This is a genomic window from Rhodococcus sp. NPDC003348 (genome assembly GCF_053589375.1).
Genome location: NZ_JBSFRT010000005.1, coordinates 1 through 55,277, shown reverse-complemented (window position 1 = coordinate 55,277; position 55,277 = coordinate 1). Strand labels below are relative to the sequence as shown.

Annotated in this window: 61 protein-coding genes (1 of these 61 running past the window's edge); 31 read left to right on the top strand and 30 right to left on the bottom strand. The window is 68.9% G+C overall.

The window, feature by feature from the left end; genetic code table 11:
* Positions 1–1,268, bottom strand: partial view of an aa3-type cytochrome oxidase subunit I gene (ctaD, locus tag ACWDU4_RS04785; protein ID WP_450112708.1) — the 5' portion only. Its footprint begins 463 nt before the window's first position; only the first 1,268 of its 1,731 coding nucleotides appear in the window; its start codon is at positions 1,266–1,268; its stop codon lies beyond the left edge, outside the window.
* A 353-nt stretch (positions 1,269–1,621) separates the two neighbouring features.
* Between ctaD and ACWDU4_RS04780 the strand changes: the two genes are divergently transcribed.
* Genes ACWDU4_RS04780 through ACWDU4_RS04765 form a run of 4 tightly spaced genes read left to right on the top strand, consistent with a single transcriptional unit; the run spans position 1,622 to position 4,417 of the window.
* Positions 1,622–1,753 (top strand): hypothetical protein, encoded by a 132-nt coding sequence (locus ACWDU4_RS04780; protein WP_450112707.1) that lies wholly within the window; start codon positions 1,622–1,624, stop codon positions 1,751–1,753.
* Positions 1,754–1,790: 37 nt separating this feature from the next.
* Positions 1,791–2,867: an ABC transporter substrate-binding protein gene (locus ACWDU4_RS04775; protein WP_450112706.1), complete on the top strand. Its 1,077-nt coding sequence runs from the start codon at positions 1,791–1,793 to the stop codon at positions 2,865–2,867.
* Positions 2,851–3,942 (top strand): HtaA domain-containing protein, encoded by a 1,092-nt coding sequence (locus ACWDU4_RS04770; RefSeq protein ID WP_450112705.1) that lies wholly within the window; start codon positions 2,851–2,853, stop codon positions 3,940–3,942. The genes ACWDU4_RS04775 and ACWDU4_RS04770 overlap by 17 nt, the downstream gene beginning before the upstream one ends.
* A 1-nt stretch (position 3,943) precedes the next feature.
* Entirely contained in the window at positions 3,944–4,417 is a 474-nt protein-coding gene (locus tag ACWDU4_RS04765; RefSeq protein ID WP_450112704.1) for an NUDIX hydrolase, read from the top strand.
* A gap of 3 nt (positions 4,418–4,420) precedes the next feature.
* Here the strand turns inward: ACWDU4_RS04765 and ACWDU4_RS04760 are convergent, their stop codons facing one another.
* The 5 genes from ACWDU4_RS04760 to ACWDU4_RS04740 all read right to left on the bottom strand — a co-directional run bounded on the left by ACWDU4_RS04760 (position 4,421) and on the right by ACWDU4_RS04740 (position 8,851).
* The gene (locus ACWDU4_RS04760; protein WP_450112703.1) at positions 4,421–4,807 is read right to left on the bottom strand and encodes a VOC family protein; all 387 of its coding nucleotides are present in this window, start codon (positions 4,805–4,807) and stop codon (positions 4,421–4,423) included.
* Positions 4,808–4,978: 171 nt separating this feature from the next.
* Positions 4,979–5,941 (bottom strand): class 1b ribonucleoside-diphosphate reductase subunit beta, encoded by a 963-nt coding sequence (gene nrdF, locus ACWDU4_RS04755; protein WP_450112857.1) that lies wholly within the window; start codon positions 5,939–5,941, stop codon positions 4,979–4,981.
* 49 nt (positions 5,942–5,990) lie between these two features.
* Positions 5,991–8,177 carry a class 1b ribonucleoside-diphosphate reductase subunit alpha gene (nrdE, locus tag ACWDU4_RS04750; protein WP_450112702.1) on the bottom strand — a complete coding sequence of 729 codons (2,187 nt, stop codon included), beginning with the start codon at positions 8,175–8,177 and terminating at the stop codon, positions 5,991–5,993.
* Positions 8,135–8,593 (bottom strand): class Ib ribonucleoside-diphosphate reductase assembly flavoprotein NrdI, encoded by a 459-nt coding sequence (gene nrdI / locus ACWDU4_RS04745; protein WP_450112701.1) that lies wholly within the window; start codon positions 8,591–8,593, stop codon positions 8,135–8,137. Before nrdI ends, nrdE begins: the two co-directional genes overlap by 43 nt.
* 24 nt (positions 8,594–8,617) lie before the next feature.
* Positions 8,618–8,851, bottom strand: coding sequence for a redoxin NrdH (locus tag ACWDU4_RS04740; RefSeq protein ID WP_450112700.1), 234 nt, complete (start codon positions 8,849–8,851; stop codon positions 8,618–8,620).
* 33 nt (positions 8,852–8,884) lie between these two features.
* Between ACWDU4_RS04740 and ACWDU4_RS04735 the strand changes: the two genes are divergently transcribed.
* Together ACWDU4_RS04735 and ACWDU4_RS04730 are read left to right on the top strand one after the other, a co-directional pair.
* Positions 8,885–9,085: a hypothetical protein gene (locus ACWDU4_RS04735; RefSeq protein WP_450112699.1), complete on the top strand. Its 201-nt coding sequence runs from the start codon at positions 8,885–8,887 to the stop codon at positions 9,083–9,085.
* 138 nt (positions 9,086–9,223) lie between these two features.
* A complete protein-coding gene (locus ACWDU4_RS04730) occupies positions 9,224–10,060 on the top strand; it encodes a siderophore-interacting protein (RefSeq protein ID WP_450112698.1) in 837 nt (278 codons plus the stop codon).
* A gap of 27 nt (positions 10,061–10,087) precedes the next feature.
* On the opposite strand, the gene ACWDU4_RS04725 is transcribed toward ACWDU4_RS04730, so the two are convergent.
* The 5 genes from ACWDU4_RS04725 to ACWDU4_RS04705 form a co-directional block, all read right to left on the bottom strand.
* Positions 10,088–10,900 carry a DUF1206 domain-containing protein gene (locus ACWDU4_RS04725; protein WP_450112697.1) on the bottom strand — a complete coding sequence of 271 codons (813 nt, stop codon included), beginning with the start codon at positions 10,898–10,900 and terminating at the stop codon, positions 10,088–10,090.
* 98 nt (positions 10,901–10,998) lie between these two features.
* A complete protein-coding gene (locus ACWDU4_RS04720) occupies positions 10,999–11,595 on the bottom strand; it encodes a CHAP domain-containing protein (RefSeq protein ID WP_450112696.1) in 597 nt (198 codons plus the stop codon).
* An 85-nt stretch (positions 11,596–11,680) separates the two neighbouring features.
* Positions 11,681–13,324 (bottom strand): DHA2 family efflux MFS transporter permease subunit, encoded by a 1,644-nt coding sequence (locus ACWDU4_RS04715; RefSeq protein ID WP_450112856.1) that lies wholly within the window; start codon positions 13,322–13,324, stop codon positions 11,681–11,683.
* A gap of 154 nt (positions 13,325–13,478) precedes the next feature.
* A complete protein-coding gene (locus ACWDU4_RS04710; RefSeq protein WP_450112695.1) occupies positions 13,479–13,937 on the bottom strand; it encodes a MarR family winged helix-turn-helix transcriptional regulator in 459 nt (152 codons plus the stop codon).
* 75 nt (positions 13,938–14,012) lie between these two features.
* Positions 14,013–14,447: a MarR family winged helix-turn-helix transcriptional regulator gene (locus ACWDU4_RS04705; RefSeq protein ID WP_450112694.1), complete on the bottom strand. Its 435-nt coding sequence runs from the start codon at positions 14,445–14,447 to the stop codon at positions 14,013–14,015.
* A gap of 163 nt (positions 14,448–14,610) precedes the next feature.
* Here ACWDU4_RS04705 and ACWDU4_RS04700 point away from each other — a divergent pair, with 163 nt between their 5' ends.
* From ACWDU4_RS04700 to ACWDU4_RS04675, 6 genes are all read left to right on the top strand, one after another.
* Complete coding sequence (locus ACWDU4_RS04700; RefSeq protein WP_450112693.1) at positions 14,611–16,092, top strand: carboxylesterase/lipase family protein; 1,482 nt, start codon at positions 14,611–14,613, stop codon at positions 16,090–16,092.
* 164 nt (positions 16,093–16,256) lie between these two features.
* Positions 16,257–17,840 (top strand): bifunctional 3-(3-hydroxy-phenyl)propionate/3-hydroxycinnamic acid hydroxylase, encoded by a 1,584-nt coding sequence (locus tag ACWDU4_RS04695; protein ID WP_450112692.1) that lies wholly within the window; start codon positions 16,257–16,259, stop codon positions 17,838–17,840.
* Positions 17,837–18,703 (top strand): alpha/beta fold hydrolase, encoded by an 867-nt coding sequence (locus tag ACWDU4_RS04690; protein WP_450112691.1) that lies wholly within the window; start codon positions 17,837–17,839, stop codon positions 18,701–18,703. Before ACWDU4_RS04695 ends, ACWDU4_RS04690 begins: the two co-directional genes overlap by 4 nt.
* Complete coding sequence (locus tag ACWDU4_RS04685) at positions 18,700–19,710, top strand: VOC family protein (RefSeq protein ID WP_450112690.1); 1,011 nt, start codon at positions 18,700–18,702, stop codon at positions 19,708–19,710. The genes ACWDU4_RS04690 and ACWDU4_RS04685 overlap by 4 nt, the downstream gene beginning before the upstream one ends.
* A gap of 63 nt (positions 19,711–19,773) precedes the next feature.
* A complete protein-coding gene (locus ACWDU4_RS04680; protein ID WP_450112689.1) occupies positions 19,774–21,408 on the top strand; it encodes an FAD-dependent monooxygenase in 1,635 nt (544 codons plus the stop codon).
* Positions 21,409–21,441: 33 nt separating this feature from the next.
* On the top strand, positions 21,442–22,077 hold the full coding sequence (locus ACWDU4_RS04675; protein WP_450112688.1) for a TetR/AcrR family transcriptional regulator: 636 nt from the start codon (positions 21,442–21,444) through the stop codon (positions 22,075–22,077).
* 54 nt (positions 22,078–22,131) lie between these two features.
* Here the strand turns inward: ACWDU4_RS04675 and ACWDU4_RS04670 are convergent, their stop codons facing one another.
* The 7 genes from ACWDU4_RS04670 to ACWDU4_RS04640 form a co-directional block, all read right to left on the bottom strand.
* Positions 22,132–22,908 (bottom strand): SDR family oxidoreductase, encoded by a 777-nt coding sequence (locus ACWDU4_RS04670; RefSeq protein WP_450112687.1) that lies wholly within the window; start codon positions 22,906–22,908, stop codon positions 22,132–22,134.
* Between the two features lie 53 nt (positions 22,909–22,961).
* Entirely contained in the window at positions 22,962–23,945 is a 984-nt protein-coding gene (locus tag ACWDU4_RS04665) for an NADPH:quinone oxidoreductase family protein (RefSeq protein WP_450112686.1), read from the bottom strand.
* A 73-nt stretch (positions 23,946–24,018) separates the two neighbouring features.
* Entirely contained in the window at positions 24,019–24,774 is a 756-nt protein-coding gene (fabG, locus tag ACWDU4_RS04660; RefSeq protein ID WP_450112685.1) for a 3-oxoacyl-ACP reductase FabG, read from the bottom strand.
* Positions 24,775–24,784: 10 nt separating this feature from the next.
* Positions 24,785–24,958 carry a hypothetical protein gene (locus ACWDU4_RS04655; protein ID WP_450112684.1) on the bottom strand — a complete coding sequence of 58 codons (174 nt, stop codon included), beginning with the start codon at positions 24,956–24,958 and terminating at the stop codon, positions 24,785–24,787.
* Positions 24,951–25,733, bottom strand: a complete 783-nt coding sequence (locus ACWDU4_RS04650) for an SDR family oxidoreductase (RefSeq protein ID WP_450112683.1) — start codon at positions 25,731–25,733, stop codon at positions 24,951–24,953. Before ACWDU4_RS04650 ends, ACWDU4_RS04655 begins: the two co-directional genes overlap by 8 nt.
* 3 nt (positions 25,734–25,736) lie before the next feature.
* A complete protein-coding gene (locus tag ACWDU4_RS04645) occupies positions 25,737–26,963 on the bottom strand; it encodes an acyl-CoA dehydrogenase family protein (protein ID WP_450112682.1) in 1,227 nt (408 codons plus the stop codon).
* A 72-nt stretch (positions 26,964–27,035) separates the two neighbouring features.
* Entirely contained in the window at positions 27,036–27,854 is an 819-nt protein-coding gene (locus ACWDU4_RS04640; RefSeq protein WP_450112681.1) for an SDR family oxidoreductase, read from the bottom strand.
* A gap of 172 nt (positions 27,855–28,026) precedes the next feature.
* Between ACWDU4_RS04640 and ACWDU4_RS04635 the strand changes: the two genes are divergently transcribed.
* On the top strand, positions 28,027–28,503 hold the full coding sequence (locus ACWDU4_RS04635) for a MaoC family dehydratase (protein ID WP_450112680.1): 477 nt from the start codon (positions 28,027–28,029) through the stop codon (positions 28,501–28,503).
* Positions 28,504–28,536: 33 nt separating this feature from the next.
* Here the strand turns inward: ACWDU4_RS04635 and ACWDU4_RS04630 are convergent, their stop codons facing one another.
* Positions 28,537–29,217 (bottom strand): TetR/AcrR family transcriptional regulator, encoded by a 681-nt coding sequence (locus ACWDU4_RS04630; protein WP_450112679.1) that lies wholly within the window; start codon positions 29,215–29,217, stop codon positions 28,537–28,539.
* Positions 29,218–29,540: 323 nt separating this feature from the next.
* Here ACWDU4_RS04630 and ACWDU4_RS04625 point away from each other — a divergent pair, with 323 nt between their 5' ends.
* Positions 29,541–29,825, top strand: a complete 285-nt coding sequence (locus ACWDU4_RS04625) for a hypothetical protein (protein ID WP_450112678.1) — start codon at positions 29,541–29,543, stop codon at positions 29,823–29,825.
* Between the two features lie 124 nt (positions 29,826–29,949).
* On the opposite strand, the gene ACWDU4_RS04620 is transcribed toward ACWDU4_RS04625, so the two are convergent.
* On the bottom strand, positions 29,950–30,651 hold the full coding sequence (locus ACWDU4_RS04620; protein WP_450112677.1) for a TetR/AcrR family transcriptional regulator: 702 nt from the start codon (positions 30,649–30,651) through the stop codon (positions 29,950–29,952).
* A 292-nt stretch (positions 30,652–30,943) separates the two neighbouring features.
* Here ACWDU4_RS04620 and ACWDU4_RS04615 point away from each other — a divergent pair, with 292 nt between their 5' ends.
* The 4 genes from ACWDU4_RS04615 to ACWDU4_RS04600 all read left to right on the top strand — a co-directional run bounded on the left by ACWDU4_RS04615 (position 30,944) and on the right by ACWDU4_RS04600 (position 33,455).
* Positions 30,944–31,705 carry a putative protein N(5)-glutamine methyltransferase gene (locus tag ACWDU4_RS04615; RefSeq protein ID WP_450112855.1) on the top strand — a complete coding sequence of 254 codons (762 nt, stop codon included), beginning with the start codon at positions 30,944–30,946 and terminating at the stop codon, positions 31,703–31,705.
* Positions 31,706–31,786: 81 nt separating this feature from the next.
* Positions 31,787–32,251: a GNAT family N-acetyltransferase gene (locus tag ACWDU4_RS04610; protein WP_450112676.1), complete on the top strand. Its 465-nt coding sequence runs from the start codon at positions 31,787–31,789 to the stop codon at positions 32,249–32,251.
* 408 nt (positions 32,252–32,659) lie between these two features.
* Positions 32,660–32,941 carry a hypothetical protein gene (locus ACWDU4_RS04605; RefSeq protein WP_450112675.1) on the top strand — a complete coding sequence of 94 codons (282 nt, stop codon included), beginning with the start codon at positions 32,660–32,662 and terminating at the stop codon, positions 32,939–32,941.
* A complete protein-coding gene (locus ACWDU4_RS04600) occupies positions 32,922–33,455 on the top strand; it encodes a hypothetical protein (protein ID WP_450112674.1) in 534 nt (177 codons plus the stop codon). The genes ACWDU4_RS04605 and ACWDU4_RS04600 overlap by 20 nt, the downstream gene beginning before the upstream one ends.
* A 32-nt stretch (positions 33,456–33,487) precedes the next feature.
* On the opposite strand, the gene ACWDU4_RS04595 is transcribed toward ACWDU4_RS04600, so the two are convergent.
* Complete coding sequence (locus ACWDU4_RS04595; protein WP_450112673.1) at positions 33,488–34,483, bottom strand: DUF389 domain-containing protein; 996 nt, start codon at positions 34,481–34,483, stop codon at positions 33,488–33,490.
* A gap of 269 nt (positions 34,484–34,752) precedes the next feature.
* Here ACWDU4_RS04595 and ACWDU4_RS04590 point away from each other — a divergent pair, with 269 nt between their 5' ends.
* From ACWDU4_RS04590 to ACWDU4_RS04580, 3 genes are all read left to right on the top strand, one after another.
* The gene (locus ACWDU4_RS04590) at positions 34,753–35,040 is read left to right on the top strand and encodes a hypothetical protein (protein ID WP_450112672.1); all 288 of its coding nucleotides are present in this window, start codon (positions 34,753–34,755) and stop codon (positions 35,038–35,040) included.
* A gap of 114 nt (positions 35,041–35,154) precedes the next feature.
* Positions 35,155–35,463, top strand: a complete 309-nt coding sequence (locus ACWDU4_RS04585) for a three-helix bundle dimerization domain-containing protein (protein WP_450112671.1) — start codon at positions 35,155–35,157, stop codon at positions 35,461–35,463.
* Between the two features lie 137 nt (positions 35,464–35,600).
* Positions 35,601–36,947: an APC family permease gene (locus tag ACWDU4_RS04580; RefSeq protein ID WP_450112670.1), complete on the top strand. Its 1,347-nt coding sequence runs from the start codon at positions 35,601–35,603 to the stop codon at positions 36,945–36,947.
* A gap of 40 nt (positions 36,948–36,987) precedes the next feature.
* On the opposite strand, the gene ACWDU4_RS04575 is transcribed toward ACWDU4_RS04580, so the two are convergent.
* Together ACWDU4_RS04575 and ACWDU4_RS04570 are read right to left on the bottom strand one after the other, a co-directional pair.
* Complete coding sequence (locus ACWDU4_RS04575; RefSeq protein ID WP_450112669.1) at positions 36,988–37,434, bottom strand: hypothetical protein; 447 nt, start codon at positions 37,432–37,434, stop codon at positions 36,988–36,990.
* Positions 37,431–38,894: an APC family permease gene (locus ACWDU4_RS04570; protein WP_450112668.1), complete on the bottom strand. Its 1,464-nt coding sequence runs from the start codon at positions 38,892–38,894 to the stop codon at positions 37,431–37,433. Before ACWDU4_RS04570 ends, ACWDU4_RS04575 begins: the two co-directional genes overlap by 4 nt.
* 435 nt (positions 38,895–39,329) lie before the next feature.
* Between ACWDU4_RS04570 and ACWDU4_RS04565 the strand changes: the two genes are divergently transcribed.
* Complete coding sequence (locus tag ACWDU4_RS04565; protein WP_450112667.1) at positions 39,330–39,818, top strand: FBP domain-containing protein; 489 nt, start codon at positions 39,330–39,332, stop codon at positions 39,816–39,818.
* Between the two features lie 66 nt (positions 39,819–39,884).
* Here ACWDU4_RS04565 and ACWDU4_RS04560 read toward each other — a convergent pair whose 3' ends face one another.
* The gene (locus ACWDU4_RS04560) at positions 39,885–40,448 is read right to left on the bottom strand and encodes an NAD(P)H-dependent oxidoreductase (RefSeq protein ID WP_450112666.1); all 564 of its coding nucleotides are present in this window, start codon (positions 40,446–40,448) and stop codon (positions 39,885–39,887) included.
* A 138-nt stretch (positions 40,449–40,586) separates the two neighbouring features.
* Here ACWDU4_RS04560 and ACWDU4_RS04555 point away from each other — a divergent pair, with 138 nt between their 5' ends.
* Both ACWDU4_RS04555 and ACWDU4_RS04550 read left to right on the top strand, forming a co-directional pair.
* Positions 40,587–41,165 carry a TetR/AcrR family transcriptional regulator gene (locus tag ACWDU4_RS04555; RefSeq protein WP_450112854.1) on the top strand — a complete coding sequence of 193 codons (579 nt, stop codon included), beginning with the start codon at positions 40,587–40,589 and terminating at the stop codon, positions 41,163–41,165.
* Positions 41,166–41,201: 36 nt separating this feature from the next.
* A complete protein-coding gene (locus tag ACWDU4_RS04550) occupies positions 41,202–41,987 on the top strand; it encodes an META domain-containing protein (protein WP_450112665.1) in 786 nt (261 codons plus the stop codon).
* 18 nt (positions 41,988–42,005) lie between these two features.
* Here ACWDU4_RS04550 and ACWDU4_RS04545 read toward each other — a convergent pair whose 3' ends face one another.
* Positions 42,006–42,560, bottom strand: coding sequence for a nucleosidase (locus ACWDU4_RS04545; protein WP_450112664.1), 555 nt, complete (start codon positions 42,558–42,560; stop codon positions 42,006–42,008).
* 100 nt (positions 42,561–42,660) lie between these two features.
* Here ACWDU4_RS04545 and nadE point away from each other — a divergent pair, with 100 nt between their 5' ends.
* Both nadE and ACWDU4_RS04535 read left to right on the top strand, forming a co-directional pair.
* Positions 42,661–43,500, top strand: coding sequence for an ammonia-dependent NAD(+) synthetase (nadE, locus tag ACWDU4_RS04540; RefSeq protein WP_450112663.1), 840 nt, complete (start codon positions 42,661–42,663; stop codon positions 43,498–43,500).
* A 4-nt stretch (positions 43,501–43,504) separates the two neighbouring features.
* On the top strand, positions 43,505–44,272 hold the full coding sequence (locus ACWDU4_RS04535) for an SDR family oxidoreductase (RefSeq protein WP_450112662.1): 768 nt from the start codon (positions 43,505–43,507) through the stop codon (positions 44,270–44,272).
* On the opposite strand, the gene ACWDU4_RS04530 is transcribed toward ACWDU4_RS04535, so the two are convergent.
* Positions 44,269–44,508, bottom strand: coding sequence for a MoaD/ThiS family protein (locus ACWDU4_RS04530; RefSeq protein WP_450112661.1), 240 nt, complete (start codon positions 44,506–44,508; stop codon positions 44,269–44,271). The two genes, ACWDU4_RS04535 and ACWDU4_RS04530, sit on opposite strands and share 4 nt — an antisense overlap.
* Before the next feature lie 31 nt (positions 44,509–44,539).
* Complete coding sequence (gene moaA, locus ACWDU4_RS04525; RefSeq protein WP_450112660.1) at positions 44,540–45,607, bottom strand: GTP 3',8-cyclase MoaA; 1,068 nt, start codon at positions 45,605–45,607, stop codon at positions 44,540–44,542.
* Positions 45,608–45,708: 101 nt separating this feature from the next.
* Here moaA and ACWDU4_RS04520 point away from each other — a divergent pair, with 101 nt between their 5' ends.
* The 4 genes from ACWDU4_RS04520 to ACWDU4_RS04505 all read left to right on the top strand — a co-directional run bounded on the left by ACWDU4_RS04520 (position 45,709) and on the right by ACWDU4_RS04505 (position 50,154).
* On the top strand, positions 45,709–46,893 hold the full coding sequence (locus tag ACWDU4_RS04520; RefSeq protein WP_450112659.1) for a molybdopterin molybdotransferase MoeA: 1,185 nt from the start codon (positions 45,709–45,711) through the stop codon (positions 46,891–46,893).
* Between the two features lie 41 nt (positions 46,894–46,934).
* Positions 46,935–47,879, top strand: a complete 945-nt coding sequence (moaCB, locus tag ACWDU4_RS04515) for a bifunctional molybdenum cofactor biosynthesis protein MoaC/MoaB (protein WP_450112853.1) — start codon at positions 46,935–46,937, stop codon at positions 47,877–47,879.
* Entirely contained in the window at positions 47,872–48,285 is a 414-nt protein-coding gene (locus ACWDU4_RS04510; protein WP_450112852.1) for a molybdenum cofactor biosynthesis protein MoaE, read from the top strand. The genes moaCB and ACWDU4_RS04510 overlap by 8 nt, the downstream gene beginning before the upstream one ends.
* A gap of 324 nt (positions 48,286–48,609) precedes the next feature.
* A complete protein-coding gene (locus ACWDU4_RS04505) occupies positions 48,610–50,154 on the top strand; it encodes a DEAD/DEAH box helicase (protein ID WP_450112658.1) in 1,545 nt (514 codons plus the stop codon).
* Positions 50,155–50,197: 43 nt separating this feature from the next.
* Here ACWDU4_RS04505 and ACWDU4_RS04500 read toward each other — a convergent pair whose 3' ends face one another.
* The 3 genes from ACWDU4_RS04500 to ACWDU4_RS04490 form a co-directional block, all read right to left on the bottom strand.
* Positions 50,198–52,840, bottom strand: coding sequence for a LuxR C-terminal-related transcriptional regulator (locus tag ACWDU4_RS04500; protein WP_450112657.1), 2,643 nt, complete (start codon positions 52,838–52,840; stop codon positions 50,198–50,200).
* Between the two features lie 25 nt (positions 52,841–52,865).
* Complete coding sequence (locus ACWDU4_RS04495; RefSeq protein WP_450112656.1) at positions 52,866–53,075, bottom strand: hypothetical protein; 210 nt, start codon at positions 53,073–53,075, stop codon at positions 52,866–52,868.
* Positions 53,076–53,293: 218 nt separating this feature from the next.
* Positions 53,294–54,316: a CobW family GTP-binding protein gene (locus ACWDU4_RS04490; RefSeq protein ID WP_450112851.1), complete on the bottom strand. Its 1,023-nt coding sequence runs from the start codon at positions 54,314–54,316 to the stop codon at positions 53,294–53,296.
* Between the two features lie 228 nt (positions 54,317–54,544).
* On the opposite strand from ACWDU4_RS04490, the gene ACWDU4_RS04485 reads away from it, so the two are divergent.
* Complete coding sequence (locus ACWDU4_RS04485; RefSeq protein WP_450112655.1) at positions 54,545–55,225, top strand: hypothetical protein; 681 nt, start codon at positions 54,545–54,547, stop codon at positions 55,223–55,225.
* Positions 55,226–55,277 lie beyond the last annotated feature (52 nt).

Here is a 55,277-nt window from a genome sequence, read left to right as displayed (position 1 = left end):
GTCATCTTCGGGAACCAGAAGTAGATGCCGGCGTAGGTGGCGAACACGATGGTGCCGAAGAGCACGTAGTGGAAGTGCGCGATGACGAAGTACGTGTCACTGACGTGGAAGTCGATCGGCGGGCTGGCGAGCAGGACGCCCGAGAGTCCACCGAAGAGGAACGTGACGATGAAGCCGACGGAGAACAGCATCGGCGATTCGAATGTCAGCTGCCCCTTCCACATTGTGCCGATCCAGTTGAAGAACTTCACGCCGGTCGGGACCGCGATCAGGAACGTCATGAACGAGAAGAACGGCAGCAGGATGGCGCCGGTGGCGTACATGTGGTGCGCCCACACCGCGATGGACAGGGCCGCGATGCCGAGGGTGGCGTACACCAGGCCGCTGTAACCGAAGATCGGCTTGCGCGAGAAGACCGGGAAGATCTCCGAGACGATGCCGAAGAACGGCAGCGCGATGATGTACACCTCGGGGTGGCCGAAGAACCAGAACAGGTGCTGCCACAGAATGACGCCACCGTTGGCGGGGTCGAAGAGGTGAGCGCCGAACTGGCGATCGACGAACACGCCGAGCAGCGCCGCGGTCAGCAGCGGGAAGGCGAGCAGGATCAGGACGCTGGTCACCAGGATGTTCCAGGTGAAGATCGGCATCCGGAACATGGTCATGCCGGGGGCGCGCAGGCACACCACCGTGGTGATCATGTTCACGCCACCGAGGATGGTGCCGAGGCCACTGACGCCAAGGCCCAGAATCCACAGGTCGGCGCCGACGCCGGGCGAGTGCACCGCGTCGGTCAGCGGCGCGTATGCGGTCCAGCCGAAGTCGGCGGCACCACCCGGGGTGATGAAGCCTGCGGTCGCGACGGTGGAGCCGAACAGGTACAGCCAGTAGCTGAAGGCGTTCAGACGCGGGAACGCGACGTCGGGGGCGCCGATCTGCAGCGGCAGGATGTAGTTGGCGAAACCGAAGACGATCGGCGTCGCGTACATCAGCAGCATGAGCGTGCCGTGCATGGTGAACAGCTGGTTGAACTGCTCGTTCGACAGGAACTGCAGACCCGGGACCGCGAGCTCCGAACGCATCAGCAGGGCCATCAGACCGCCGATGAGGAAGAACGCGAACGACGTCACCATGTACATGATCCCGAGCACCTTGGGATCCGTAGTGGTGATCATCTTGTAGATGTACGAGCCCTTGGGTCCCAGTCTCGCCGGGAACGGCCGTTTGGCCGTTAGCTCTGGGACTGGCTGGGGCGCTACGGCAGTCACTGATCCTCCTGAATGTGCCCTTGGTCGCTCCGCAGGCTCGCTCAGGACGTCCATCTCGGGCTGCGAGACGAACATCCTCATGGCTTGCGCTCTGAGGAATCGTAGACCGTCGCCCCGCGATCCGCGGAGCCGGTCCTACCCACTGTCGTACTTCGTGTCAGTTCCCGCCATCTGTTCTCCTCTGACCAGGGACGACGGCGGCGGCCCCGCGACGCGCCGGGGACCCACACTCCCGGCCGGGACCGCGCCGGACGCACCGCGGACGGTCGGCGCACCGACCTCACGACACAGGGACAACCCGATCGATCGTTAAGGTTTCCCTTGCCTAACCCGACATCCTCGCAACCGATCGAATGGGATATGTCACACACCGGGCCGACGGGCTGCCCGACCGTCCCGGTGACACCCGCACCGAGTACGCCGGCGATGCGGTCACCGTCGGCGACCTCGCCGAGGCCTTCGGGGTCGACCCGCAGCGCGGATAGTCTCGTCGTGCCCCACCCCGAGAGGACAGAAGTTCACATGCGCAAGCCCACCCTCGCCCGCCGCACCGCCCCTGTCGCCCTGCTGGCGGCGACCGCCCTGGTCCTGACCGCGTGCGGCGGCTCCGACACCGACGACGCCGCGAGCACCATCGTGCGCAGCACCACCAACGTCGCAGGCGCCGGCGTGCTCGGCAACGACCGCGACACCGAGAACGTGTGCGGTCCGACCGCCCCCGTCGACCCGGCGGGTGTCACCGGCACGGTGCGCAAGGTCACGCACGCGGCCGGCGAGACCGAGGTCCCGGCCGACCCCAAGCGGATCGTGGTCCTCGACACCGACAAGCTCGACTCCGTGTGCGCACTCGGCCTGCAGGACCGGCTCGTCGGCGCGGCCGCCGCCGACGCCATCGGATCGCAGCCGAAGTACCTCGGCCCCACCATCGCGGGCGTCGAACTGGTGGGCACCCTGCAGGAACCGAACTTCGAGAAGATCGCGGCGCTGCAGCCGGACCTGATTCTCGGCACCAAGTTCCGGGCCCCCGAGGCGTACGAGCGCCTGGCCGCGATCGCCCCGACGGTCTACACCGAGAAGGTCGGCATCACCTGGAAGGACAACTTCCTCCTGGACGGCACCGCCCTCGGCCGCGGCGCCGACGCCCACCGGCTCCTCGACGAGTACCAGACCGCGGCGGTCGAGACGGGCAAGTCGCTCAGCGCCTCGGAGACCCAGGCGTCGATCGTCCGGTTCCGGCCCGGATCGATCCGGGTGTACGGCCCGGAGAGCTTCTCCGGTCAGGTTCTCGCCGACGCGGGCGTGCAGCGTCCCCCGTTCCAGCGCCTCGAGGGCGCCAAGGACCGTCGCTTCGCGGAGATCAGCGAAGAGGAACTGACGAAGGCCGAGGGTGACGTCATCTATGTCAGCTTCTTCGGCGACGAGGCCCAGACCCAGGGCGTCGAGGTGATGAACGGCGGACTGTGGCAGGGCCTCGGCGCCGTGAAGGACGGGCGCGTGTTCAAGGTCGACGACGAGATCTGGATGACGGGCATCGGCGTGGTGGCCGCCCGCGGCATCCTCGACGATCTGGAAGCATCACTCAATGGCTACGTCAACTAGGTCCCGGCTGCTGGTCGCCGCGCTCGGCGGGGCACTGATCGGGTCGGCGCCGACCGCGCCCGCGGTGTCCGCCACCCCCGCCCCGGCGGCGAGTGCGCACATCGAGCTCCTCGGCGCCGACGGCATCACCCCACTCGGGAACACCGCCGTCCACGAGGGAGACCGGATCGTGGTGCGCGGCACCGGATTCGACCCGCAGGCGAACACCAGCGGATTGCCGGTCCCGGTGCCGCCGGGCGTGCCGCACGGCACGTTCGTCGCGTTCGGCGCCTTCGCCCCGCACTGGCGACCGTCGGAGGGCGCACCCGCCGAGTCCCGGGTCGGGCAGCAGCGCTCGGCCACCGCGTGGGTGATGTCCGAGGACGCCCTGAACCGGGTCCCCGACGCCCCGTTCGACTTCCGGCGCACCATCCGCCAGCAGTGGGTGCCGCTCGCCGACGACGGCTCGTTCACCGCCACGCTCACCGTGAAGAAGCCCGCGACCACCACGCCCGACGCGGTGTACGGGGTGTACACGTATGCCGCGGCCGACGCCGTCAACGCCGCCGAGGAACTGTCCGTCCCGGTCACCTTCGATCCGTCGCCCGGAGCGAACGCCCCGGTGGCACCCGCCCAGGACCTGCTGTGGGGAATCGCGCCCGGATACACGGACCTGATCAAGACCACCACCCAGGGCTCGGTCGTCGGCAGCGACGGCGCCTCGGTCCGAGGCGACGGCCGGTTCGGGTTCGAACTCGAGGGTGCCGACGTCGATCCGGCGACCGGTCTCGGCACCGTCCGGTACCGCGGCACCGTGGTCTCGTTCACCCGGTTCCACCTGGCGGAGATCGCGCTGACGGACCCGTGGATCGAGTTCACCGACCACGGCACCTTCCTGTCCGCCGAGACCTCCGACGGCAACATGGTCGGCACCGACGCGATGACCCGAATCCGGTTCGCCCAGTTGGATCTTCCGGCCCGCCCGGGTGGCACCGGGTTCACCGACGTGCCGGCCCGATTCGCGGTGCCACTGGCGCCGTCCATCCTGCTGCCCTACTCCGGTCAGCAGGCCGCACCCGTCACATTCCGGTACTGACATGCCCGTCCCCGAGTTCATCACCGAACTGCGCGCTCACATCGGACACGCCCCGCTGTGGCTGTCCGGCGTGAGCGCGGTGGTCCTCGACGAGGGCGGGCGAATCCTGTTGGCCCGCAGGTCCGACAACGGCCGCTGGGCGATCGTGTCCGGGATCCTCGAACCGGGTGAGCAACCGGCCACGGCGATCGTCCGGGAAATTCGCGAGGAGACCGGCGTCGAGGTCGAACTGGTCCGGCTGTCCAGCGTGGACGTCACGCCGCCGTTGACGCACGCCAACGGCGACCGGGCCCAGTACCTGGACCTGTGCTTCGTGGCCCGGTACACCGGCGGCAGGCCGCATCCCGCCGACGAGGAGAACCTCGAGGTCGGCTGGTTCTCCCCCGATGCGCTGCCCTCGCCGTTGAACGACAGTTCGATGGGCCGGATCGAGAAGGCCCTGCGCGGGGATCGGGAGACCTGGTTCAGCCGCTGACGGTCACGGGGACTTCGTCTCCCACAGTCCCATCACGTTGCCCTCGGGGTCCTTGAAGTAGGCGGCGAAGCCCATCTCCCCGACCACCGTCTTCTCCCCCACCGGCTCCCCGCCGAGTGTGGTGATCTTCGCGAGCGCGTCGTCGATGCTCTCCACGTGGATGGTGATCACCGGACCCTGCGGGAACGACGGCTCCCGCTCGAACATGCCGCCGCCGATGTAGCCCGGCTCGGCAGGCATGCCGGTCTCCGCGACCGGCCCCGTCGCGACGCCGGTGTAGTTGAGCTCCGGCATCTCGGTGAGCGTCCAGCCGAACGCTTCCCGATAGAACGCCCGTGCCCGGTTCCCGTCACTGAACGGGACCTCGAAGTGCACCACTCGACCGCTCATCGCCGCCTCCTAGCGATAGGTGAGAATTCGCCAGGTTCGACGCTAGACCGGTTCTGGTCGCGTTTGAAGTGCACCTACCGCCAACGACCGAATGTGGAATTCGGTCAGTTGAACTGAACGAATCCCACATTCGGTCGGTCGGGATGGAGAGAGCGGCGCGAGGCCCGGGACCTAGAAGTCCCAGTCTTCGTCCTCGGTGTTGACTGCCTTGCCGATGACGTAGCTGGAGCCGGACCCGGAGAAGAAGTCGTGGTTCTCGTCCGCGTTCGGGGAGAGTGCCGACAGGATCGCCGGGTTGACGTCGGTCTCGTCCTTGGGGAACAGCCCCTCGTAGCCGAGGTTCATCAGCGCCTTGTTGGCGTTGTAGCGCAGGAACTTCTTGACGTCCTCGGTGAGACCGACCTCGTCGTAGAGGTCCTGCGTGTACTCGACCTCGTTGTCGTACAGCTCGAACAGCAGCTCGAACGTGTAGTTCTTGAGGTCGTCGCGCTCCTCCTGCGTGAGCTGCTCGAGCCCGCGCTGGTACTTGTAGCCGATGTAGTAGCCGTGCACCGCCTCGTCGCGGATGATCAGCCGGATCAGGTCCGCGGTGTTGGTGAGCTTGGCCCGCGAGGACCAGTACATCGGCAGGTAGAAGCCGGAGTAGAACAGGAAGGACTCGAGCAGCGTCGAGGCGACCTTCCGCTTGAGCGGGTTGTCGCCGTTGTAGTACTCGAGGACGATCTCGGCCTTGCGCTGCAGGTTCGGGTTCTCCTCCGACCAGCGGAACGCGTCGTCGATCTCACGGGTCGAGCAGAGCGTCGAGAAGATGCTCGAGTACGACTTGGCGTGCACCGACTCCATGAACGCGATGTTGGTGTACACCGCCTCCTCGTGCGGGGTCAGCGCGTCCGGGATGAGGCTGACGGCGCCGACGGTGCCCTGAATGGTGTCGAGCAGCGTCAGGCCGGTGAACACCCGCATGGTGAGCTGCTTCTCGCCTGCGGTGAGGGTGTTCCAGGACGGGATGTCGTTGGACACCGGGACCTTCTCCGGCAGCCAGAAGTTGCCGGTGAGGCGATCCCACACCTCGGCGTCCTTCTCGTCGGGGACGCGGTTCCAGTTGATCGCCGAGACGCGGTCGATCAGCTTGATCTTCTGGCTCACGATGTCCTCACTCCGTTCGAAATATCGTTAGCGGGCCTCACAGCATGCACGAGACGCAACCCTCCACCTCGGTGCCCTCGAGGGCCATCTGCCGCAGGCGGATGTAGTACAGGGTCTTGATGCCCTTGCGCCACGCGTAGATCTGCGCCCGGTTGACGTCGCGGGTGGTGACCGTGTCCTTGAAGAACAGCGTCAGCGACAGGCCCTGGTCCACGTGCTGGGTGGCCGCGGCGTAGGTGTCGATGATCTTCTCGTACCCGATCTCGTACGCGTCCTGGTAGTACTCCAGGTTGTCGTTGGTCAGGTAGGGCGCCGGGTAGTAGACGCGGCCGATCTTGCCTTCCTTGCGGATCTCGATCTTCGACGCCACCGGGTGGATGGAGCTGGTGGAGTGGTTGATGTACGAGATCGACCCGGTCGGCGGGACGGCCTGCAGATTCTGGTTGTAGATGCCGTGCTTCTGCACCGACGCCTTGAGCTCACGCCAGTCGTCCTGGGTCGGGATGTGCACGTCCGCATCGGCGAACAGTGCACGCACCCGATCGGTGGCCGGCTCCCACACCTGATCGGTGTACTTGTCGAAGTACTCGCCCGATGCGTACTTCGAGTCCGGGAAGCCCGCGAAGTACGTGCCGCGCTCCTTCGCGATCTCGTTCGAGGCGCGGATCGCGTGGTACACCACGGTGTAGAAGTAGATGTTCGTGAAGTCGATGCCCTCCTCGGATCCGTAGTGGATCCGCTCGCGGGCGAGGTAGCCGTGCAGGTTCATCTGCCCGAGACCGATCGCGTGGCCCTCGTCGTTGGCCTTCTTGATCGACGGCACCGAGTCGATGGAGGTCTGATCGGCGACCGCGGTCAACGCCCGGATGGAGACCTCGATGGTCTTCGCGAAGTCCGGCGAGTCCATCGCCTTCGCGATGTTCAGCGACCCGAGGTTGCAGGAGATGTCCTTGCCGATGTTGCTGTAGGACAGGTCGTCGTTGAACTCCGACGGCGTCGAGACCTGCAGGATCTCCGAGCACAGGTTCGAGTGGGTGATCTTGCCCTTGATGGGGTTGGCCCGGTTCACGGTGTCCTCGTACATGATGTACGGGTAACCGGACTCGAACTGCAGCTCGGCGACGGTCTGGAAGAACTCGCGCGCCTTGATCTTCGACTTACGAATCCGCTTGTCGTCGACCATCTCGTAGTACTTCTCGGTGACGTTGATGTCCGCGAACGGCACCCCGTAGATGCGCTCGACGTCGTACGGCGAGAAGAGGTACATGTCCTCGTTCTTCTTCGCCAGCTCGAACGTGATGTCCGGGATGACCACGCCGAGGGACAGCGTCTTGATGCGGATCTTCTCGTCCGCGTTCTCCCGCTTGGTGTCGAGGAAGCGGTAGATGTCCGGGTGGTGCGCGTGCAGGTACACCGCACCGGCACCCTGCCGGGCACCGAGCTGGTTGGCGTACGAGAACGAGTCCTCGAGCAGCTTCATGATCGGGATGACACCGGAGGACTGGTTCTCGATCTTCTTGATCGGGGCACCGTGCTCGCGAACGTTGCTGAGCAGCAACGCAACTCCGCCGCCGCGCTTGGACAGCTGCAGCGCCGAGTTGATGGAGCGGCCGATGGACTCCATGTTGTCCTCGATGCGCAGCAGGAAGCAGGAGACGGGCTCGCCGCGCTGCTTCTTGCCGGAGTTGAGGAAGGTCGGGGTGGCCGGCTGGAAGCGGCCGGAGATGATCTCGTCGACCAGCTGCGTCGCGAGCTTCTCGTCACCGGCGGCGAGGGTGAGCGCGACCATGCAGACCCGGTCCTCGAACCGCTCCAGGTAACGCTTGCCGTCGAACGTCTTGAGCGTGTACGAGGTGTAGTACTTGAACGCGCCGAGGAACGTCGGGAACCGGAACTTCTGCGCGTAGGCGTGGTCGATCAGTTCCTTGACGAAGTTGCGGGTGTACTGGTCGAGAACCTCACGCTCGTAGTAGTTCTCCTTGATCAGGTAGTCCAGCTTCTCGTCCTGATTGTGGAAGAAGACCGTGTTCTGATTGACGTGCTGGAGGAAGTACTGGTTCGCCGCCTCACGGTCCTTGTCGAACTGGATCTCGCCGTTCGGGCCGTACAGGTTGAGCATCGCGTTCAACGCGTGGTAGTCGAGCTCCCCCGCGGACGCATCGGGTCGTGCCGTAGCGCGTTCTACACTCCCAGCCGGGGCTGCGTCGGTGATTGTCGGTGCCACTGTTCACTCTCCATGAATTGTCCGAGGCCGTCCCGGACGGCCAATACGTCTTCGGCGCTGCCCATGAGTTCGAATCGGTACAGGTACGGAACCCGACACTTCTGCGAAATCACGTTCCCGGCATAGCAATACGACTCGCCGAAGTTCGTATTGCCCGCAGCGATGACGCCGCGGATCAGCGAGCGGTTGTGTTCGTTGTTGAGGAACCGAATGACCTGCTTGGGCACGTAACTCGTGTCCCGGCCGGTCACCGTCGTGCCTCCCCCGTAGGTGGGGAGGATCAGGACGTACGGTTCATCGACCTCGAACGCGCCGTCGCGGTCGTGGAGCGGAATTCTGGTGGCCGGGATCCCCAGCTTCGACACGAAGCGGTGGGTGTTCTCCGACGCACTGGAGAAGTAGACCAGCGAGGTCACGGCCGATCATCTCCGTCGATCTGTTCAGGCGGCACTCGTCGCCAGGGTCTTGATCCGGTCGGGACGGAAGCCGGACCAGTGGTCGTCGCCGGCAACCACGACGGGCGCCTGCAGGTAGCCCAGCGCCATCACGTAGTCACGCGCCTCGGCGTTCTCGGTGATGTCGATGATCGAGTACTCGATACCGGCCTTGTCGAGCGCCCGGTAGGTCGCATTGCACTGAACGCATGCCGGCTTGGTGTAGACGGTGATGCTCATAAGTCCTCTTCCCCTTGGCTTACGAATCGATCAGTGAACGGTGTTTACTCGGCACTTCTGAACGCGGTCGGCACGACCGTCAACAGCCGGATCGTGTCGACGTCGGTGACGCCGATCTCCCCTACTGAAGCAGCCCCGCGGCCCGCAATTCTCGACCGTTCCGGCACTGCCCTCTCGGTGGATAAGACACTACACCTTGTGGCCGACATTCCCGCAACACGCGAGATGTTGTGAACGACAATCGTGAAATTCCCAGGTCGTAAGCCTTTGCGCAGGTCACCGGCGCGTCGCCCACGGCGTGTTCCACGTCACTCGATCCGGATTCCACCACGGTGTTCGCTGCGATGTGCCTGGTCGTCCTAGGGTGAGCCCGTGACGACCCGCGACGACCCCCGGCACCCGGCCACCGTCGCCGACGTGACGCCCCTCTCACCCAACCTGCGGCGGATCCGGTTCACCGTCGACGCAGCGACCGGATTCACCACCGGCGGGGAGCCCGACGAGCGGGTCCTGATCGCCTTCGGAGCCGGAGCCGCGGGCGACGACCACCGCCGGAGTTACTCCGTGCGCGGGTGGGATCCGGTCCGACACCTCCTCGACGTCGATTTCGCGGTCCACGCGGGAGGCGCCGCCGCCGAATGGGCCCGGTCCGCCGCGCCCGGCGACCCGGTGCACCTGTCGTCAGCGAAGGGGTGGTGGCGTCCACCGCCCGGCGCCCGGCACCTGCTCCTGCTCGCCGACCTGACCGCGCTGCCCGCCGCGGGCCGAATCGTCGAATCGCTCCCTGCCGGCGTCACTGCCCGTGTCGTCGCCGAGATCCCCGACGACGGGGACCGGCAGGAATGGCACACGGAGGCCGACGTCACGGTGACCTGGCTGACGAGCACCGACGACGGCCGCTCCCCCGGCGTCCTCCTCGACGCGCTCATCGGTCTCGACGGGCTCGACTCGGTGGCGTACCTGTGGTCGTGCGGCGAAACGACCACGTCCCGACGGATCCGCGCCCACCTGCGCCGGACGCTCGGGTGGGCGCCGGACCGCTACCACGTGATGGGCTACTGGCAGGCGGACAAAGAGCGATGGCTCGCCCGGTACGCCCGCGTGCAGCCTCGGATCGAGGAGCTCGCCGCCCGCGGACTCGCGTCCGGGAAGACCACCGACGAGGTCCGCGACGCGATCGACGACGCGCTGGCGGAAGCGGACCTGTAGGGGGACCGTCGGCGCGACACCACCGCGTCACATGCGGGCGTAGCGGGCCATGACGAAGCTGTACAGCCCGTACGACGCGATCCCGACTCCCGCCGCCACCAGCAGGAACTGCCCGAACGGAGCCTCACCCAAGGTCTTCACCGCGCCGTCGATGCCGGTGGCCCTGGACGGGTCCGACCGCAGCGTCGCGACGATCACCAGGATCCCGGCGCCGACGATGACGAGCCCCTTGGCGACGTAGCCGACGACCCCGAGCAGTTCGACGGCCGCCCCACCCGACGTCCTCAGGTCGTCGAGAAAGTTCTTCGACGCCCCCTTGTACACGTGATAGCCCCCGATCGCGATCGCGATCAGCCCCACCACGACCAGCACCGCCTTTCCCCCATCCGACTCCATGAGGCGGGCACTCAGGCCCGCGTTCTGTTCCCCGCTGGATTTGCCGCTTCCCCGCGCGAACCGGAATGCGGAGTACGCGAACGCGAAGTAGACGACTGCCAGTCCGAATGCCTTGGCCCGGTCGAGGAGCGACGCACCCTCCCGCGGCGTGGTCTCGGTCGCGTGCGGTCCGATCACGGTTTCCGCGAGACGCCACAGTCCCATCGCGACGAAGACGACAACACCGATCCAGAGCACGATCGCGCCGCCCGTGGTCGAGGCCAGCGTGCCCAGTGCCCCCGACTGGTCGGCGGTGCCGCCGCCACCGAACGCCAGCCGGACGACGACGTACCCGATCAGTAGGTGCACGAACCCGCTCATCACGTGCCCGCCACGCGCCGCCCGTTCGAAGGCGGTGCTGTCGGTGGCCCTGTCGACCGCGCGATTGACGGCATTCTCGGTCATGATCCGCCCCTGGGTTGTCGGGATCCGACGCCGCCGTCCGGCAGCGCGAACTCTGACGTGATTACCCCCGGCGCGGACCGATCATGCCTGGCTCGGGCTCACGCCAGGCGCCCGAATCCCACCACCGCGGAGTCCTCCGCCCAGTCGATCGTGTGGACGCGGATCTTGCCGAACTCGTTTCCGCCGACGGTGGTCGCGGTGTCCCCGTCGACGGCGACGACGACATTGGTGTGCTGGCCCACCCAACTGGAGTTGTCGTAGAGCACGACGTCACCGACGACGGGACGGTAGCCGCCGCCAACCGGCTCGAACCGGTCCTCCGACTGGTAGTACTCCTGCAGCGTGTACACGCCGGGGATGCGCCAGTGCCCGGAGTTCGGGTTCGACAGCGGCTGCCCCGCCTCCCGCATGATCCAGCTGACGAAGTCCGCGCACCACGGCTCCTTCACACCCTCGGAGTAGAACGTCCCCGGCCGCTGGGCGTCGTGTTCGGCCTCGAGCAGGTCCACGACCGCGACCTGCTGCGCGGACAGCGCGCCGCGGTCCACGTCGGGGAAGCCGGTGGTGTCCCACGGCAGGTAGCGGCTGGGCACCGCCCACAGCACGCCCACGACGAGCACTGCGAGGAGCGAGACGGCAGCGGCGGTCCACACGAGCGCGCGGCGGCGGGTGCGGGTCGGGGTGGGCGTCGTCATGGCACCCAACATAGCCAGACAGACGAGTGTGGGACCCCTCCCGACATCCGGGAGGGGTCCCACACTTCGTCACGTGAGAAGTCGGTCAGCTCTTGGCGTGCCGTCCGGCTCGGCTCTCGTAGTCGGCCCGGTCCTCGAGCTCGTCGATCTCGGAGATCAGCTCGGCGTCGGCACCGCCGACGGACAGGACGTCGGCCGCACCCTGCGCGGCCCGCTCGGCCTCGAGCTGCTCGATGCCGCTGTGGGTCTTGAGCGCGACCTCCTTGAGGAACGCGATCGCGACGAGGCTGAGCAGAGCGAGGATGCCGGAGATCAGGAACACCCGGGCGGTCGCGTCACCGTAGGCGCCACGCACGATCGCGGAGATCGGTGCGGGCAGCTCCTTCAGGTTCGACAGCCCGGCCCCGGAGCCGCCGGCCTGGCTCATGTCGACACCGGCCGCGACGAGACCCTTGGCGATCAGGTCCGACACGTGCGTGGACAGGACCGCGCCGAGCACCGAGACGCCGGCCGCACCGCCGAGCGAACGGAAGAACGCCACGGTGGCGGTGGCCGAACCGAGGTCCGTCGGCGCGACGTTGTTCTGCACCGGCAGAACCAGGTTCTGCATGGTCATGCCCATGCCGGCGCCGAGAATGAACAGGTAAACCCCGATCAGGACCATGTTGGTCTCGTGGTCGGTGGTCGACAGCAGCAGGAAGCCGGCGGCCATGCCGATCGCACCGACGATCAGGAAGCGCTTCCACTTGCCGAACTTGGTGATCAGCGAGCCGGAGATCGTCGCCGAGAGCATCGACCCGATCACCATCGGCAGGGTCAGCAGACCGGCCGCGGTCGGCGAGTAACCACGCGCGATCTGGAAGTACTGGCCGAGGAACACGGCGCCACCGAACATCGCGACACCGACGGCGATGCTGGCGAGGGTGGCCAGCGTCATGGTGCGGTCCCGGAACAGGCGCAGCGGGACGACCGGATCCTTGGCCTTGGTCTCGGCGAAGATCGCCAGGCCGAGCAGCACGACGCCGGCGGCGACGAGCTCGTAGGAGGTGGCCGAGGCCCAGGCGAAGTTCTTGCCGGCCAGGGTGACCCAGATGAGCAGCACGCTCACGCCCGCGGCGATCAGGGTGGCGCCGACGTAGTCGATCTTCACCTCCCGCTTGACGACGGGCAGGTTCAGCGTGCGGCCGATGACGACGAGCGCGATCACGGCGAGGGGTGCACCGACGAAGAAGCACCAGCGCCAGCCGAGCCAGCTGGTGTCGACGATCACGCCGCCGATCAGCGGTCCGGCGACGGTCGCGACGGCCATCACCGCGGCCATCGGTCCCTGGTAGCGGCCGCGCTCACGCGGGCTGAACATCGCGGCGATGATGATCATGCCGAGCGCCTGCAGGCCACCGAGGCCCAGGCCCTGGATGACGCGGAAGCCGATCAGCATCGGCACGCTCGACGACAGGCCGGCGAGGACCGAGCCGAGGGTGAACAGCAGCAGCGACAGCTGGATCAGCAGCTTCTTGCTGACGAGGTCGGCGAACTTGCCCCAGATCGGGGTGGTCGCGGTCGAGGCCAGCAGCGTCGCGGTGACGACCCAGGTGTACTGGTCCTGGGTACCGTGCAACTCGGTGATGATCGTGGGCAGCGCGTTCGACACGATCGTCGACGACAGGAACGCGACGAACATACCCAGCAGCAGGCCGACGAGGGCCTCCATCTTCTGCTTGTGCGTCATCCCGCCCACCGACTCGTCGCCGAGAGCTGGTGGACTGTCCGGAGACGTCGACGAACTCATGTTCACTCCTTTTGAGAAATAGGTCCGCGCGGTACGCGCGGAAAACAAGTGCGGCCGACGTCGGGCGCCGGCCGGGGAAGACGATGCGCGCGGATCAGTGCGCGCCGGTCACCGGGCTCGGAACGGAGCCGACCGCGCCGCGAAGCCGATCCAGGCGAGCGGTGAGGTCGTCGACCTCCTCGTCGGTCCAGTCGGCCATCGCCGACCGGGCCCACTCGAGCATGACCTCTCGGTGCACCTGCAGGGCGTTGGCTCCCTCCTCCGACAGCGTCAGCAGGGAGGCCCTGCCGTCGAGCGGATCGGGGGTGCGCACCACGTATCCCAGCGACTCGGCGTGCGCGATCTGCCTACTGAGCGCGGACTGCGTCACCCGCAGATCCTCCGCCAGCATGCTCGGACGGTTGCCCTCCGCGCAGGCGATGTGCGCCAGCAGAGCCCCCAGCGGCGGCGGCAGCATTCCACGATGCGAACCCCGTGCCGCGACGGTGCGGGCTTGCCGGACCAGACCACGCATCGACTCGATCAGATTCGACGCGGACTCCGGACTGACCATCTCACCCTCCATTAGTTGATGGTTGCAACCATAAACCCAGTTGATTGCATCCAGCAACTATCTGGGGTGTGACCCTCACCCCACCTCGTTGCCGAGCCTGCGCAGCAGGGCCGACAGCGTCCGCAGGTCGGCGGGATCCCACTGGCCCAGCGTCCGCCGCCACTGCGAGACCCGCTCGTCCCGCTGGGCAACGAGCCGCGTCCGGCCGTCGGCGGTCAACTCGACCAGCTTCGCGCGCGCGTCGGACGGGTCCGGGATCCGGCGCACCAGGCTCAACCGGGTCAGCGCGTCGATCTGCCGGCTGAGCGTGGACTTCTCCAGGCCGAGCGTGGCGATCAACGTCGCCATCGGCACAGCGTCGTCGTTCCGGGTCAGCAGCATCAGCAGGGGGTAGCAGGCCGGATCGAGCTTCGGGTCGATCTCGTGCGCCCGCTCCCTGGAGCTGACGCTGCCACGGCGCCACATGTCCACCAGCTCGACCTCGAGCTCCGCGATCGGATCCGGTCCCACGTTGCCAGCACTCCTTCACTCACCCGACGCCCGACGAGCCCGACGCCGCACCCGCGACCATCCAACCAGGCGCGACCGGGGCGCGCCGAACCCTTCACCTGCGACCTCCACCGATGGAAGATGGTCCACAACCCCATGTTTTGCGGAACACCGGGAGGCAGCCGTGGATCCACTGGTCGCGATCGCCCAGGGCACCGTGCTGGGCACCTCACAGGGCGGCGTCGTTTCGTTCAAGGGCATGCCGTACGCCGCCCCGCCAGTCGGCGAGCACCGGTTCGCCGCACCCTCTCCCCCACCCCACTGGGACGGGGTTCGCCGGGCGACCGAGTTCGGGCCGACCGCACCCAAACCCCCCTACCCCAGCCCGCTCGATCGACTGCTCCCCGAGCCGGACCACCCCGGCGACGACTTCCTGAACCTGAATGTGTGGACCCCGAGCCTCGAGGGCCGGGCCCCGGTCCTCGTCTGGATCCACGGCGGCGCCTTCGTCAACGGCTCCGGCTCCGTCCCCGCCTACGACGGCAGCGCGTTCGCCCGCGACGGAATTGTCTGCGTCACAATTAATTACCGTCTCGGAGCCGAGGGGTTTCTGCTGATCGACGGGGCCCCGGCGAACCGCGGACTGCTCGACCAGATCGCGGCGCTGCGATGGGTCCGGGACAACATCGGTTGTTTCGGCGGCGACCCGGACCGGGTGACGATCGCCGGTGAGTCCGCGGGCGGGATGAGCGTGGTCACGCTGCTGTCGGCGCCGGCCGCGGCCGGGTTGTTCACCCGAGCGATTGCCCAGAGCGGCGCAGGCCACCACGTGATGGCCGCCGAGACCGCGAAGAAGGTGACGGCGGCGGTCGCGGACCTGCTCGCGGTGCCACCCACCCTGGCGGGCCTCTCGACGGTGGCTCCGACAGACCTGGTCGACGCGCAGGCGACGGTGTCGGCGCGGATCGCCCGCGAACCCAACCCCGCGGTGTGGGACGAGATCGCCACCGACTCGATGGCGTTCGAGCCATGCCTGGACGGCGAGGTGCTCACCACCCGGCCGATCGACGCCCTCGCCGCGGGCGCCGGAACCGATGTGGACGTGCTCGTCGGCAGCAACGCCGACGAGCACACGCTCTTCCTGATGCCCAGTGGCGTCGCCGACTTCCTGCACGAGGACGTGCTCGCCCTCGCCGCGACCGGACTGGGCCTCGATCCGGATGCCGCGGTGGCGCTCTACCGGCAGGACCGCCACGGGGCGACCCCGGGCGAGGTGCTGGCCGCGGTGCTGCGCGACCGCACGTTCTGGATCCCCGCGATTCGCGTGGCCGAGGCCCGTTCCGCCCATGCCGCGGACACCTTCGTTTACGAATTCACTTGGCGGACTCCACAGCTGGACGGCCGACTGGGCTCCACCCACGCGCTCGAGATCGGTTTCGTGTTCGACACCCTGCACGGACCAGACCTCGAGCCGCTGACCGGGCCGCACCCGCCGCAGGATCTCGCCGACGAGATGCACCGCGCCTGGGTGGACTTCGTGCGCACCGGCGACCCGGGATGGCCCGCGTACGGCGCCGATCGCACCGTGCGCGTCTTCGGCGGCGACGCCGAGCACGTGAAGGACCCCCGCCCCGAGCTGCGCGCGCTCTGGCACGGGATTCGCTGAGCCTCCACGACCACCGGCACGGACCCGCACCGCACTCGGCGGCGCGGTCCGGCGGTCGTGTCCACCCACCCGACCGGGGCCGGCCGACTCCTTGACGTTACCCAGGCCACAACTTATTGTAGCGATCACTCCAAATGTGTGGACTACGAAATGAGAGCCTCGACGTGAGCGAGCACCCCGTCTACGACGTCGCCATCGTGGGATACGGCCCCACCGGTGTCACCGCAGCCAACCTCCTCGGACAAGCTGGACTGAATGTGCTTGTCGTCGAACGAGATCCGGACATCTACGCGAGAGCACGCGCGATCTCCACCGACGAGGAGGTGCTGCGCATCTGGCAGCAGGTCGGGCTCGCCGACCGCCTCGACGCGGACATGCTCGAAGGCGGCACGGTTGCGTTCGTCGACGCCGCTGGGCGGCCGTTCTCCGAGGTCCAGGCCGTTTCCCATGGCTGCGGCCATGCCCCGCAGCAGTTCATCTACCAGCCCGCGATGGAGCAGGTTCTCCGGGACGGCGTGGACCGATTCCCCAACGTCGAGGTCAGATCGGGCCACGAGTGTCTGCGCCTGATCCAGAACCCGGATGACGTGACCCTGATGCTGGCGGACCTCGAGACCGATTCCTTCGTGCGTGAACGTGCCCGCTACGTGATCGCCGCGGACGGCGGGTCGAGCCCCACCCGCGGCCAGCTCGGCATCGGCTACGAGGGCAGGACATTCGGCGAACGCTGGGTGGTGATCGACACGGAGGTCCTCCAGGAGTGGCCGGGACACGACCGACTCCGGTTCCACTGCAACCCGGCCCGCCCCACTGTCGACTGCCCCACCCCGCTCGGCCATCACCGCTGGGAATTCCCGGTCCGCGACGGCGAGGACGAAAAGGAACTGTCCACGGACGCGGCGATCTGGCGGATCCTGCGCGGCCAGGGCATCACCGAGCGGAACGTGAAGATCCTGCGCGCGGTCGTCTACAGCCACCACGTGCGTTTCGCCGACCGGTGGCGCGTCGGCCGGATCTTCCTCGCCGGCGACTCCGCGCACGCCATGCCGCCGTGGATCGGCCAGGGCATGTCGGCGGGTGTCCGTGACGCGGCGAACCTGTGCTGGAAACTCGAGGCAGTGCTGCGCGGCTCGCTCCCCGAGTCCGTGCTCGACACCTACCAGACCGAGCGGATGCCGCACGTCCGGGAGGTCACCCGCCGGGCGGTGAACACCGGCCGGCTGATCGTCGAGCGCCGCCCGTGGGTGGCCACGATGAGAAACCACACGATGCGTGCACTGTCGAAGATCCCCGGGTTCACCGACTTCGCGATCGAGCACCTGTGGATCCCGGAGGCGCACTACCCGAAGGGATTCCGATCCGGAGGCAAGGGCGCCGCGCTCGGGCGGCAGATTCCGCAGCCGTGGGTCACGGCGGCGGGGCAGGACCGACCGCAACGCCTCGACGACATCCTCGGGCAGCAGTGGACGATCCTGCATCTGGGTCCGCGGCGACCGCAACCGTCCTGGGACGCGGGCGGTGTCCGCTCCCTCGAGATCCGTCCACCGGGCTCGGCCTCGGGCGGCGGACTGGTCGACGCGGCGGGCACCCTCACCACCTGGATGCACGATCACGACGCCGACGTCCTCGCGGTTCGGCCCGACGGATTCGTCTATGCCGCAGGCTCTTCCGGACACCTGCCCGCGCCCCCTCCGGGCTTGCGCGTCCACCCGCACACCACGAACCACATGATCGGAGAAGACGCATGACCGCTGCAAAGCTGACCGAGCGGACCGTCACCACGGCCGACGGTAAGGAGATCTTCTACGCCGAGACCGGCGCGGGACCGACCGTGCTGCTGCTGCACGGCGGCGGACCGGGGGCGTCCGGGGTGTCCAACTACTCGCGGAACATCGCCGCTCTCGCGGCCGATTTCCGGGTGATCGTGCCGGACCTGCCCGGCTACGGCCGCTCGTACAAGGGCATCGACAAGGGCGATCCGTTCCGGGCGCTGGCGGACGGCATCCGCGGACTCATGGACGTCCTCGGCGTCGAGCAGGCCGACCTCGTCGGCAACTCCTACGGCGGCGCGTGCGCGCTGCGCCTCGCGCTGGACACCCCGGAGCGGGTGCGCCGCATGGTGCTGATGGGGCCCGGCGGAATCGGTACCACGCGTGGGGTTCCGACGGCGGGACTGCAGTGCCTGCTCGGGTACTACGGCGGTGACGGCCCGTCTCGGGAGAAGCTCGAGCGGTTCATCCGCGACTACCTCGTGTACGACGATCATCTTCTTCCCGACGAGGTGATCGACGAGCGCTACGCCGCGAGCATCGATCCCGAGGTCGTCGCGAACCCGCCGCTGCGCCGGCCGTCCGGTCCGACCGCTCTGCGGACCATGGTGCGCATGGACTTCACGCGCGACAAGCGACTGCGCTCGCTGGCGACGCCGACGCTCGTGGTCTGGGGTGCGGAGGACAAGGTCAACAAGCCGAGCGGCGGCACGACCCTCGCGAAGACGATGCCGAACTGCGATCTGCTCTCGGTGGCGAACACCGGGCACTGGGTGCAGTGGGAACGCTCCGGCCTGTTCAACGCCGTCACCCGCGCCTTCCTCACCGAGGAGCGTCCGTGACCGCCTCCGTCTTCGGCAACGTCCACCTCGGTTACGTCGCGATCGAGACCGCGAAGTTCTCGGACTGGCGGCGATTCGGCGCGGACGCGATCGGGATGCACGTCGACAGCCTCGACGCGCGCACGATGCGTTTTCGCATGGACGACCACGAGTGCCGGTTCCTGCTGCGCCGCGGCCCCGGGGAGGACGTGACCGCGTTCGGCTGGCAGGTCGACGACCACGAGTCCTTCGACCGCATCGTGGCCCGCGTGGCGGCGGCCGGCGTGCCGATCCGCGAGTGCAACGCGGAGGACTGCGCGCTGCGCGGTGTCGAGCGTCTGCTCCGCTTCCCGGGGCCGAAAGGCATTGCGCAGGAGATCTTCACCACTGCCCGACTGAGCGCAGCCCCGCTGCGCGCCACGTCGAGTTTCGTCACCGGCGAGGCGGGCCTGGGTCATGTCGCGATCACGTCGACGAGGCCGACGCAGATGCGCGCCTATTTCACCGCGGTCTTCGACGCCCGGTTGTCGGACTACATCGACGAGCGGATGAGCGGTGTGCGGCTGAAGGCCAGGTTCCTGCGGGTCAACGAACGCCACCACTCGGTCGCGATCGCGTCGGTGCGCGGCGTGTCGATGGACCCGGTCCGGACCAGTATCCAGCACGTCAACGTGCAGGTCACAACCCTCGACGAGATGGTCGCCGCGTACCAGCGGGTGACGGAGCTGGGCTTCCCGATGATGTGGGAAATCGGCCAGCACACAAACGACCGGGAGTTGTCGTTCTACGCGGGTACGCCGTCGGGTTTCGAGTGGGAGGTGGGCTGGAACCCGATCGTCGTCGACGAGTCGACGTGGGAACCGACGACTCATCAGGGGTTCAGCATCTGGGGCCACAAGCGTGAGGGCGAGACCATCGCGTACAAGCTCGCACAGTTCCGCCGGGGGCTGGCGTCGCTGACCGAGCGCGAGAAGTGGGTGCCCGCCCTGTCCGGCAACGGAATTGCGGATTACGGGCCGCAGGGCTGAACGAAAACCAGGGCTGAAGAACCAGAGCTACCGAGAACCGGAACGGACAACAGGGGTTTGACCATGGAGAAGTCCATCATCGTCGCAGGCGCCGGCCCCGTCGGCACCTGCCTCGCCATCGATGCCGCGATGCGCGGCGTCGACGTCGTCGTTCTCGAATCCCGCGGGGCGGACGCTCCGCCGGACGCGAAATGCAACACCATTGCCGCGCGCACCATGGAGACGTTCCGCCGTTTCGGGATCGCGGATCAGGTGCGGGCGGCCGGCCTGCCCGACGACTATCCGACCGACACCGTCTACACCACCAGCTTCGCCGGCCCCGAACTGACTCGGATCGTCATGCCGTCCCGCGCCGAGCGCACCCTCCCCGGATTCCACGACAGCGACTGGCCGACACCGGAGTCCATGGTGCGCGAGAGCCAGCTCTGGCTCGAGCCGATCCTGCGCGGCAAGTTGACCTCGCTCCCCAATGTGCGCTTCCTGCCGCGCACCGAACTCGTCGGCTACCGCCAGGACGACGACGGCGTGACCGTTCACTGCCGCGCCCTCGAGGAGGACCGCACCTTCGACCTTCGGGCCGCCTATCTCGCCGGTTGTGACGGCGGGTCGAGCCGGGTCCGTAAGGAGATGGGGGTGAAACTCGCCGGCGACGCCGAAATCGCTCGCACACGCACGAGTCTGGTGCGTTCGAAGGAGATCAAGGGACTGCTCGGCGACCGCCGCCCGGCGTGGATGAGCTGGGTGGTAAACGACAGGGTCCGCGGCAATGTCGTCGCGATCGACGGCGAGGAACTCTGGCTGGTCCATCGCGCACTGCCCGCCGGCGAGGAGGATTTCGGCGCGCTCGACTCCGACCGGTCGATCCGCGAGGTGCTGGGCGTGGGACCCGATTTCCCCTTCGAGGTTGTCCGTCACGAGGATTGGATTGGCCGCCGGCTCGTCGCCGAACGATTCCGCGATCGCCGTGTCTTCATCGCCGGTGATGCCGCACACCTCTGGGTGCCCTTCGCGGGCTACGGCATGAATGCGGGTATCGCCGACGCGATGAACCTCTCCTGGCTGCTGTGCGCGGTCGTCAAGGGATGGGCCGACCCCGCCATCATCGATGCCTACGAGGCCGAACGCCTTCCGATCACCGACCAGGTCTCGCGTTTCGCCATGTCCAAGCTCGAGGAGAACGCCGCCGCGATGTCGGAGCGGTCGGCACCGAAGATCCTGAGCGCACCGAATCTCGTCGGGCGCCTGTTGCGCAGGCGCCTCGGCCGGAAACTGTTCGCAATCAACCTCGCGCAGATGTCGCCCGAGGGCCTCAACTTCGGCTACTACTACGACAGTTCGCCCATCATCGTCGGCGACGGCGAGCCCGCTCCGGTGTACGACATGGGTAAGCATGTCGCCTCGACCGTTCCGGGCTGCCGACTGCCGCACTTCCGGATCGGCACCGAGAGCATCCTCGATCTCCTCGGACCGGACTACACACTCATCCGCTTCGATCGCACCGTCGATGTCTCCGCGATCGAGGACGGCAGGCTGCCCGTGAAGGTCGTCGATGCCGAGCCGCTTCCGCATCCGGCCTTCCGGCACAAGCTGCTGATCGTCCGCGCCGACAGCCATGTCGCGTGGCGTGCGGATTCGCTTCCCCAGGACCTCGATCCGCTGGTGAACCGCCTACGGGGAAAGGTGGTCGCACACCCATAATCAGCCCACGACCAGCCCCGATACTCTTGTCCCATGAGCGAGCAGCGATCCGTCAAGCCGAACAAGCGCGGGGCGCGCTCGCGGGAACTCGTGCTCGACACCGCCGAGCGGCTGATGGCCGAGCACGGCTACGAGGCCGTGTCGGTCTCGCAGCTCGTCAGCGAGGCCTCGATCCCCCTCAGTTCGATCTACCACTACTTCGGGTCGAAGGACGGGGTGCTGCTCGGGGTGATGGAACGCGGCGCGCGACGGTTCTTCGCCGCCATGCCCGATGTTGCCGCCATGCGCGCAGATCCGGGACTACCCGAGGATCCCGAGGCAAGACTTCGGGTCATGCTCGGCGCGCTGACCACGGAACTCGATCGCCAGCCCGACTTCCTGCGCCTGGTGACGGTGATGACGATGCAGCCGCCGACCGGCGAGGCCGAGCGGGCGCTCGAGGTGGTGCGCCGGGTGCGGGCGACCGCGATCGAACTGCTGTGCCGTGTCGGCTCCGTGGCGTTCGGGCTCGACGCCGACGATCCCGTAGCACTGACACTCTCGCGCTTCGCGCTGAGCACGATCGACGGCACCATCCTCGCCCAGCGGGCGGAGGGCATCGCGGCCGAGGAGATCCTGGCGCACCTCCCGACCGCGATCGTCGCCCTGCACGCGACGCTCACCGCCTGACGGGGACGAACCACCGGAACCGCCCGGGCGGCGACGCGGTCCGATCCGTAGTGGTCAGCGGGTACCGCTGAGCCCTCCGTCCACCGGGATCACCGTCCCGGTGAGGTAGGCACCGGCCCGCGACGACAGGAAGATCGCGGTGCCCGCGATGTCCTCCGGGGTGCCGATACGCCCCAGCGGGACGCTGCCCTCCACTGCCGACTTCAACTCGGGATCGTCGAGGAGGAAGGCAGTCATCTTCGACGGGAACGGTCCCGGCGCAACGGCGTTGACGGTGATGTGCTCGGCGGCCAGCGTCTGCGCGAGCTTGCGGGTGAGCATGTGCACCGCGGCCTTGGACGCCCCGTACGAGAAGTTCTCCGTGCCCGAGACCACCAGCCCGTCGATCGACCCGACGTTGATCACCCGTGCCGGGTCGTCCGCGCTCGCCGCGACCCGCAACTGGGGCAGCAACGCCTGCGTCAACGCGAACACCGACGTGACGTTGAGTCCGAGGATCTTGTCGAACCCGGAGGCGGGGAATTCGTCGACCGGCGCTCCCCAGGTGGCGCCCGCGTTGTTGACCAGCACGTCCACCCGGTCGAAGGTCCGCGCCACGAACGCGGCGAGGTCCGCCACGCCCTCCGCGGTACTCAGGTCCGCGGGATGGGCGACCACGTCGCCGGCCGCGGACAGCTCGCCGGCCGCCGACTCGCACGCGTCCGCCTTCCGGGACGAGATGATCACCCGTGCACCGGCTTCGGCGAAGCCCTTCGCGATCATCAGGCCGATGCCGCGGGTGCCACCGGTGACGACGACGGTCTTGCCGACGACATCGAACAGACCGGTCATGATGCGACCGCTTCGGGCATGAGGACTCCGTTTCGTGTGGTGTGGTGACGTGATCAGGGCTGGAAGACCAGGCGACCGACGGTGCTTCCGTCGCCGAGCCGCGCGACGCCGTCGGCGACGTCGGTGAGGGCCAGACGCTCGCCGATCAGCGGCTTGAGCAGGCCCTCGTCGGCGAGCCGGGTCAGCTCGGTGTGGCAGTCGTCGATGATCGCCGGGTTCTTCGCCTGGTACAGGCCCCAGTGCAGGCCGACGATCGAGTAGTTCTTGATCAGCGCGTGGTTCAGTGCCGGTTGCGGGATGGTGCCGCCGGCGAACCCGATGACCACGATGCGGCCCTCGAAGGCGATGCACTTGGTCGAACCGGCGTAGGCGTCGCCGCCGACCGGGTCGAAGACGATGTCGGCGCCGTGGCCGCCGGTGAACTCCTTGACCGCCCCCACGAAGTCCTCGGAGCGCCGGTCGACAACCAGGTCCGCGCCGAGTTCCTTGGCATACCGGGCCTTCTCGGGCCCACCGACCACGCCGATCACCTTTGCACCTGCGGCCTTGCCGAGCTGCACGGCGGCGCTGCCCACGCCACCGGCGGCGGCGTGCACGAGCAGGTGGTCGCCCTCCACGATCCGGGTGCGGCGGTGCAGCGCGAACCACGCCGTCTGGTAACCGATGGTCAGGGCCGCGGCCTCGGCATCGTCGAGGGCCTGCGGCGCCGGGAACACGCAGGCCTGGTCCATCACCGCGTACTCGGCGAACGCGCCGCCCGGCAACGTCGCCGTACCGACCACGCGGTCACCGACCGCGGCACGCGTGACGCCGGCGCCGACGGCCACGACCTCGCCGCACAACTCGACACCCGGTGTGAACGGCAGCGGCGGCTTGACCTGGTACTCGCCGCGGCACAGCAGCACGTCCGGGAAGTTCGCCGGAGCGGCGAGCACCCTCACCAGTACCCGGCCGTCACCGGCGGTCGGTTCGGCGACGTCCTCGAGCTTCAGGACGTCGCGTGGCTCGCCGAGTTCGTTGACGCGCCATGCCTTCATGATGTTTCTCCTGACGGGTGTGGGGGGGTGGATCGAACCTACTCGGCGGAAGGCCGGATCGGCGCGGTCCGGGTCAGTCCCTCGGTCCGCCGGCGACGTAGATGACCTGACCGGACACGAATCCGGCGCCATCGCCGGCGAGGAAGGCGGCGGTGTTGGCGATGTCCTCCGGCTGGCCGACGCGGCCGACCGGGATCTCCGCGGCGGCGGCCCTCTTCATGTCCTCGAAGTCGACTCCCACCCGCGCGGCGGTGGCGGCGGTCATCTCGGTCTCGATGAAACCGGGAGCGATCGCGTTGGCGGTGACACCGTAACGGCCCAGCTCGATCGCGAGGGTCTTGGTGAAGCCCTGCACACCGGCCTTCGCGGCCGAGTAGTTGGCCTGGCCCCGGTTGCCGAGCGCCGAGACGCTGGACAGGTTGACGATGCGGCCGAACTTGGCCTCCACCATGTACTTCTGGGTGGCACGGGTCATCAGGAACGCGCCGCGCAGGTGCACGTTCATCACCGAGTCCCAGTCCTCGACCGTCATCTTGAACAGCATGTTGTCCCGCGTGATGCCGGCGTTGTTGACCAGCACGGTCGGTGCCCCGAGTTCGGCGGCGACCCGCTCGACGGCGGCCTCGACCGACGCCTCGTCGGCAACGTTCGCGCCGACGGCCAGCGCCGTACCGCCCGCGGCCTCGATGGCGTCGACGGTGCCGACGCATGCGGACTCGTCGAGGTCGACCACCGCCACGGCAAAGCCGTCGGCAGCGAGCTTCTTGGCGACGGCGGCGCCGATACCCCGCGCGCCACCGGTGACGATCGCGGTCCTACGTTCACTCATGTCGTGTCTCCTACGTGAAAATTGAGTGGGTGGATCTCGAAATGCTCTGGATGCCTGCCGCGTCAGCGATCTCGCGGGCCTTGTGCACGAGCGCGTCGATCCGCGCCGCCGTCCCGACGTCACCGAACCAGCGGGTCACAGCCGCCGGGTCGATCCCGACGACGTCCCGAACAGGCTCAGACACCGTGCGACGCTCCGCTCCGGTACATCGCGGCGTTGCCGAGGCGCTGGCCGCCGTCGATCACCATGGTCTCCCCCGTGATCCACGACGCCGCGTCGGAGGCGAGGAATGCGATCGCCGAGGCGATGTCGTCCGGCTCACCGATGCGGGCGAGCGCGGTCGACGACGCGACCAGCTCCTCGTGTTCCTTCCACAACGCCTCGGCCAGCTTCGTGCGCACCACCCCGGGCGCGACCGCGTTGACCCGAATCCTCGGGGACAGCTCCAGCGCCAGCTGCTTGGTCAGGTAGATCAGCGCGGCCTTCGACACGTTGTACAGGCCGATGTTCGCCTCGTGCCCGAGCCCGCCGATGGACGCCGTGTTGATCACCGATCCCCCGTGCTCGCCCATCCACGCCTCGACGGCGAGGCCGGTCCACAGCAACGGCGCCCAGAGGTTGACGTCCATGGTCTTCGCGAACCGGCCGTGATCCTGCGCGATCATCGGGCCGAACGCCGGATTGGTGCCCGCGTTGTTGACGAGAATGTCGACGCTGCCGAATCTTTCGAGGGTCACCTCGATGCAGCGCCGCGCCTGGTCCTCCTCCACCGCGTGCGCGCCGACACCGATCGCATTGCCGACGATCGAGGCCGCGGCCTCGTCGGCCGCCTCCTGCTTCCGTGAGGTCAGTACGACGTTGGCACCGGCCGAGGCGAGGGCCTGCGCGGCCGCCAGGCCGATGCCGCGGGAGGCGCCGGTGACGATCGCCGTCTTGCCGCTCAGGTCCTGGTTCGTCATGGATCAGAAGCCTTCCGGGCGCAGGTCGCGGTACCGACGCAGTTCGCGGCGGGCGATGGCGCGCTTGTGCACCTCGTCCGGCCCGTCCGCCAGGCGCAGGGTGCGCAGGTGCGCGTACGCCATGGCGAGCGGGAAGTCGTCGGTGACGCCGCCGCCGCCGTGCACCTGGATGGCGCGGTCGACGATCTTCAGCGCGATGTTCGGGGCGGCCACCTTGATCGCGGCGATCTCGGTCTGTGCCTCCTTGTTGCCGACGGTGTCCATCAGGTGGGCAGCCTTGAGGGTGAGCAGCCGGATCATCTCGATGTCGATGCGCGCCTCGGCGATCCAGTCCTGGATGTTGGCGTTGTCGGCGACCGGCTTCCCGAAGGTGACCCGGGACTGCGCGCGCTTGCACATCAGTTCCAGCGCACGTTCGGCCATGCCGATGGCGCGCATGCAGTGGTGGATGCGGCCCGGGCCGAGGCGGGCCTGGCTGATCGCGAAGCCCTCACCCTCGCCCTTGAGCACGTCCTTGGCCGGTACCCGGACGTCGGTGAAGTCGATCTCGGCGTGCCCCTCGCGGTCCTGGTAGCCGAAGACGGGCAGGCCACGCATCACGGTGACGCCGGGGGCGTCGATCGGCACGACCATCATCGACTGCTGCCGGTGCGGCGCCGCGGCGGGATCGGTCTTGCCCATCACGATCATGACCTTGCAGTTCTGGTGCAGGGCGTTGGACGCGAACCACTTCCGGCCGTTGAGGACGTACTCCTCGCCGTCCTTGACCATCGACAGCTCGACGTTGGTCGCGTCGGAGCTGGCGACGGCCGGCTCGGTCATCGCGAACGCGGACGCCATGGTGCCGTCCAGGAGCGGCTTCAGGTACTTCTCCCTGTGCTCCTCGGTGCCGAAGAGTTCGAGCACCTCCATGTTGCCGGTGTCGGGGGCGTTGCAGTTGCAGGCCTCGGACGCGAGATGGCTGCGGCCCATGATCTCGGCAAGCGGCGCGTACTCGAGGTTGGTCAGTCCGGCGCCGGTGCCGGGGTGCGGGTGGAAGAGGTTCCACAGTCCCCGCTGCTTCGCCTCTGCTTTGAGTTCCTCCAGGATCGGCGGCTGGAAGTGCGGGTTGCCGGAGGCACGCATCTGCTCCTCGTACACGGCTTCGGCCGGGTAGACGTGCGTCTCCATGAATTCCAGCAGGTCCTTCTGCAGCTGCTGGGCGCGTTCCGAGATGTCGAACATGGACATGAGAACTCCTGAGGGGTGGGGCGGGAGGATTCGGGGTTCGGGGCTCGCGGCCCTCCGTGAACCCCGATGTGGTCATCCCTGGTTCTGGAGGGAGGCCTGGTAGCGGCGCATGCCGCGCAGCCAGCGGTCGTAGTCGGCGCCCTTGTGCCGGTACATGTCCAGCACCTGCGGGTGCGGCAGGATCAGGAAGCGCTCCTCATCGATGGCGGCGAGGGTGTCGGCGGCCACCTGGGCGGGCTCGAGCACCTCGCCCGCGGAGGTGACGGCCTTCGCGGCGGTCGCGGCGAGGCCGTCCGCGGCGTCCTCGTCGGGGAACAGGAGCTTGGTGTTGACGCCCTGCGGGCACAGGCAGCTGACCTTCACGCCTTGATCTCCGTAGGTGACGCTGAGCCATTCGGCGAAGCCGATGGCGGCATGCTTGGTGACCGCGTAGGCGGCCGCACCGATCTGGGTCAGCAGGCCCGCCGCGGAGGCGGTACTGACGAAGTAGCCCTCGCCGCGCTCGACCCAGCCCGGCACCAGCTGCTGGGCGGCACGGATGTGGGCACGCAGGTTGATGTCGAGCGCCAGGTCCCAGGCGGCCTCGTCCGCGTCGAGCCCGGGCGCGCCGGTGATACCCGCGTTCGCGAAGTACAGGTCGACCGGACCGAACTCCTTCTCCGCCAACGCGATCAGTCCGCGGATGGCCTCGGCGTCCGCGACATCGACTCCCGCCGCGACCGCGGCACCCGAATGGTGGGCGTTGATCCCGTCCGCGACCCGATCCGCGGCGACACCGTCGAGGTCCGCAACGACGACGCGCGCCCCCGAGCTGGCGAGCGCCTGCGCGATCGCGCCACCGATCCCCCCGCCGCCACCGGTGACGACGGCAACCCTGCCTGCAACCTTCACTGACGTGCCCCGCTTTCGTTTCGCTGATGAGGACGCGACCGACCGATGGACGTGATCCAGGTCTCCCCCTCTGTATAATTGAATCCGGCGTCAGGTTCAAGCCCAAGCCGGGGCCCCGGCCCGGCGGCCACACGACGTCCCGAATGCAAACAAGCGACTTCCAGGGAGAAACATGGACACCACCACCGTTCCCGTCCGCCCGAACACGGCCGCCGATCTGACCGCACTCGTCGGCAGGGAGCTCGGCCCGACCGAGTGGTACGAGGTCACCCAGGAGCGCGTCAACGCGTTCGCGGACGCGACCGGCGACCATCAGTGGATCCACGTCGACCCGGAGAAGGCCGCGGCGAGCCCGCTCGGCGGCACCATCGCGCACGGCCTGTTCAGCCTCTCCCTCGGCCCGTACCTGTCGAGCCGGCTGCTCGCGTTCGACGGATTCACCCACGGCCTGAACTACGGCTACAACAAGGTTCGCTTCCCGGCCCCGGTGCCGGTGGGCTCGCGGATTCGCATGCGCGTCACCGTCGTGTCCGCCGACGAGGTTCCCGGCGGGATCCAGGTCACCACCAGCCAGGTGGTCGAGCGCGAGGGCTCCGACAAGCCGGTGATGGTCGCCGAGTCCATCGCCCGCGTCGCTGCCGCGTCCTGACCTACACACGGCCTCCCCGGCCGCGCCTCGAGCTCAGTCGCGGCCGGGGAACCGCAGGGCGTTCGCCCACAGTCTCGTGACGGTGAACACCAACGCCTCGAGGTCGTACGCCCCACCGTCTGCGGCCTCCCCCGACACGAACACCTCGTACGCCAGCCGGCTCACCATCCCGGACAGCGCTCGGGAGGCCGTCATCGGGTCGATCCCGGGATCGGCGATCGAACGCTCCTGCAGATCCGCGATGCCACGCGCGTTGCGGGCGATGAACGCCTCGGCGCGGTCGGTCCGGAACCGCCGGAACCCGGGATCGACGTGCGCGACCTGCTCCATCAGACCCATCAGCCTGGCGTTGCGCCGGTATGCCGTGAGATACGCCCGGTTACTCGCCTCGAGCACCGCGTAGGGATCGTCGGTGTCACGAACCCGCCCCATACCCGGGTGCATCATGTCCTGCCGCGCCTCGTCGAGCACTGCGGCGAAGATCTCCTCCCTGCCGGAGAAGTAGGTGTAGAAGGTGCCGGTCGCGCAGCCCGCCTCCTTCGTGATGTCCGTCAACCGGGCGTCCAGGTAGCCGTCCCGCTCGAACACGGCCCGCGCGGCGGCGACGAGCGCGGCCCGCGTCCGGGCACCGCGCCGGGTGGCGGGCGGTTCCCGCAGCTGCGGCGCCGACCCCGGACGGTCGCCGCGATCCCCTTCGGGTGCAGTCGTCTCCACCCCCTGGTTATACATGAAACCGACGTCAAGTTTGACTTGAGTTCCTGACCAACTCCGCATCGACGCCGCCATCGGGCATGCGGCCGGATGAAGCTCTCGAGACCCCGATGGAGCCCGGCCGTTCCGGATGCCCGCCCGCCACACCTTTTCCATACCGGGCGCCCGGTTGTTTTCCAGTTTCACAGGCTGGGCTGCCCGACCCTGGGTAGCCTTCCCCTCAAAGATCGAGAGACGATCCGGCCTTGCTCTCCGGACAGTCGCGACACGAAGTTCCCAGCACTGATCGATCTCACCATTGTCCCTGCGCCCGAACGGACTTGACGATGACAACGGTCGACGCCGCCACGGTCGCACTCGCATCCGAGGCACTGCACATCGCACCCGAGGCAACCTCCCTGTACCTGGCGGTCACGGAATGGGGCGAGGGCCCCGCCTGGGACACGATGCTGGTCGTCGCCGTCGGCACCCATGGCACCCTGGACGCGTTCGAACTCGATGCGAACACAATCGCGACGTTCGCCGCGACCCACCCACCGAACGGCGCCTGCACCATCGTCGTCGACATCGACCTTCTCGCCGCGGTCTTCCACAACGCAGCGAGTTCGTAGACCGGGGCCCGGAGCCCGCGTGGGCGATGACCGTCGCCGTATCGATCGGAACCCACGCGGCGGACTCGAGGCGGTGTCCGAGTGAGCTCCTCAGGCGAGAGCGCCTGCGCGACCCGCTTTCTCGCTACGAGGCCCGGTCCTCGGTGGGGATGCGCAGGGCATTGACCCACAGCCGGGTCGCGGTGGCGGTGAGCTCGCCGAGGTCGACCTTCCGGCCCTCGCTCATCGAATCGCCGGTCACGAAGTACCCGAACGCGAGGCGGCTGATCATCCCGGACAGCGCACGCGAGGCGAGCAACGGATCCAGTTCCGCGTCCGCCATTCCTCGCTTCTGCAGGGCCTCGATGCTGCGGGCGTTGCGGAACACGAAGGCATCCGCTCGCCGTTGCCGCAGCTTCCGGAACTCCGGGTCGATGCTGGCGACCTGCTCGAGCAGTGCCATCAGTTTGGCATTGCGCCTGTACGCCTCGAAGTACGCGCGGTTGCTCGCCTCGATGATCGCGGCCGGGTCGTCGTCGGCAGCGACGTGCGGCATGCCGGGGTGCATCATGTCCTCTTGCGCCAGCTCCAGCACCGCCGCGAAGATCTCCTCCTTGCTGGAGAAGTAGGTGTAGAAGGAGCCGGCCGAGCACTTCGCTTCCTTGGTGATGTCGATCAGCCGGGTGTCGAGGTAGCCCGCCCGCTCGAACACGGTGCGCGCGGCGGCGATCAGGGCCGACCGGGTGCGCAGACCACGCTCGGTGGCGGGGAGTTCACGGAGCAGCGCGGAGTTCGCCATCGACGGCGGCGCGTCCTCGTGTGCTTCCTTTGCTGCGGGTCGTGACATGGACACCTTTATAGCAACGCCGCGACCAGCGGCATTTCATCCACCCGTCGGTGCGCCCACCCGCCCGACCGGCACCCGAGCGTGCTGCGTGGCGATCACCGTCGGCGTCCGCGCCCCGGGGAAGCTCAGGTCACCGATGGATCCGCGCCGGCAGCCGACAGGGAAATCCGGATGCGAACCGCCCGCGCGTGGTCCACGATGATGGGCGCCCGCAAGAGAGTCCCCAGTCGAGTGACAGTGAGGCCCGCCCACGACACCCCAGTCCCCCACCCCGGCCGATGTCGTCGCGACCCTGCGCGCCGCGGGGTGCGTGTTCCCCGAGGACGAGGCACGCCTGCTGTTCGACGCCGCGCGCGACAGCGAGCACCTGACGGCGATGGTCGACGACCGTGTGTCGGGGCGGCCGCTCGAGCAGATCCTCGGCTGGGCCGAGTTCTACGGCCTGCGGATCGTGCTCGAACCGGGCGTCTTCGTACCTCGTCGTCGCACCGAGTTCCTGGTGCGCGAGGCCGCCCCCCTGCTGGCTCCCACCGGTTCCGTGGTAGTGGACCTGTGCTGCGGGTCGGGGGCGGTGGCCGCGGCGCTCGCATCGACCTCCAGGCCGATCATCCTGCACGCCAGCGACATCGATCCCGCCGCGGTGCGGTGCACGCAGCGCAACATCGCACCCGCCGCGGTGCACCACGGGGACCTGTACGAGGCGTTGCCGACGAGCCTGCGCGGGCGCGTCGACCTGCTGGCCGTGAACGCACCCTATGTGCCGTCCGACGCCATCGCGACGATGCCCCCGGAGGCGCGGCTACACGAACCGCACACCGCCCTCGACGGCGGCGTCGACGGCGTCGAGATCCACCGACGGGTGGCCGCGGGCGCACCGGAATGGCTGGCACCGGGCGGGCACCTCCTGATCGAGACCAGTGAGCATCAGGCCGACCTGACCGCCGCCGCGTGCGCACAGGCCGGTCTCACCCCACGGGTGACGCACTGCGCCGACTCGGGCGCAACCGTCGTCATCGCGCAGGCGCCCGCCGAGAACTCCCGACAACGCGCGTAGCCCGGATGCCGCGCCGGGTTCCGATCGTCCGCCGCAGGCACCGCGTCGAACCGACGATGCGCGCCGCGAGATGATTCACGGGTGGAACCCCTGATCGAACGGGCAGACTTCGACGACGAGAGCCTCGCGGTCTTTCTGCAAGCTCACCTGGACGACATCGCTCCCACCGCACCGGCGTCGAGCCAACACGCACTGGATCCGACCGAACTCAGGCATCCGTCCATCCGGCTCTGGGTCGTCCGACACCGCGGCAGGGTCGCCGCCACCGGCGCTCTCGCCCGGCTCGGCGCGGGCCACGAGGAGCTCAAGAGCATGCGGACCGCACCCGAACTGCGTGGCCGGGGAATCGCGCGCCTGCTCCTCGGACACCTGATCACGGACGCCAGGGAGCGAGGCGTCGCCAGGATCTCGCTCGAGACCGGAACGATGGACTTCTTCGAGCCCGCCCGCCGCCTCTACGCCGCCGCCGGATTCGTCGAGTGCCCGCCGTTCGGCGACTATTCCGATGACCCGAACAGCACCTTCATGACCCTGCCCCTGCGATGAATCGTCGAGACCGGGACGCGACCGTCCGCGGGTCCGGTCCGATCGGGCGCCCCACGCCCATGCCGGACGGAGGGCCTCCGACTTGTATGTCGGAGCGGCGTCGTGTCCGAACCGACGGGTCGTAGCGTGCCGTGGGTGACCGTGGGGATGGCTCGGTGGATTCCTGCCACTCGTCCGGCCGGAGGGTTGGCTCCAAGACGGTTCCGTCCTCCCCTCGGTCTCCGTTCGCTGCCTGGCTCAACACAGGAACGCCACCCTTCCCGGGCGGCCGGAAGTCGGAACACCGATAACCCCGTCCACCTGCACGGAAGGCGCCCTCCACGGTGATCGTGATCGGTATCGACCCGCACAAAGTCCACCCACACCGCCACAGCGGTCGACCCGGCCACCAACCAGGAGTTCGGATCGGTGCGGATTCGATCGTCTTTCGACGACTACGCCCAGATCATCACCTGGTCCAAGGCCTGGCCGGACCGGATCTGGGCCGTGGAGTATGCATCCGGACTCGGTCACCTCACCCGGTGGCTGATCAGCCGCGGTGAGGCCGTGGTCGACATCCCGTCGACCACGACCGCCCGGGTCCGGGAGCTTTCGCGTGGTGGCCGGCGCAAGAACGATCGCATCGTCCCCCACTTCGTGGGAGGTACCCCCAGCCGCCGCGGCGGCGTGTGTGGCGTTCAGTCAGGGTGATTTCCGGCCGGTCGCCCCGGAGTGCCACACCGATGTTCTGCGGATTCTCGACGAACGCCGGGTCGACCTGGTCAGACAGAACGGCCGGCTCGTCAACCAGCTCCATGCCCTGCTGCGTGAGCTGTTCCCGGGCGGGATGGAGCGCACCTTCGACACCGAGGACGCCGCCGCTCGGCTCAGGGCGTTTCTGCCCGCGACCACGGCGGATGCGATGCGCAAGAACGTCGCCCTCGACATCGTCGGCGACCTGCGCCGGGCCCGGTTCCAGATCGACGACATCACCACCCGCATCAAGACCGAACTCGCCGCCAGCGGCACCAAGCTCACCGACAAGCAGCGCCACCGACTGTCCCGATCCGGGAACCGCACACTGAACTCGGCGATTCACATCGTCGCCGTCACCCAGGCCAGGACACCGAGCAGCGACGGATATGCCCACCACCAACGGAAGATGGCCGAAGGCAAGACCTCCCGTGAGGCGATGCGATGCCTCAAACGACATGGCGCACCATGAGGGACGACCAGAGCGACAGACCAGCCACAGTCTTATCCCAATCCGCCTAGTTCTGGCTCTTGTGCTCGTCCACGCCGGGGATGGGGCGGACGGCGCTTCCGGAATATGACCGACCCGCCTGTGCGACCGGCACGTTGCAACACCAGCAGCACAGCCACCCCAGCGAGCACGATGCCGATCAGATTGACACCAAGTTGCCCGAGCGAGCTCAGCACGACATTCCATTTCCCCGCGAACACCGCGACGACGGCCAATCCCGCAGCTGGCACTGTCGTTACCGAGATGAACACGCCCACCAGAACATTGGAGGCGTAGGTGACCAATGCGAGCATGCCTGCCGCCCCCGCCAGCAGCGCCACCACTAGTGAGAATGGCCCCACCTCGTAGATGAAGTCGAAGACGCGGGCGTTCTCGACATCACCGGTCCCGATCCAGCCGAGACGAATCCACAGCAGTGTGGCCAGCGCCGTGACCACCATCGCGACCGGAAACGAAATGGCCAGGGTGCGTGCCGAACTCCGTATGAGCCCGATGTCTCTGCGAACCAGACCAACCGAAAGCGCCGCCAGCGGTCGGAACTCGGGCCCAACCACCATCGCGCCAACCAGCGTAAGCGGAGAGGCCGTCGCCACACCTACCGCCGACAACAGGAATGCGATCGATAGAAAGACCAGGAATGTGGGCGTCAGTCGGGCCCCCTCGCGCACCTGACCGAGCAACTGGGCCCACACCACGGCTTCGTCGCGGCGTGTAGGAGCCGCAGCTTCCGCCCGCTCCCCGGCGCGGGAAAGCATGGTCCCCGCCGGCTCCAACGAGATACCGCCCGTCCGTACCAGATCCACAGCGGCCAACGCCGCAAGTACATCATTCGCGCAGGCACGCGCCACATCCGCCTCGATCACATCGCCGGGCGGGTCGATAGCGGCAGAGAGCGCGAGCGTCACATGTGTGACGCCGGGTTCGGCGGCCAGCGTGCGCAGGACTTCTGCCGAGCGGCCGCTCGGCGAAATGACGCGCAGATGCAGCACAGCATTGCCCTTCCTGGCCGACGGTGTGTGACCGAGCGACGGCCAGTTCTCGCCAGCAATCGTAGCGGGGCCACCTGGCGACCTCGACTTCACGACCTGCGCCACATGGGAAGGGACAACCGGTGCGGGTCGACGCTTTCCTCGTCGACCCGCACCGAGATCACGCTGCCGGTGTTCGAACGCTCTTTGGGTTGGCAGCGGACACAGGAACCCTCTTCGCGCTGCTGCGCGTGTGCCGCGCGTACCGCGGCGGGGGTTACGCTGCGGCGGTGACCATTTCACTGTGCGTGCTGCTGTGGGCCCGTCCCGGCGAGGAGGAGGGGCTCGTCGCCTACGAGGATCGGGTGCTCGAACTCGTCGCCGAGCACAGCGGCCGGGTGCTGCAGCGCGCCCGGACCGACGGCACCGACGACCAACCGCTCGAGATCCAGCTGTTCACGTTCGCATCCCAGGCGGCGCTGAACGGATACATGAACGACGAACGCAGGCTCGCGCTCGCCGGCGAACGAGACCGGGTCGTGGCACGGACAGAGATGATGCGGGTCACGCTCACCTGACGCCGGGCACGGATCCCCCGCTTCGGCGCGGGCCCTGGAGAAACGCTCAGATGTGACTTCTCTGTTGCCATCTCGTGCCTTGACCCGGTCACTCCACGCGCCGACCATCAGACAATGGGTGATGACGAGGCAAAGCAGATCGACCACGTCATCGAGCGCCTGATCACCCGGCACCCGTCCTTCAGACCTGCGGACGTCGAGGCCGTCGTGCGCCGCATTCACGCACGATTCACCGACAGCAGGATTCGTGACTTCATTCCGCTCCTCGTCGAGAAGGCGGCCCGCCGCGAGTTCGAGACCGGGCCGCCCGTGGTGATGGCATCGATTGTGGTGGCGCCGACGTCGGATCCGCCGCCCAGACCGATGACTGCCGTGCCCGTCACCGGCACGGTGTCACTCCCACCGACGGCGCAGGCCGTCTGAGCCCGCCGGCCTGCCGCGGACCCTCGGTACCAATCCTTCCGTCGCCGAATACGGCTCGTCCTTGCTGAATCTCGACACCGCTGAATCTCGACACCGAAACCGCCCCGCGACGATCGAGAACGAGGACCATGAAAGACATGGACAGCACGGTCCCCGGCGCGCCCGGCGGAAGTGACGGCGGGGCCCATCGCGCCGCCGACCACGGGAGCGGTGAATCGACGAAGGCGATGACGGTGCGAGGCGCCGCGTTCCTCGGCGTCGGTTCGATGGTCGGGGCCGGCATCTTCGCGCTCCTCGGCGAGGCCGGCGCCGTGGCCGGTTCGGCGGTGTGGGTCTCGTTCCTCGTCGCGGGGATCGTGGCCACACTGCAGGGCTATGCGGTGGCGAAGCTCGGTTCGCGGTATCCGTCCCGCGGTGGCATCGTGACGTTCCTGCTCCAGGCATACGGCCGCGGGCACACCACCGCCATCGCGTCGTGGTTGCTCTACTTCGCGGCCGTCATCGTCACCGCCATGGTCGCCGTGTCGTTCGGCAGTTACGGTGCCGCGCTGTTCTTCGACGACTCGCCGGTGTGGAGCAGGATTCTCACCGGCGCCGTGGTTGTGGCCGTGGCGGCGGTCAACATCGTCGGCACGACGCTGATCGATCGGGTCCAGACCGCGATCGTGGTGGTACTCCTGACCGTGTTCGCGGTCTTCGTCGTCGTCACCCTGGCGCAGATCGAGCCCGATCTGCTCGCGCGCTCGACCTATCCCCCGGTGGTCGACATCATCTCGAGCGTGGCGCTGACGTTCTTCGCCTATCTCGGCTTCACCGTGGTCAGCTTCACCGGCGGGGACCTCCCGGATCCGAGCCGCAACCTTCCGCGCGCGATGTACCTGGCGCTGGGCATCACCATTGCCCTCTACATCCTGATCTCGGTCGGGGTCTTCGGCACGCTGACGGTGGACGAGGTGATCGCCAACGGCGACACCGCCCTTGCCGTTGCCGCCAAGCCGACACTCGGGGACGCCGGCTTCGCGATCATGGCGTTCGCGGCGCTGCTGGCCACCTCGTCGTCCGCGAACGCGAACCTCTACGCGGCTGTCGGTTCGACCGCGAAGCTGGCGGAATCCGGCTCGTTCCCACCGGTGTTCGGCAGGCGCGCCAGAATCGGTGGCACCGGTGGGCTGACCATCTCGGCCACACTGATCCTGCTCCTCGCCCTGTTCGTCGACCTCACCGCGATCGCCTCGCTCGGCAGCGTTGTCGCCTTGGCGATTTTCCTGGTGACCTCGATCGGCGCGTTTCGGCTGAGGAAGGAGATCCGGGCCCGCACCTCGGTCCTCGTCGCCGGCATCGTGTTGACCGCCATCGTGCTCGCCGTGTTCGCGGTGCAAACCCTGCGGACCGCTCCGGGGACGTTCGCCGGGATGCTGGCCATCCTGGCATTGGCCGTCGTCCTCGAGTTGAGCTGGAGCCGAGTACGCGCCCGCCGCGCATGACCGCACCACACGGGTCGACTCGGGCGTCGCGACGCGGGTCCTACTTCGCCGCCACGCGTGCGGTCTTCAGATCGTCGACGTAGTGCTGGAAGTCCGCGAGCTCGTCCGGACAATAGGTTTTGATCACCAGGAGTTGCCCCTGCAGCAGCCGACTGTCGGCAATGATCGGCCGGGTTCCCGGCCCGCCCGAACCGTTGGCGAGCTGTGCCGCCAGGTTGGCACGAGAAAGCGATTCGTTCGGGTGGTCACACACCGCACCACCGTCGTCTCCGAGAACCCGCACAATCTGCTCGTGTGAAGGTGCCGTCAGGCCCGCCGCCTGCAGTTCGGCGGTGAGCTGGTCGGCCTTCTCCTCCGCCTGCGGTGACGACTCGGAGGCGCCGTACGCCAGCAGGGCGACCACGAGCCCCACGAGGAAGATGAGGCCGACCGAAATGTAGAGCGCGACTCGCTCTCGGGGTGGCGAGGAGTTGGTGCCGGTGGTCATGACGGGCTCCCTTCCGGCGACTCGGCTTGCCTCCAGGAGGGTTTGCGCAGGCGGTAGAACAGGAACGGCACCAGCAGGCCTAGACCCAGGGCGCCTGCGGCGACAATCAGGAAGTACACCCCCGCGTTGCCGCCACCGAACTGCGAGGGTGGGACGAATCCGATGAGCAGGGCGGCCAGCGATGCCGCGAACCCGACGCCGCAGAGCCCGACGAGCATCGGCGCCCGGTACCCGCGCGGGTGGTCGGGGAACTTGCGGCGCAGACGGACGGCGGCGACGAACATCAGCAGGTACATGATCAGGTACACCTGGGTGGTGATCACCGAGAAGATCCAGTACGCGCTCGACACGTCGGGGATGAACGCGTACAGCAGCGCGATCACCGTGGTGACAAGTCCCTGCGTGACGAGGATGTTCTGTTGCACCCCCCGCTTGTTGACTCGCTGGAGGAACGGCGGAAGGTAGCCCTCCTGCCTGGAGATGAGCAGCAGACCCTTCGACGGGCCGGCCAGCCAGGTGAGCATGCCTCCGAGGGAGGCCGTCACCAGCATGACCCCGATCACCGGAGTGAGCCACTGCCAACCGAATTGGGCGAACACCGCGTCGAACGCCTGCATCACGCCGGCGGTCAGGGACAGCTGCTCGGCCGGGACCACCCAGCTGATGGCGAGTGCGGGCAGGATGAATATCAGCAGCACCAGCGCCATCGCGAAGAACATCGCCCGGGGAAACTGTTTGGCCGGGTTTCGCAGCGACGAGACGTGCACCGCGTTCATCTCCATCCCGGAGTACGACAGGAAATTGTTCACGATCAGGACCAGGCTGGCGATTCCCGCCCAGGCGGGCAGGAGGTTGTCGGCGGTCATCGGGGCCGCCGACGGGTTGCCCTGTCCGAGGAAGACGATGCCGAGGACGACCAGAAGGGCCCCGGGGACGAGGGTTCCGATGATCAGCCCACCGCTGGCCAGCCCGGCGACGCCCTGGGTACCGCGGGAAGAGATGAACACACCCGCCCAGTAGGCAACCATGATGACCAACGCGGTCCACACGCCGTTGCTCGCCAGACTCGGGTTGATGACATAGGCGAGGGTGCTCGCGACGTATCCGAGCAGGCTCGGGTAGTAGAAGATGGTCATCGCGAACTGGCACCACACCGCCAGAAAGCCCATGGGCTTGGAAATTCCGAGGGCGACCCAGTTGTAGACGCCGCCGCTCCAACCCGACGCCAGTTCGGCCGAGACCAGCGACGTCGGCAGCAGGAAGACGATCGCGGGAATCACGTACAGGAACACGCAGGCGAGCCCGTACACCGCCATGGTCGGCGACGGCCGCAGGCTGGCAACCGAGCTGGTGGTCATCAGGGCCAGGGCGATCCAGGAAATCCACGCCGCGGCGGGCGGCCTGCCACCGGTGGTGGCCGACTCCGGAGGAACGTCCGAAGGAACCCGTGTGTCACTCATCGCGACCGCCCCGGTTCACGATCGTGCTCCCGACCTCGGGGCAGGAGTACGGGAGCCGAGCGATCCCTGCCGAAAACTCCGGGTGGCGGCTGGGGCGGGAATTGTCGAAATCGGTGCCGGTCACTGTCTTGACCTCTCCACTGACGACAACAGCGACATACGTCAAACGGGCTGCGCCACCCCGCGGAGCGGCGAAACACCCCAGTTCAGCCTTCCCATTTTCCCACCCGAGATCTGCCAACTCGGCGTGTTTCCAATCGCGACCAGGTTTCGATCAGGAGACGGTCCTAGCTGTGGGCCACTGGCACGCGCCGCTGACACCGGTCGCTCGGTCCGCCCTCGGCCGCGGACGCGAAAACCCGTTGCCCGTCCCCGCCCGCAGTCGTAGCGTCGGTGGGGACTGCACCCGTTCGATCGAAGGAACCGTTTTCCGTCATGCTGCCCGTCACCGAGGCCGACATCCGGGCGTCGTTCGTCAACTGCTCGAAGGGCGACGCCAAGCGCCTGTCCGTACCGAAGGATCTCGCCGGACGTCCCTGGGAGGACCTGGATTTTCTCGGCTGGAGCGACCCGACCCTGCGGGGGCGCTGTTACATCGTGGTCCCCCGGGACGACGAGCTGGACGGGGTCGCGTTCCGCTACGAAACCGGCGGAACCGGCAAGGCCCAGATGTGCGCGATCTGCAAGACCACGCACACCGGTGGCGGCGTCTCGCTGATGACCGCGCAGAAGGCAGGCGAGTCCGGCCGGCGGGGCAACACCATCGGCATCTACATGTGCACCGACCTCGCGTGCTCGCTGTACGCGCGGAACAAGCGGCGGCCCTCGGCCGGCAACCGGTACCGCGAGACCCTGACGCTCGACGAGAAGGTGCAGCGCGTCCGCGACAACATCACCTCGTTCGTCGCGGGCCTGCAGAACTGACCCCCGGATGCACCCGGGCCCGGGCGGTGCAACACGCACCGCCCGGGCCCGGGTGACAGACGGGTGTCAGGCGTTGACGAGTTCGCCTGCGGCCGCGACGAGGCCGGAGACGACGGCGGCGACCTGTCCGGCGACCTCGGCGTTCTCGCTGGGGTGCTTGTCACCGAACTTGTCGATGGTTCCACCGATGGAGATGGAGGCGTCCTCCAGGACGGAGCCGCCGGCGATCTTGACGGCCTTGCGGGTGTCCTCGTGGGCCCACTGCGCGGCGTTGCCGGACGGCGAGGCACTGATGACGGCGACCGGCTTGTCCTTGACGGCACCGGCGCCGTAGGGGCGGGAGATCCAGTCGATGGCGTTCTTCAGCACGGCCGGGATGGTGCCGTTGTACTCCGGGGTGACGAGCAGCAGGGCGTCGGCCTCACCGGCAGCGGCGCGCAGCGCCTCGACGGCGGCGGGGGCGCCGGCGGCGTCGAGGTCCTCGTTGTAGAACGGCACGTCGCCCAGGCCCTCGTAGATCGTCACCTCGGCACCCTCGGGGGCACCCTTGACGGCGGTCTCGGCGAGTTGGCGGTTGACGGACGCGGCGCGGAGGCTGCCGACGAGGGCGAGAACACGGGTCTGAGACATGGGGGCAAATCCTTCACAGGGATACGTCGGGCTGGGTTCGTGGGCTGGTTCGATCCAGCACGCCAACCTTAACCGGACCACGGTCCGGTTGTATTCCCGGCGGGGTAGCATCGCCACGTGCAATCCACTCCCGTCCCGATGGCGCAGCCGCACGAGGCAGAGCGCTGTGACGCCGCCCGCAACCGGGCGTTGTTGCTGGACGCGGCCGCATTGCTCGTCGCCGAACGCGGTGCCGACGCCGTCACCATGGACGCCGTCGCCGCCCGGGCCGGTGTGGGGAAGGGCACAGTGTTCCGCCGCTTCGGCAGCCGGTCCGGGCTGATGCACGCCCTGCTCGACCACACCGAGACAGAACTCCAGCAGGCGTTCATGTTCGGTCCCCCGCCGCTCGGCCCCGGCGCGGACCCCCTCGACCGGCTCATCGCCTTCGGCCGGGCCCGTCTGTCCATTGTCGAGGTCCAGGGCGACGTGTTGCGCGCCGTCGAAACCTCCCCCGAACTGCGCTTCGGGGGACCGGCCCGGCACGTGAGCCTGACGCATGTGGCCACCCTGCTCCGCCAGGCGGGAACAGCAGGCGACGTGCCACTGCTGGCGCACAGCCTGCTCGCGCCGCTCGAAGCCTCGTTGGTCCTGCACCTGATCCGCGACCTGGGCATGTCGATCGACCGCATCGCCGACGCCTGGGAGGACCTGGCGCGCCGGGTTACGTCGACCTGAGCCGAATCGGCGGACCCGGTCACTACCCTGCAGGTCATGCGCACCCTTCGAACCGTGGGCCTCGTGGCGCTGGCCGCCGCCGCCCTCTCCGCCTGCTCGAACTCCAGTTCCGCGTCCCCGGCGTCGCCGCAGGCCGAATTGCTCGGCCGCACGTTCGTCTCGACCACGGTCGTGGGCACCCAGATTCCCGGTGGCGGACCCCTGACCGTGTCGTTCGCGGCACCGGACCGGCTGGCCGGGACCGCGGGCTGCAACCGCGCCACCGGGACCGCCGACTTCTCGGGCGGCCGGATCACCACCGGCCCGCTTGCCACCACGATGATGGCCTGCGTCGGCGAGCGCGGCGCCTCCGACGCGTGGCTGGCGGACTTCTTCGCCGCGAGCCCGGAGTGGGACGTCGACGGTGACACCCTGCACCTGCGCACCGACGCGTCGGCGGTGACCCTGCTCGACAAGAAGGTCGCGCAGCCGGACCGGCCGCTGACCGGCACCACGTGGGTCGTCGACTCGACGATCAGCCCGACGGCGATCACGTCGTCGCGGGCGATCGAGGAGTCCTCGCCGATACTGCAGATCGCGGAGGACGGCACCGTCACCGGGTCGACCGGATGCAATGCGATGACGGGCAGCGCGCAGGTCGCCGGTGACACCGTGACGTTCGGTCCGCTGGGCACCACCCGCATGATGTGTCCCCCGGAGGTCATGGAGGTCGAGCAGGCCGTCCTCACCGCGCTCGACGGCACCACCACCGTGACGATCGACTCGGACCGGATGCGTCTGATGAACACCAACGGCCACGGACTCGGCCTGCACGCCCGGTAGCCGCGCCGGCTCGCCGACTCAGTAGTGGTCGGCGAGCCAGGCGCCGAGGATCCGGGCGCTGGCGTCCACCCGAGCCGGCCAGTCCATCGCCGACTCGTCGGCCTGGTCGCTGACGTGCTTGACGAGCCGGCACGGCGCGCCCATCCGGGTGCAGGCGGCCGCGACCGCGAAGCCCTCCATGTCGACCAGGTCGGCGCGCTGCGACAACTCGTCGCGCAGCACCGGGTCGGACACGAACACGTCCCCGGTTGCGAGCACCGACCCGTCCCCGTTCTCCAGCGAAATCCGTTCCTGCGCCGGATAGCCCAGCGACCGCAGCACCTCGGCGCTGAGGTCGTGGTTGAGGACCTCGGACGGCACGTAGAGTCCGGCGTGGTGTCCGTGCAGCGCGCCCGCGGTGCCGATGTTGACGACCGTCGGCCGGGCGCCGGCCGAGTGCAGAGCGAGCGCCTCGGTGACCGCGATCGCCGCGTCCACCTTCCCGATGCCGGTGACGAGCACCTCGAACCGGGACGGGACGTGGGCGGCCTCGGCGAGGGTGGCGGAGACGACGAGGACTGGGAGATCGATCACCCGGGGAACAGTAGCCTTCGCACAAGGGCGGGCCCTTACTTGCGCACAAGGGCGGGCCCTTACTTGCGCACAGCGGCGGCCCCTTTACTAGAGTCACCGCATGGCCACACTGCGTGCTCGAATCCTGGAGGAGCTCGGCGCGAAGCCGACGATCGACCCCGCCGCCGAGGTGCGGGAGCGGGTCGATTTCCTCAAGGCGTACCTGCGATCGACACCCGCGAAGGGCTTCGTCCTCGGCATCAGCGGCGGCCAGGACAGCACCCTGGCCGGCCGGCTGTGCCAGCTCGCCGCCGAGGAGTTGCGCGCCGAAGGCCACGACGCCGAATTCGTCGCCGTCCGACTGCCGTACGGGGTACAGGCCGACGAGCACGACGCGCAGATCGCGCTGAAGTTCATCCAGCCGGACCGCTCGATCGCCGTGAACATCAAGCCGAGCGCGGACGCTGCCGCCGCGGAGAGCGCCGCCGGTCTCGTCGAGGTACTCGGACACATCGGCGAGCTGCGCGACTACGTGCGCGGCAACGTCAAGGCCCGCGAACGGATGGTCATCCAGTACGCGATCGCCGGCGAACTCGGCCACCTCGTCGTAGGCACCGACCACGCCGCCGAGGCGATCACCGGATTCTTCACCAAGTACGGCGACGGCGGCGTCGACGTCACCCCGCTCACCGGCCTGTCGAAGCGGCAGGGCGCGGCGCTGCTGCAGCACCTCGGCGCCCCGGAGACCAGCTGGCGCAAGATCCCCACCGCGGATCTCGAGGACGACCGGCCTGCGCTGCCGGACGAGGAGGCACTCGGCCTGCGCTACAGCGAGATCGACGACTACCTCGAGGGCCACGACGTAACCCCCCGCGTGGCTCAGAAGCTCGAGACCATGTACCTGAACACCCGTCACAAGCGGAACGTTCCCGTCTCCCCGCTCGACGACTGGTGGAAGTAGCACTGTGAGCACCGTGCTGGTCGCGGGCGGCACCGGGACCGCGGGATCCGCGGCGGTCGCGGAGCTCGCTGCCCGTGGCCACACCGTGCGGGTGCTCAGCCGCCACGCGCCGGCCGACCTGCCGGCCGGCGCGACGCACACACCCGGCGACCTGATGACCGGCGAAGGCCTGGCCGAGGCACTGACCGGGGTCGACGTCGTCGTCAGCGCCGTCGACGGACGCACCAAGGCCACCCGGCCGATCTTCACGGACGGCGCCCGCACCCTGACCGCCGCGGCCCGGGACGCCGGGGTGCGGCGCGTGGTGCTGCTCTCCATCGTCGGCGTCGACCAGCTGAAGTTCTCCTACTACGCGGCGCTGGCCGAACAGGAACGGATCCACGCGGCGTCCGGGCTGGACACCACGATCGTGCGCTGCACCCAGTTCCACACCCTGCTGCGCGCGGTGTTCGCGACCACCGCGCGGTTCGGGGTGCTGCCCGCGGTGCGCGGGGCACGATTCCAGCCGATCGCACCCGCCGAGGTCGGGCGTGCGCTCGCCGACGCCGCGCTCACCGAGACGCCCGCCGACCGGGTCGAGGTCGGCGGCCCCGAGGTGTCGTCGATGCGGGAGCTGGCGAGAACCTGGAAGCGGATCACCGGCTCACGTGCGGTGGTGCTGGGGTTGCCGATCCCGGGCGCGCCCGGCCGCTTCCTCCGGGAGGGCCGCAACCTGACACCCGAGAACCGTTACGGCACCGTCACTTTCGAGCGCTGGCTGGCCGAGAACTAGCCGCCCGCGAACGGCGGCAACACGTCGACCTGCGCGGCCGCCGGGATGTCGAGGTCGCGGGTCAGCTCGTCGCCCTGAAGGAACGCCGCCACACCCAGCACCCGTTCCATCGCCGCACCGTGCCGGTCGACGAGCGCGGCCCGCAGGTGGCCGAGGGTCGCGTCGGCGGCGAGCGGAAGCTCCTCCTGCGCACATCCCGCGGCGTCCGCGGCCGCCGCGAAGTACCGCACCGTCACCGTCGACACACCTGTCGCAACAGCTGTTGATTCAGCCACCGATCGCCCCCATGCTCCGTTTCGGCGGCTCGAAGCCCGCCGCGTTGATGCCGTGCCCGGCCCATTTGTTCCACATCGCGCCGCGCCACAACCCGGCGAGTTCTTCGTCGGTCGCCCCGGACCGCATGGCGTCCCGCAGGTCGATCTCGGTGTCGCTGAACAGACACGACCGCACGGTGCCCTCGGCGGTGAGCCGGGTGCGGTCACAGTCGGCGCAGAAGTTGCGGGTGACCGAGGCGATGATGCCGACCGTCGCGGGCCCGCCGTCGACGAGCCACTCCTCCGCCGGCGCGGACGGGTCCTCGCGCCCGGCCTCGGTGAGGTCGAACCGCTCGCCGAGCACGTCCAGCAGGTGCCGCGCATCCACCATCGCCGACCGCGCCCACGCGTGGTCGGCATCGAGCGGCATCTCCTCGATGAACCGCAGATGCGCACCCTCGTCCAGACACCACTGCAGCAGATCGGCTGCACCGCCGAGCGTTTCGGGCATCAGCACCGCGTTGATCTTCAGCGGCGTCAGCCCGGCGCGGGCCGCGGCCCGGATCCCCGCCAGCACCGAGGGCAACCGGTCACGGCGGGTCAGTTCCGCGAAGTGGGCACGGTCGACGGTGTCTAGGGAGATGTTGACCCGGGTCAGCCCGGCGTCGGCGAGCGCCGCCGCCCGATGCTCCAGTCCGACGGCGTTGGTGGTCATCGACAGCGGCGTGCCCGGCACGGCGCGGGCGCAGCCGCCGATGATGTCCTCGAGGTCGCGGCGCATCAGCGGCTCGCCGCCGGTGAACCGCACCTCCCGCACCCCCAGATCGCGGACCGCGATCCGGACGAGACGCACGATCTCGTCGGCCGAGAGCAACCGGCTCTGCGGGATCACCGGCAGCCCCTCCGCGGGCATGCAGTACGTGCAGCGCAACGAGCACTTCTCGGTGATGGACACGCGCAGGTCGCGGGCGACGCGGCCGAACCGGTCCACCGGTTCCGGAATGTCCGGTCGGTCCGTGCTGTCCGACCCGGTTCGCACGCGCGGCAACCCGATCTCAACCGGCCTGGCGGTCGCAGTCATCGGGTCGTCACCTCTGTCACGTCACCAGTATGACCACTGGTCGCCACAATGCACCCGGTGCGGGCATGCTTAGGATTGGTCGCCGAGCCGCAGGGAGGGCCATGACCAGCAGATCCGTGGACGAGCACGCACACCGGGTGCGACTTCTGCTCGACCGCGCCCTGACATCCGCCACCGAACACGTTCCGGTGCCCGACGCGCTCGGGCGGGTGCTCGGCGTCGATCTCCACGCGCCGATCGACCTGCCGCTGTTCCGGAACTCGCAGATGGACGGCTTCGCGGTCGCCGCGCAGTCGGTTCGGGAGACCCCGGTGACGCTGCCGATCGCGGCGACGGTCGCGGCCGGCGATCCGGGGGTGGACCGGCTCGCGCCCGGTACCGCGGTGAAGATCATGACCGGAGCCCCGCTCCCCGACGGCGCCGACTGCGTGGTCCCGGTCGAGGACACCGACGCCGACGGCGACCGGGTCTGCATCCTGGTGCCCCGTCGTGCCGGTGAGTTCGTCCGCGACCGCGGCAGCGACGTCCGCACCGGCGACCTGTTGCTCTCCGCCGATGTGGAACTGACCGCCCGGCACCTGGCCATGCTCGCCGCCGTGGGTCTGGCGGAGGTACCGGTGCGCAGGCGCCCGCGGTTCGCGGTGATCGCGACGGGTGCCGAGCTGGTCCCGGCGGGAACCCCGCTGAGACCGGGTCAGATCCACGACTCGAACTCGATCGCCCTGGCCGCGAGCGTGGTCGCGAACGGCGGCGACGCGACGTACGTGGACCGCAGCACCGACAGTCCGGACCAGTTCCGGGAGATCCTGGGCCGGGCAGTCGAACTCGCGGACGTAGTGCTGACGTCGGGCGGTGTGTCGATGGGCGACTTCGAGGTGGTGCGCGAGGTGCTCACCCCGCTCGGCGGCTGGTTCGGGCACGTGGCGATGCAGCCGGGCGGCCCACAGGGGCTGACCGAGGTGGACGGCGTCCCGGTGCTGAGCTTCCCCGGCAACCCGGTCAGCACCCTGGTCTCGTTCGAGGTGTTCGCCCGGGCGGAACTGCGCCGTGCGGCCGGGCTCGCACCTCTGCCCGCGGACCACGCCAAGCTCACCGGCCCGGTGAAATCGCCTCCGGGCAAACGGCAGTTCCTGCGCGGCCGCCGGGTTCCCGACGGCGTGACACTGGAGTCGGGGCCGGGCTCACACCTGGTCGCGGCCCTGGCCAGGGCCGATGTACTTCTCGACATTCCGGAGGACGTGACGACGATGCAGGCGGGAGACGACGTGCGGGTGTGGGAGCTGTGAGCGGAGACCTGACTCACCTCGACGGTGAGGGCCGGGCCCGGATGGTCGACGTCGGCGCAAAGGCGGTGACCACCCGGATCGCGGTCGCCGCGGGCGAATTGCAGACCACCGCCGAGGTGATCGCGCTGGTGCGCGCCGACGACATGCCCAAGGCCGACGTGCTGGCCACTGCCCGCATCGCGGGGATCGCCGGGGCGAAGCGGACCTCCGAACTGATCCCGCTCTGCCACCAGATCTCGCTGTCGTCGGTGAAGGTCGAGTTCGGATTCACCGACACCACCATCACCATCGAGGCGCGGGCCAAGACCACCGGGCAGACCGGGGTCGAGATGGAGGCGCTGACCGCGGTCGCGGTGGCCGGGTTGACGCTGCACGACATGGTCAAGGCCGTCGACCCCGCGGCGGTGCTGAACGGGGTGCGGCTGCTGACCAAGTCCGGCGGCAAGCGCGGCAACTGGGTGCGCGACCAGGTTGCCGAGGTCTCGGAACCGGAGGCCGCCTCCCCCGGAGCGCGGTCCGCGGTTGTCCTGGTCGCGTCCACCGGCGGCGCCGCCGGCACCCGGGAGGACACCACCGGACCGGTGCTGGTGTCCTGGCTGGAAAGTCTGGGCTTCTCGGTTCGCGGACCGCTGGTGTACGCGGACGCCGACATCGCCGCGGGATTCGCCGAGGCCCTCACCGGCGGCCCGGCCCTGGTCGTGAGCACCGGCGGCACCGGTGCCTCCCCCACCGACCGCACCCCGGAGGCGACCGCTGCCATCCTCGACCGCGAACTGCCCGGGGTTGCGGAGGCCATGCGCCGCAAGGGAACCGAGAAGACCGTGCACGCCTCGCTGAGCCGTGGCCTGGTCGGGCTGTCCGGCCGGACCGTGGTGGTGAACCTCCCCGGTTCGCCGGGCGGGGTGCGGGACGGAATCGCCGTGCTGGAGCCGATTCTCGATCACCTGCTGGCGCAGGTGTCCGGTGGAGGGATGCATGATGCGTGACCTGCTGGCGGCCGTCTCGGCCGAACCGATCGACCCCGCCGCGGTGGACGCCGCGGTCGCCGGGCCCGAACACGGCGCGGTGGTCCTGTTCACCGGCGTCGTGCGCAACCACGATGGCGGGCAGTCGGTTTCCGCGCTCGAGTACTCGGCGCACCCCGACGCCGAGAAGTTCCTGCGCCGCTGCTGCGAGCAGGTGTCCGCGGAGTCCGGCCTTCCGGTCGCCGCCGTCCACCGCGTCGGACCACTGACAGTCGGGGACCTCGCGCTGGTCGCCGCCGTGGCGGCCCCGCACCGCGCCGAGGCCTTCGCCGCCTGCGCCCTGCTCGTCGAGCGGATCAAGTCCGAGGTGCCGATCTGGAAGCGGCAGCACTTCGCCGATGGCGTCACCGAGTGGGTGGGGCTGTAACCGGCTCGTCGGCGACCATGGCCACCCCGGCCCGGAGGCGGTCACGGCGCGCGCCGACGTCCACGTGAGACCGGCCTCCCGCCCGTGTGACCCGGGCAACGGCGGCGTACCTGGGCGGTCGGCTATGCTGGTCCCACTCGGCGCGAGCTTCACGGCGCCAGCCGTCGTGGAACGGTTTTCACGTGCCCAGCACGAACTCTTCTTACGGCGATCGATTTTGCCCACCGGCAATCTCGCCACACTTGTGCTGCTCTTGCGCGTGGATCTTCGGGTTCTTTCGTGCTGCGCGGTGCAACCCGATGCCCGAAAGGCACTCGACAACCCATGACCGCGTCCTTCGCCGAACTCGGCGTGCCCGCTCCCCTCGTGACGGCGCTCGCCGCCAACGGGATCACCGCCCCCTTCCCCATCCAGGTCGACACCCTCCCCGACACCCTCACCGGCCGCGACGTGCTCGGCCGCGGCAAGACGGGCAGCGGCAAGACCCTCGCGTTCTCGATCCCGATGGTCACGCGACTGTCCGGCGATCTCGCCGGCAGGCGTCGCCCGAACCAGCCGCGCGGGCTGATCCTCGCGCCGACCCGCGAACTGGCCACGCAGATCACCGCCACCCTGCAGCCACTCGTCGACGCCGCCGGCCTGAAGGTCACCACGATCTTCGGTGGCGTCTCCCAGCACCGTCAGGTCAAGGCGCTCGAGTCCGGCGTCGACATCGTCGTCGCCTGCCCGGGACGCCTCGAGGACCTGATGAAGCAGCGACTGGTGTTCCTCGACACCGTCTCGATCACCGTGCTCGACGAGGCCGACCACATGGCAGATCTCGGCTTCCTGCCGGGCGTGACCCGGATCCTCAAGTCCACGCCGGATTCCGGTCAGCGCCTGCTGTTCTCGGCCACCCTCGACAACGGCGTCGACATCCTGGTCAAGAAGTTCCTGCACAACCAGGTGCTGCACTCCGTCGACGAGGCCAACTCCCCCGTCGCCGCGATGACCCATCACGTCTTCGACGTCTCCGGTGCCGCGGACAAGAAGGATCTCGTGCACAAGCTCGCGTCCGGTACCGGTCGCCGAATCCTGTTCATGCGCACCAAGCATCAGGCCCGCAAGCTCGCCAAGCAGCTCACCGAGGCCGGTATCCCGTCGGTGGATCTGCACGGCAACCTGTCCCAGAACGCCCGCGACCGGAACCTGGCTGCATTCTCGTCCGGTGAGGCCCGGGTGCTCGTGGCCACCGACGTCGCCGCGCGCGGTGTGCACGTCGATGACGTCGAACTGGTCGTGCACGTCGACCCGCCCGCCGAGCACAAGGCGTACCTCCACCGTTCGGGTCGCACCGCCCGCGCCGGCAGCGCCGGCGACGTGGTCACCGTCGTGCTGCCCGAGCAGCGCAAGGATCTCGTGCAGTTGATGCGCAAGGCCAAGATCACCGTCACGCCGCAGCAGGTGACCGCCAACTCCCCCGCCGTCACCGAACTCGTCGGCGAGATCGCGCCGCACGTCGTGCCGGCCCCGAAGCCGACGACGCAGCCTTCCGGTCAGGGCGGCGGTCGCCGCAGCGGAGGCCAGCGCGGCGGCGGACAGCGGCGCGGCACCACCGAGGCCGGCACCCGGGGTTCCGGTCGCGGTCAGGGTGAGGGCCGCGGAGGCGCGCAGGGCCGGGGACGCGGCGGCCAGGGCGCAGCGGCCGGAAACCGCGGTGGCTCGGACACTTCCGGCACGCGCGGCCGTCGCGGCGGCGGCGGTGGCCGCAGCCAGGGGGCGGCCGGACAGCGGTCGACCACCGTCTACAGCAGCGAGACGCCGCGTTCCGGCGGCGCCGATCAGGGCGGCGGCAGCAATCAGCGTCGCCGGCGCGCCACCCGGCCCTGACACGATGACCGGTGATCGGTCCGTCCCTGTCGGGGCGGACCGATCACCCGGCCGAGGACTCGGTGCCCTGCAGGACGGACGCCAGCTCGCCGCGGGTGGCGACACCGGCCTTCTGCGCCGCGCGGTACAGGTGGCCCTCGATCGTCCGGACCGACAGGGTGAGTTTCTCGGCGATCTCCCGATTCGTCATGCCGCGCGCCACCAGGGTGACGATCTCGCGTTGCCGCGAAGTCAGCGGGACCGGCTGCGCCGCGGCACGCAGAGCCGGGGTGTCGGCCCGTCCGCAGGCATCGGCGAGACGGCGGGCGGTGGCCAGCGCCGTCAGGGCCGAGCCGCGTCGTCCCCGCCGGGCATACAGCGCCGCTGCCTGTGCGGACGAGTCGGCGGCGGCCAGCAGGTCGCCGGCCGACTCGTAGCGCGCGGACACGTCCGTCAGCGCATCCGGATCGTGCCGCGCGAACGCGGCGGCCCAGCCGGCCGCGAGAGCCACCCGTGGCCCCTCCACGATCCGTTCGAGTTCCGCCAGCCGCGAGTCACCACCGGGGTCCCCGAACTGGGTCGCGGTCTGCAGCAGCAGCACTTCCTGAGCCACCCTGCCGGCCCGGCGCGCGTCGTCGGCGGCGTCACGAACGATGGTTCGTGCCGCACCGACCTCACCGCCCGCGGCCGCCACCCATGCCCGCGCGAGCGCCATCATCGGCCGCCAGGTGGCGAAATCGGTTCCCCAGAAACCGGGAACCGTTCGATACGCGTCGCCGGCGGCGGCGGCGTGCCCGCGCATCCCCTCGACCATCGCGAGACCGAGGAAGCCGTGCACCTGGACGCTGGTGGTCCGCGCACCATCGATCCGGGTCGGTGCCGTTTGCGATTCGGCGCGCGCCACCGCCTCACGGAAGTGCCCGGCAGCCTCGTTCAGTCGGCCTGCGTGAAGCCTGACCATGCCGAGTGCGCTGGACACGATCGCGGTGGCGTGCCCGGGATGGTCGAGCAGGTGGTCGAGCAACCCGTCGGCGACCCGGAACGCCTCGGCGTGCCTGCCGGACAGCGACAACCCGAACGACTCGAGAAGTCCGAGTCCGAACCGCAGGTTCGACGCATCGAACGCCCGGTCGGCGAGAAGGTATCCCTCACGAGCAACGTTCGCCAGCTCCGCGATCCGACCCAGGTCCGTGAGTGCGATGACACGCGCCCACACCGCCATCATCGTCAACAGCCCCGACCGCGGCGGGCTGCTCAGCACACCGCGGGCGATCTGCTCCGCCAGCTGCGGGCGACCGAGACCCGCGGCCGTCGATGCGATCAGCGCCAGGTGACCGACGCGGGCGTCGTCGTCGGGCAGATCGGATTCCGCCTCCGACAGCAGACGAGCGGCTTCCTCGGGGCGGCCGAGCACCCACAGCATGTTGGCCACCCTCAGCGCGGTGATCTGCCAGCGTTCCGCCGGACCGGCTGCCGAACGAAAGAGCAGCGCCGCAACGGTTTCCGCGGCAGGACCGTACTCCAGGGTCCCCAGCGCCAAACAGTGCAGGAGCCGTGCGCTGCGGCCCGCCCCGCCGCCGAGCGCGGCGCGCACGAGCCGCTCGGCCAGGAACGGATCCGTCAGCGCGAACGCCGCCTCCGCGGCCTGTTCGAGAAGGACCCGGTCGGGCTCGAGATCCGACTCGACGAGCAGTGTCGCCCGCCGTACCAGGTTTCGAGGCCCGCCCGGTTCGTCCGCGAGTACGACGGCGATCCGTCCACGCAGCCGCGCCAGTGCCAGCGATCCGGCGCGCGCCCGGCGCACGTCACCGAACAGCGGATGGGCGAGGCGCGCGGTCTTCCGGTCGGCGGTGACGGTGATCAGCTCGCAGGTCTGCGCCCGACAGACCGCCTCGGCGCCGCACACCCGGTTGAGGACGGCGACACCGAGCGGTTCGGCGACGGCCAGGCAGTCCAGCACCGTGCCCACCGGCGGCGCGAGCTGACCCATTCGAGCATCGATGAGATCGATCAGACCCGCAGTGGCCACGGGGGTACCGGACCAGATCCACACACCTTCGACCTCGGCCAGGCGGCCGGTCCTCAACTCGTCGGCGACGAGTTGGCGCAGGTACAGCGGATTGCCTCTGGTCAGCTCCCACATCACCTGTCCGCTGCTGGCGTCGAGGTGACCACCGAGCACCGTCTCGAGCAGCGACCTCGTCTCGATCGCGGACAGTGGCTGCAGTTCGAGGCGATCGAGCTGGGGTCCCCGCCACAGTGCGCTGATCGCGTCGGGACAGCGCTCACCGGTGCGGAACGTGAGCACCACAGTCGCCAGGCCCCGCACCGCGACCTGGTGCACGACATGCGCCGACAGCTCGTCCAGCAGATGCGCGTCGTCGACGACCAGCAGCGTCGGGGGCGAGCGGTCGGTCCCGCCGGCGATCGCGTCGATGACCGAACGGATCCGCCCGTGCGGGGTGTCCCCCACGATGTCGATGTCGGTGAACACTCCGAGCGGCAAGGTCCGCGCGGACGCCGTGGCCCGCAACCACCGAACCCGGGTCCCCCGGGGCACCGTTGCCGCCGCGTCCGTCGCCAGGCGGGTCTTCCCGACACCCGCCGCGCCTGCGATCGCGACACCACGGGTACCTGGAGCGTGGAACGTGTCGCTGATCAGCCCGAGTTCCTCGGTGCGTCCGGTCAGCGGCCAGGCGCTGAACATGCCCGGTATCATACCGCCCAGTCTGTCACCGACTCCACGATCCTTCGCCGTTCTCACTGGTCAGCAGCGCGGCGAGCTTGGCTCTGGCGAGCCGCATGAAGGTCGGGAAGGCCCACGCGTCGACCCCCACCCGACGGGCGATCGCCGGGGCGTCGACACCGGCGTCCGACAACCGCAACGCGAGCGCGTACGGTTCCGGCAGCATCGCCAGTGCCCGCGCGCGGTCGACGGCCATCGGAACTGCCGTCCGATCAGCCGAGCGTGCGGTCGGGACGAGCCCGGAGGCGGGTGCGCATCGTTCTCCCCCTTCGTCACGGCGGTCACCTGTGGCGGCGACCACTCCGGTTGCCATCGTCCGGCCGCGACGGCCGTCGAGTGCGAGTGGTCGACTACCCCATCCCGGCCCTCGCCACACTCGCTGCCCCGACCGGAGTTTCCGGACCGATGCCCGGATCAGCCGCCGATCACGTACCGGTGCACCGCGGTCATCGCGTCGGCGGCGCCGGGCGTCGACGCCAGGCAGGCCGCGAGACCGCGCTGCACGGCCTCTTCGTCGATTCCGGACCCGATCAGCACCAGCTCGGTTCCGCGTTCGTGTCCCCGTCGCCACGGCGCGCGGTCGAACCGGATGTGGCGCCCCACCGTCTGCAGCAGGTATCGCTGGGTGTGTCCCGGAATCCCGAAGTAGACAAAGCCTTTCACCCGGTACAGCCCGGCGGGCGGATCCTCGAGGAACCGCACCAGCGCCCGCGGCTCGATCGGCGCGGCGCTGGTGAAGGTGACACTGCGGTACTGGTCGTGCAGATGCTCGTGGTCCCCGTCGCCGCACTGGTCCTCGACCAGCAGTTCGTCGAGGCTCATCTGCCGCGGTCCCTCGTCGACTCGCACGACCTCGTCGAACAGCAACCGGGGGTCCACCCGGCCGTGAGTCGTCTCCAGCACCGGCGAGCGGTCGTTCAGTGCGCCGACCCGGCCTCGCAGGGCATCCGCCGCGACGTCGTCGATCAGGTCGGTCTTGTTCACCACCAGCAGATCCGCCATCCGCACGTGCAGGTCCAGTTCGGGGTGCCGTCGCCGGGTGTCGTCGAACTCGGCCGCATCGACCACGACGACCAGTCCCCCGTAACCGATGCGCGGGTTCTCGCTGCCGAGGATCATCCGCACCATGTTGCGGGGCTCGGCGAGGCCACTCGCCTCGACGACGATGACGTCGATGTCCGCCCGGGTGAGCCGATCGAGCATCGCGTCCATCTCCCCGACGTCGACCGCACAGCACAGGCAGCCGTTGCTCAGGGACACCGTCGAGTCCACCTGCCCGGCGACCATCATCGCGTCGATGTTGACGGAGCCGAAGTCGTTGACGATCACCCCGATCCGCACCCCGTGGTCACCCCGGAGCAGATTGTTGAGCAGGCTCGTCTTCCCGGAGCCGAGGAACCCGGCGACGAGCACCACCGGAACCAGCCGCCGCACCACCGTCACCCCACACCCTTCGCGTTCACCGCCGTCGATTCCTGCGCCATGCTAGTGAATCTCGTTAAGGCCGCGTAAACATCGAGTTTCGCAGACCGTCCGGTCGGTGGTTCCGGTCACATCCGCAGGTCTGAGCGTTGCGGACACCCTCGGGTCACGATGTAATAACGGCGCCTCTCGGCAGTTCACCTCCCTCGCGACAGCGGGGCTCACAGGGCGGGAAAGATGACAATGAAGCGTACTGCGACCGTGATCGGTGCTCTCGGACTGACGCTCGGCCTCGGCGCCGGATTCGCCACCGCGGAACCGGTCACGGAACCGGCCGAGGTCTCCACCGGGTCCACCGTGATCGACACCATCGAGCGGGCCGCGACCGCGGAGGACGCCGCGGGCGCCATCCAGACCGCCGCCGGCGAGATCACGGTCAAGGCCCTGCGCGAGTGCGGGCTCGGTGCACTGATCGGCACCGCCACCGACGAGGCGACGGTGAAGAACGTCGGCGTCTTCGTCAGTGCCGTGAGCAAGCGCATCCTCGCGATCACCAACGGCCCGGCCGCCGTGATCTCCGTCGTCGCGGGTGGCTGCGTCGAGCGCTCGCTGCTCGCCTTCGACGTCAACTCCGGCTCCGCCAAGATGGGCGGTTCGGTCGCGTCACTGGCACTGGGCGGCCTCCTCGGCACGGGCTCCCTCGCCGCCGCGTCCAGCGATTCAGGTTCCGCCGATCTCGGACTCGAAGGCTGGTTCGACGAACTGCTCGGTGCCGGCTCCTCCGACACCGCGTCGGCGGACTCCGCCTCGTCCGACACCGCGTCCGCGGACTCGGCCTCCGCTTCGGGACTGCTCGACTCGGGCTCACTCGAGGCCAGCGCTCCGGTCTCGGACGCGCTCCTCGCCGGAGCCGCCGGCGCCTGAACCACGCGCCGCGCCGTAACCGACGAGGGCCGGACACCGCAACGGTGTCCGG

Excerpts from the sequence above, each read along its gene's own strand:
- ACWDU4_RS04780 (WP_450112707.1), top strand. The coding sequence starts at position 1,622 with ATGGGATATGTCACACACCGGGCCGACGGGCTGCCCGACCGTCCCGGT.
- ACWDU4_RS04775 (WP_450112706.1), top strand. The coding sequence starts at position 1,791 with ATGCGCAAGCCCACCCTCGCCCGCCGCACCGCCCCTGTCGCCCTGCTG.
- ACWDU4_RS04770 (WP_450112705.1), top strand. The coding sequence starts at position 2,851 with ATGGCTACGTCAACTAGGTCCCGGCTGCTGGTCGCCGCGCTCGGCGGG.
- ACWDU4_RS04765 (WP_450112704.1), top strand. The coding sequence starts at position 3,944 with ATGCCCGTCCCCGAGTTCATCACCGAACTGCGCGCTCACATCGGACAC.
- ACWDU4_RS04760 (WP_450112703.1), bottom strand. The coding sequence starts at position 4,807 with ATGAGCGGTCGAGTGGTGCACTTCGAGGTCCCGTTCAGTGACGGGAAC.
- ACWDU4_RS04740 (WP_450112700.1), bottom strand. The coding sequence starts at position 8,851 with ATGAGCATCACCGTCTACACCAAGCCGGCATGCGTTCAGTGCAATGCG.
- ACWDU4_RS04725 (WP_450112697.1), bottom strand. The coding sequence starts at position 10,900 with ATGACCGAGAATGCCGTCAATCGCGCGGTCGACAGGGCCACCGACAGC.
- ACWDU4_RS04720 (WP_450112696.1), bottom strand. The coding sequence starts at position 11,595 with ATGACGACGCCCACCCCGACCCGCACCCGCCGCCGCGCGCTCGTGTGG.
- ACWDU4_RS04715 (WP_450112856.1), bottom strand. The coding sequence starts at position 13,324 with ATGACGCACAAGCAGAAGATGGAGGCCCTCGTCGGCCTGCTGCTGGGT.
- ACWDU4_RS04710 (WP_450112695.1), bottom strand. The coding sequence starts at position 13,937 with ATGGTCAGTCCGGAGTCCGCGTCGAATCTGATCGAGTCGATGCGTGGT.
- ACWDU4_RS04690 (WP_450112691.1), top strand. The coding sequence starts at position 17,837 with ATGACCGCTGCAAAGCTGACCGAGCGGACCGTCACCACGGCCGACGGT.
- ACWDU4_RS04680 (WP_450112689.1), top strand. The coding sequence starts at position 19,774 with ATGGAGAAGTCCATCATCGTCGCAGGCGCCGGCCCCGTCGGCACCTGC.
- ACWDU4_RS04675 (WP_450112688.1), top strand. The coding sequence starts at position 21,442 with ATGAGCGAGCAGCGATCCGTCAAGCCGAACAAGCGCGGGGCGCGCTCG.
- ACWDU4_RS04670 (WP_450112687.1), bottom strand. The coding sequence starts at position 22,908 with ATGACCGGTCTGTTCGATGTCGTCGGCAAGACCGTCGTCGTCACCGGT.
- ACWDU4_RS04665 (WP_450112686.1), bottom strand. The coding sequence starts at position 23,945 with ATGAAGGCATGGCGCGTCAACGAACTCGGCGAGCCACGCGACGTCCTG.
- fabG (WP_450112685.1), bottom strand. The coding sequence starts at position 24,774 with ATGAGTGAACGTAGGACCGCGATCGTCACCGGTGGCGCGCGGGGTATC.
- ACWDU4_RS04650 (WP_450112683.1), bottom strand. The coding sequence starts at position 25,733 with ATGACGAACCAGGACCTGAGCGGCAAGACGGCGATCGTCACCGGCGCC.
- ACWDU4_RS04645 (WP_450112682.1), bottom strand. The coding sequence starts at position 26,963 with ATGTCCATGTTCGACATCTCGGAACGCGCCCAGCAGCTGCAGAAGGAC.
- ACWDU4_RS04635 (WP_450112680.1), top strand. The coding sequence starts at position 28,027 with ATGGACACCACCACCGTTCCCGTCCGCCCGAACACGGCCGCCGATCTG.
- ACWDU4_RS04625 (WP_450112678.1), top strand. The coding sequence starts at position 29,541 with ATGACAACGGTCGACGCCGCCACGGTCGCACTCGCATCCGAGGCACTG.
- ACWDU4_RS04620 (WP_450112677.1), bottom strand. The coding sequence starts at position 30,651 with ATGTCACGACCCGCAGCAAAGGAAGCACACGAGGACGCGCCGCCGTCG.
- ACWDU4_RS04585 (WP_450112671.1), top strand. The coding sequence starts at position 35,155 with ATGGGTGATGACGAGGCAAAGCAGATCGACCACGTCATCGAGCGCCTG.
- ACWDU4_RS04580 (WP_450112670.1), top strand. The coding sequence starts at position 35,601 with ATGGACAGCACGGTCCCCGGCGCGCCCGGCGGAAGTGACGGCGGGGCC.
- ACWDU4_RS04575 (WP_450112669.1), bottom strand. The coding sequence starts at position 37,434 with ATGACCACCGGCACCAACTCCTCGCCACCCCGAGAGCGAGTCGCGCTC.
- ACWDU4_RS04570 (WP_450112668.1), bottom strand. The coding sequence starts at position 38,894 with ATGAGTGACACACGGGTTCCTTCGGACGTTCCTCCGGAGTCGGCCACC.
- ACWDU4_RS04565 (WP_450112667.1), top strand. The coding sequence starts at position 39,330 with ATGCTGCCCGTCACCGAGGCCGACATCCGGGCGTCGTTCGTCAACTGC.
- ACWDU4_RS04560 (WP_450112666.1), bottom strand. The coding sequence starts at position 40,448 with ATGTCTCAGACCCGTGTTCTCGCCCTCGTCGGCAGCCTCCGCGCCGCG.
- ACWDU4_RS04555 (WP_450112854.1), top strand. The coding sequence starts at position 40,587 with ATGGCGCAGCCGCACGAGGCAGAGCGCTGTGACGCCGCCCGCAACCGG.
- ACWDU4_RS04550 (WP_450112665.1), top strand. The coding sequence starts at position 41,202 with ATGCGCACCCTTCGAACCGTGGGCCTCGTGGCGCTGGCCGCCGCCGCC.
- nadE (WP_450112663.1), top strand. The coding sequence starts at position 42,661 with ATGGCCACACTGCGTGCTCGAATCCTGGAGGAGCTCGGCGCGAAGCCG.
- moaA (WP_450112660.1), bottom strand. The coding sequence starts at position 45,607 with ATGACTGCGACCGCCAGGCCGGTTGAGATCGGGTTGCCGCGCGTGCGA.
- ACWDU4_RS04520 (WP_450112659.1), top strand. The coding sequence starts at position 45,709 with ATGACCAGCAGATCCGTGGACGAGCACGCACACCGGGTGCGACTTCTG.
- moaCB (WP_450112853.1), top strand. The coding sequence starts at position 46,935 with ATGGTCGACGTCGGCGCAAAGGCGGTGACCACCCGGATCGCGGTCGCC.
- ACWDU4_RS04510 (WP_450112852.1), top strand. The coding sequence starts at position 47,872 with ATGCGTGACCTGCTGGCGGCCGTCTCGGCCGAACCGATCGACCCCGCC.
- ACWDU4_RS04505 (WP_450112658.1), top strand. The coding sequence starts at position 48,610 with ATGACCGCGTCCTTCGCCGAACTCGGCGTGCCCGCTCCCCTCGTGACG.
- ACWDU4_RS04500 (WP_450112657.1), bottom strand. The coding sequence starts at position 52,840 with ATGTTCAGCGCCTGGCCGCTGACCGGACGCACCGAGGAACTCGGGCTG.
- ACWDU4_RS04495 (WP_450112656.1), bottom strand. The coding sequence starts at position 53,075 with ATGGCCGTCGACCGCGCGCGGGCACTGGCGATGCTGCCGGAACCGTAC.
- ACWDU4_RS04485 (WP_450112655.1), top strand. The coding sequence starts at position 54,545 with ATGAAGCGTACTGCGACCGTGATCGGTGCTCTCGGACTGACGCTCGGC.